General features: G+C 68.7%; 38 protein-coding genes (1 of these 38 cut by a window edge). 28 read left to right on the top strand and 10 right to left on the bottom strand.

Annotated features, from left to right (window positions below):
• The 4 genes from kdsA to ftsB all read left to right on the top strand — a co-directional run.
• On the top strand, positions 1–37 hold the end of the coding sequence (gene kdsA, locus FHP08_RS17545) for a 3-deoxy-8-phosphooctulonate synthase (RefSeq protein WP_147705801.1). 821 nt of this gene lie to the left of the window's left edge; only the last 37 of its 858 coding nucleotides appear in the window; the start codon falls outside the window, past its left edge; the stop codon is at positions 35–37.
• A 55-nt stretch (positions 38–92) separates the two neighbouring features.
• Positions 93–392 carry a DUF1330 domain-containing protein gene (locus tag FHP08_RS17550; RefSeq protein ID WP_147705802.1) on the top strand — a complete coding sequence of 100 codons (300 nt, stop codon included), beginning with the start codon at positions 93–95 and terminating at the stop codon, positions 390–392.
• Positions 389–1672, top strand: coding sequence for a phosphopyruvate hydratase (gene eno / locus FHP08_RS17555; protein WP_147705803.1), 1284 nt, complete (start codon positions 389–391; stop codon positions 1670–1672). The genes FHP08_RS17550 and eno overlap by 4 nt, the downstream gene beginning before the upstream one ends.
• Before the next feature lie 66 nt (positions 1673–1738).
• Complete coding sequence (gene ftsB, locus FHP08_RS17560) at positions 1739–2068, top strand: cell division protein FtsB (protein WP_147705804.1); 330 nt, start codon at positions 1739–1741, stop codon at positions 2066–2068.
• A gap of 38 nt (positions 2069–2106) precedes the next feature.
• Here ftsB and hslO read toward each other — a convergent pair whose 3' ends face one another.
• Genes hslO through FHP08_RS17580 form a run of 4 tightly spaced genes read right to left on the bottom strand, consistent with a single transcriptional unit; the run spans position 2107 to position 6413 of the window.
• Positions 2107–3021, bottom strand: coding sequence for an Hsp33 family molecular chaperone HslO (gene hslO / locus FHP08_RS17565; RefSeq protein ID WP_147705805.1), 915 nt, complete (start codon positions 3019–3021; stop codon positions 2107–2109).
• 11 nt (positions 3022–3032) lie between these two features.
• Positions 3033–3554, bottom strand: a complete 522-nt coding sequence (locus tag FHP08_RS17570; protein ID WP_147705806.1) for a gamma carbonic anhydrase family protein — start codon at positions 3552–3554, stop codon at positions 3033–3035.
• Between the two features lie 45 nt (positions 3555–3599).
• Positions 3600–4703, bottom strand: coding sequence for a metal-dependent hydrolase (locus FHP08_RS17575; protein ID WP_147705807.1), 1104 nt, complete (start codon positions 4701–4703; stop codon positions 3600–3602).
• Positions 4704–4727: 24 nt separating this feature from the next.
• Positions 4728–6413, bottom strand: coding sequence for an acyl-CoA synthetase (locus FHP08_RS17580; RefSeq protein WP_147705808.1), 1686 nt, complete (start codon positions 6411–6413; stop codon positions 4728–4730).
• A gap of 98 nt (positions 6414–6511) precedes the next feature.
• Here FHP08_RS17580 and FHP08_RS17585 point away from each other — a divergent pair, with 98 nt between their 5' ends.
• Genes FHP08_RS17585 through FHP08_RS17605 form a run of 5 tightly spaced genes read left to right on the top strand, consistent with a single transcriptional unit; the run spans position 6512 to position 10870 of the window.
• Complete coding sequence (locus FHP08_RS17585; protein WP_147705809.1) at positions 6512–7435, top strand: alpha/beta fold hydrolase; 924 nt, start codon at positions 6512–6514, stop codon at positions 7433–7435.
• Positions 7432–8355: a 3',5'-nucleoside bisphosphate phosphatase gene (locus tag FHP08_RS17590; protein WP_225879192.1), complete on the top strand. Its 924-nt coding sequence runs from the start codon at positions 7432–7434 to the stop codon at positions 8353–8355. The genes FHP08_RS17585 and FHP08_RS17590 overlap by 4 nt, the downstream gene beginning before the upstream one ends.
• Positions 8352–8981 (top strand): L-threonylcarbamoyladenylate synthase, encoded by a 630-nt coding sequence (locus tag FHP08_RS17595; RefSeq protein WP_147705810.1) that lies wholly within the window; start codon positions 8352–8354, stop codon positions 8979–8981. Before FHP08_RS17590 ends, FHP08_RS17595 begins: the two co-directional genes overlap by 4 nt.
• A 25-nt stretch (positions 8982–9006) precedes the next feature.
• Positions 9007–9660: a site-2 protease family protein gene (locus FHP08_RS17600; protein WP_147705811.1), complete on the top strand. Its 654-nt coding sequence runs from the start codon at positions 9007–9009 to the stop codon at positions 9658–9660.
• Between the two features lie 7 nt (positions 9661–9667).
• Complete coding sequence (locus FHP08_RS17605) at positions 9668–10870, top strand: tryptophan--tRNA ligase (RefSeq protein ID WP_147705812.1); 1203 nt, start codon at positions 9668–9670, stop codon at positions 10868–10870.
• A gap of 24 nt (positions 10871–10894) precedes the next feature.
• Here the strand turns inward: FHP08_RS17605 and FHP08_RS17610 are convergent, their stop codons facing one another.
• Positions 10895–13588 carry a sensor domain-containing protein gene (locus FHP08_RS17610; RefSeq protein WP_147705813.1) on the bottom strand — a complete coding sequence of 898 codons (2694 nt, stop codon included), beginning with the start codon at positions 13586–13588 and terminating at the stop codon, positions 10895–10897.
• A gap of 40 nt (positions 13589–13628) precedes the next feature.
• Between FHP08_RS17610 and FHP08_RS17615 the strand changes: the two genes are divergently transcribed.
• The 4 genes from FHP08_RS17615 to FHP08_RS17630 are packed head-to-tail and all read left to right on the top strand — an operon-like array spanning position 13629 to position 17083.
• The gene (locus FHP08_RS17615; protein ID WP_147705814.1) at positions 13629–14249 is read left to right on the top strand and encodes a class I SAM-dependent methyltransferase; all 621 of its coding nucleotides are present in this window, start codon (positions 13629–13631) and stop codon (positions 14247–14249) included.
• Between the two features lie 14 nt (positions 14250–14263).
• Entirely contained in the window at positions 14264–15142 is an 879-nt protein-coding gene (gene dapA, locus FHP08_RS17620) for a 4-hydroxy-tetrahydrodipicolinate synthase (RefSeq protein ID WP_147705815.1), read from the top strand.
• 2 nt (positions 15143–15144) lie between these two features.
• Positions 15145–16290, top strand: coding sequence for an outer membrane protein assembly factor BamC (bamC, locus tag FHP08_RS17625; protein ID WP_147705816.1), 1146 nt, complete (start codon positions 15145–15147; stop codon positions 16288–16290).
• A gap of 13 nt (positions 16291–16303) precedes the next feature.
• Positions 16304–17083, top strand: a complete 780-nt coding sequence (locus FHP08_RS17630; RefSeq protein WP_147705817.1) for an MBL fold metallo-hydrolase — start codon at positions 16304–16306, stop codon at positions 17081–17083.
• Positions 17084–17125: 42 nt separating this feature from the next.
• Here the strand turns inward: FHP08_RS17630 and FHP08_RS17635 are convergent, their stop codons facing one another.
• Complete coding sequence (locus FHP08_RS17635) at positions 17126–18319, bottom strand: ribosomal protein uL16 3-hydroxylase (RefSeq protein ID WP_147705818.1); 1194 nt, start codon at positions 18317–18319, stop codon at positions 17126–17128.
• Positions 18320–18345: 26 nt separating this feature from the next.
• Here FHP08_RS17635 and FHP08_RS17640 point away from each other — a divergent pair, with 26 nt between their 5' ends.
• Positions 18346–18825, top strand: coding sequence for an FKBP-type peptidyl-prolyl cis-trans isomerase (locus tag FHP08_RS17640; protein ID WP_147705819.1), 480 nt, complete (start codon positions 18346–18348; stop codon positions 18823–18825).
• Positions 18826–18864: 39 nt separating this feature from the next.
• Here FHP08_RS17640 and FHP08_RS17645 read toward each other — a convergent pair whose 3' ends face one another.
• Positions 18865–20778, bottom strand: a complete 1914-nt coding sequence (locus tag FHP08_RS17645; protein WP_147705820.1) for an FAD-binding oxidoreductase — start codon at positions 20776–20778, stop codon at positions 18865–18867.
• A 111-nt stretch (positions 20779–20889) separates the two neighbouring features.
• On the opposite strand from FHP08_RS17645, the gene FHP08_RS17650 reads away from it, so the two are divergent.
• From FHP08_RS17650 to FHP08_RS17690, 9 genes are read left to right on the top strand one after another with little or no spacing between them, the layout of a single operon-like run.
• Positions 20890–21075, top strand: a complete 186-nt coding sequence (locus tag FHP08_RS17650; protein WP_147705821.1) for a hypothetical protein — start codon at positions 20890–20892, stop codon at positions 21073–21075.
• Between the two features lie 19 nt (positions 21076–21094).
• Positions 21095–21637, top strand: a complete 543-nt coding sequence (locus tag FHP08_RS17655) for a cupredoxin domain-containing protein (protein ID WP_147705822.1) — start codon at positions 21095–21097, stop codon at positions 21635–21637.
• 14 nt (positions 21638–21651) lie between these two features.
• Positions 21652–23358: a cbb3-type cytochrome c oxidase subunit I gene (locus tag FHP08_RS17660; protein WP_147705823.1), complete on the top strand. Its 1707-nt coding sequence runs from the start codon at positions 21652–21654 to the stop codon at positions 23356–23358.
• Between the two features lie 31 nt (positions 23359–23389).
• Positions 23390–24253, top strand: coding sequence for a heme o synthase (gene cyoE, locus FHP08_RS17665; RefSeq protein ID WP_147705824.1), 864 nt, complete (start codon positions 23390–23392; stop codon positions 24251–24253).
• Entirely contained in the window at positions 24240–25067 is an 828-nt protein-coding gene (locus tag FHP08_RS17670; RefSeq protein WP_187272358.1) for an SCO family protein, read from the top strand. The genes cyoE and FHP08_RS17670 overlap by 14 nt, the downstream gene beginning before the upstream one ends.
• A 22-nt stretch (positions 25068–25089) precedes the next feature.
• Positions 25090–26700, top strand: a complete 1611-nt coding sequence (locus FHP08_RS17675; RefSeq protein ID WP_147705826.1) for a hydrogenase iron-sulfur subunit — start codon at positions 25090–25092, stop codon at positions 26698–26700.
• Positions 26693–27199 carry a hypothetical protein gene (locus tag FHP08_RS17680; protein ID WP_147705827.1) on the top strand — a complete coding sequence of 169 codons (507 nt, stop codon included), beginning with the start codon at positions 26693–26695 and terminating at the stop codon, positions 27197–27199. Before FHP08_RS17675 ends, FHP08_RS17680 begins: the two co-directional genes overlap by 8 nt.
• The gene (locus FHP08_RS17685) at positions 27196–28641 is read left to right on the top strand and encodes a cbb3-type cytochrome c oxidase subunit I (protein WP_147705828.1); all 1446 of its coding nucleotides are present in this window, start codon (positions 27196–27198) and stop codon (positions 28639–28641) included. The genes FHP08_RS17680 and FHP08_RS17685 overlap by 4 nt, the downstream gene beginning before the upstream one ends.
• Positions 28638–29621, top strand: coding sequence for a COX15/CtaA family protein (locus tag FHP08_RS17690; protein WP_147705829.1), 984 nt, complete (start codon positions 28638–28640; stop codon positions 29619–29621). Before FHP08_RS17685 ends, FHP08_RS17690 begins: the two co-directional genes overlap by 4 nt.
• Here the strand turns inward: FHP08_RS17690 and FHP08_RS17695 are convergent.
• Positions 29581–30600 carry a metallophosphoesterase family protein gene (locus tag FHP08_RS17695; RefSeq protein ID WP_147705830.1) on the bottom strand — a complete coding sequence of 340 codons (1020 nt, stop codon included), beginning with the start codon at positions 30598–30600 and terminating at the stop codon, positions 29581–29583. The two genes, FHP08_RS17690 and FHP08_RS17695, sit on opposite strands and share 41 nt — an antisense overlap.
• Complete coding sequence (gene mutS / locus FHP08_RS17700; protein ID WP_456119749.1) at positions 30597–33317, bottom strand: DNA mismatch repair protein MutS; 2721 nt, start codon at positions 33315–33317, stop codon at positions 30597–30599. Before mutS ends, FHP08_RS17695 begins: the two co-directional genes overlap by 4 nt.
• Positions 33318–33435: 118 nt before the next feature.
• Here mutS and FHP08_RS17705 point away from each other — a divergent pair, with 118 nt between their 5' ends.
• The 4 genes from FHP08_RS17705 (at position 33436) to FHP08_RS17725 (ending at position 39159) form a co-directional block, all read left to right on the top strand.
• A complete protein-coding gene (locus FHP08_RS17705; RefSeq protein WP_187272359.1) occupies positions 33436–34725 on the top strand; it encodes a tyrosine-type recombinase/integrase in 1290 nt (429 codons plus the stop codon).
• Positions 34726–34832: 107 nt separating this feature from the next.
• Positions 34833–35585: a hypothetical protein gene (locus tag FHP08_RS17710; RefSeq protein WP_147705832.1), complete on the top strand. Its 753-nt coding sequence runs from the start codon at positions 34833–34835 to the stop codon at positions 35583–35585.
• Positions 35586–36097: 512 nt separating this feature from the next.
• Positions 36098–37171 carry a hypothetical protein gene (locus tag FHP08_RS17720; RefSeq protein WP_147705834.1) on the top strand — a complete coding sequence of 358 codons (1074 nt, stop codon included), beginning with the start codon at positions 36098–36100 and terminating at the stop codon, positions 37169–37171.
• Positions 37153–39159, top strand: a complete 2007-nt coding sequence (locus FHP08_RS17725; protein ID WP_147705835.1) for a hypothetical protein — start codon at positions 37153–37155, stop codon at positions 39157–39159. Before FHP08_RS17720 ends, FHP08_RS17725 begins: the two co-directional genes overlap by 19 nt.
• Positions 39160–39176: 17 nt before the next feature.
• Here the strand turns inward: FHP08_RS17725 and FHP08_RS17730 are convergent, their stop codons facing one another.
• Positions 39177–39611: a terminase small subunit gene (locus FHP08_RS17730; protein ID WP_147705836.1), complete on the bottom strand. Its 435-nt coding sequence runs from the start codon at positions 39609–39611 to the stop codon at positions 39177–39179.
• A 1139-nt stretch (positions 39612–40750) separates the two neighbouring features.
• Between FHP08_RS17730 and FHP08_RS17735 the strand changes: the two genes are divergently transcribed.
• A complete protein-coding gene (locus FHP08_RS17735) occupies positions 40751–41914 on the top strand; it encodes a DUF6575 domain-containing protein (RefSeq protein WP_147705837.1) in 1164 nt (387 codons plus the stop codon).
• Positions 41915–42326: the final 412 nt, after the last annotated feature.

A 42326-nucleotide genomic window follows, 5' to 3' on the forward strand; every position in this document is an offset into this window, starting at 1 on the left:
GCGAACCGGCTTTGCCGAGACAGGTCTGGCCGGCTGAGCCCGGCGCTGCTGCCGGCCGCGCCGCGAACGACGACAGGAATACAGGAGCAAGGATGACCGCCTACGTGATCGCCGATGTGAAGGTGTCGGATCCCGAGAAGTACAAGGGCTACATGGCGCTGAGCCCCGAGGCCGTGCGCGCGGGCGGCGGCGAGTTCGTCGTGCGCGGCGGCGCGCACCAGGTGCTCGAAGGCGATTGGCGCCCGAACCGGATGGTCGTGCTGAAGTTCCCGAGCTACGAGCAGGCGAAGGCCTTCCATGACTCGGCGCTCTACCGCCAGGCGCGCGACGCGCGCGCCGGCGCCACCGAGTTCTTCAACATGGTCGTGGTGCAGGGAGTGGACGAGCAATGAGTTCGATCGTCGACATCATCGGTCGCGAGATCATCGATTCGCGCGGCAACCCCACCGTCGAGTGCGATGTGCTGCTCGAGTCGGGCGTCCTGGGCCGTGCCGCCGTGCCCTCCGGCGCGTCCACCGGCGCGCGCGAGGCCATCGAGCTGCGCGACGGCGACAAGTCGCGCTGGCTGGGCAAAGGCGTGCTGACCGCCGTCGAGAACATCAACACCGAGATCTCCGAGGCCATCATGGGCCTTGACGCCTCGGAGCAGGCCTACATCGACCGCACGCTGATCGACCTCGACGGCACCGAGAACAAGGCTCGCCTGGGCGCCAACGCCACGCTGGCCGTCTCGATGGCAGTGGCGCGCGCGGCGGCCGAGGAGTCGGGCCTGCCGCTCTACCGTTATTTCGGCGGTTCGGGCGCGATGTCGCTGCCGGTGCCGATGATGAACGTCATCAACGGCGGTGCGCACGCGAACAACAACCTCGACATGCAGGAGTTCATGATCCTGCCGGTCGGCGCGCCCAGCTTCCGCGAGGCGCTGCGCTACGGCGCCGAAGTCTTTCACGCGCTGAAGAAGCTGATCCACGACCGAGGCATGTCGACCGCGGTCGGCGACGAAGGCGGCTTCGCGCCCAGCGTGAAGAACCACGAGGCGGCGATCCAGCTGATCCTCGAGGCGATCGCCGCCGCGGGCTACGAGCCAGGCCGCGACGTGGCGCTGGGCCTGGACTGCGCGGCTTCCGAGTTCTTCCGCGACGGCAAGTACGCGCTGGAGGGCGAGGGCCTCGTGCTGTCCTCCGGCGACCTGACCAACCTGCTGGCCACCTGGTGCGACCGCTACCCGATCATCTCGATCGAGGACGGCATGGCGGAGAACGACTGGGAAGGCTGGAAGCTGCTGACCGACGCGCTGGGCGACCGGGTTCAGCTGGTGGGCGACGACCTGTTCGTCACCAACACGAAGATCCTGCAGAAGGGCATCGACGAGGGCATCGCCAACTCGATCCTCATCAAGATCAACCAGATCGGGACGCTCACCGAGACCTTCGCCGCCATCGAGCTGGCCAAGCGCTACAACTACACCGCGGTCGTCTCGCACCGCTCCGGCGAGACCGAGGACACCACGATCGCCGACATTGCGGTGGCCACGAACGCGCTGCAGATCAAGACCGGATCGATGAGCCGCAGCGATCGCATCGCCAAGTACAACCAGCTGCTGCGGATCGAGGAAGACCTCGGCGAGATCGCCTCGTATCCCGGCCGCTCCGCGTTCTACAATCTGCGCTGAGCGTCGCGCGCCCGGACCCTTCCGGGCACGCGCTGCCTGCAAACGAAAGACGGGCGATCCCCTGCGATGCGCATCCTGGCCGTGGTCCTCTCCGGATTGCTGATCCTGATCCAGTACCCGCTGTGGCTGGGGAAGGGCGGCTGGCTGCGCGTCTGGGAGCTCGATCGCCAGGTGGTGCACCAGCGCGGGATCAACGGCCGGCTGTCGGCGCGCAACGAGGCGCTGGCCGCCGAAGTGGCTGACCTGCGCGAGGGCAGCCGCGCGGTCGAGGAGCGCGCCCGCTACGATCTCGGCATGGTCCGGTCCGGCGAGATCTTCGTGCAGATCAACGAGGCCCCCACCCGGATGCCTTCCCTCTCCGGCGAGCTGCGCACCGCGGCCAGCCGGCTGGACTGAGGCGGGCGACGCGAGCGGGCCCGGGCGGCGAGCCGGCCCTAGTGCTGGGTGGCCGTGCCGGGGGCCAGGTCGCCGGCCTGCGCGAACACCACGCCGCAGTCCACCGGATCGAAGCGCCAGAGTTCGTTGCAGTAATCGCAGCGCACCTCGACCGAGCCGCGTTCGGCCAGGATGCCGTCTACCTCCTCGCGACCCAGCATCCTCAGCATTCCCACCACCTTCTCGCGCGAGCAGTTGCAGGCAAAGTGGACACCGCGGCCGTCGAAGGCGTGCAGTGCTTCCTGCCAGAAGAGGCGTTCCAGCACCTTCGCGGGGGCAAGGCCGAGGAGCTCTTCGGGTGTGATCGTTTCCGCCAGCCGCTGCATCCGGTTCCAGCCGTCCTCGTCGTCGGCGGCGTCCGTGCCGCCTTCGTCGGGCAGGCGCTGCAGCAGCAGGCCGACTGCACGTCGCTCGTCGGCAGCCAGCCAGAGCCGCGTCGGCAGCTGCTCCGACTGCTGCATGTAGCGCTCGAGCATCTCAGCCACCGAGTGGCCGTCGAAGGGCACGATCCCCTGCCAGGGCTGGCGGTTCGGTGATTCGCCGCGCGGGTCGAGCGTGACCACGAAGCGGCCGCCGTCTTGCGCGTTCACCAGGGAGGCGAGCGAGGCGTCGTGGGCGATGGGCCCGCGCTCGTCGCGCAGCTTGACCGTGGCGCGGTAGCTGCCGTCGGTCAGGCACTCGACGACGAAGAGCGAGACCGGCCCGTCGCCGTGGATCTGCACCACCATCGCGCCGTCGAACTTCAGCGTGGCGGCAAGCAGCAGGGATGCGGCAGAGAGCTCGCCGAGGCGATCCCGCACCGCCGGCGGCAACTCGTGACGGGCCACCACTTCGCGCCAGGCCTCGTCGAGCGAGACGATCTCGCCGCGCACCGGCGCGCCGCGCAACAGGAAACGTTCGACCCGGTCGGTCATCGATCCGGGCCTCAGACGCGGTTCAGCGCTTCGCGGTAATAACGGGCGCGCTCGACATAGGTGCGCGTGCCCGCGCGGATCCGGGCGACGTCCTCGTCGGTGAGCTGGCGCACGACCCGGCCCGGGGCGCCGAGCACCACGCTGCGGTCGGGGATCTCCTTGCCCTCGCCGATCAGGGCGCCGGCGCCGATCAGGCACTCCCGGCCGATCCTGGCGCCGTTAAGCACGACGGCCTGGATGCCGATCAGGGAGCCGTCGCCGATCGTGCAGCCGTGCAGCATGGCCTGGTGCCCCACGGTGACCCATTCGCCGATGCGCAAGGGCGAGCCGGGATCGGTGTGCAGCACGGCGTTCTCCTGCACGTTGCTGTTGGCGCCGACGATGATCGGCTCGTTGTCGCCGCGCAGCGCGGCGCTGAACCAGACGCTGGCGTTCTCGTGCAGCTCGACGAGCCCGATCAGGTCGGCCGAATCGGCGACCCAGGCGGTGGGGTGGATGGAAGGGACGCGTTCACCGAGTCGATAGACGGCCATGTTCGGGTTCCTGGAGGGTTCTTCGGGTGAGGGATGGCGCCGAGTTTAACGCGCCGCACCGGCCCGACTCGCGGGCAGGTCCGGATGCGGCGCCGAGGCCGGCATGGTTCGCCGGGCAGGGAAGCCGGGCGGGAAGCTGTCCGCCCCCAGCGCCCGGTCGCGCAGCCAGCGCAGGCTCGCGCCCACCTCCATGCCCTGGCGCCCGCCCACGCGCACCGGGGTGAGCGGTTGCAGGCCGGGGTTGGGGCTGAGCGCCGCCACCGCGAACGCGAACACGTAGTACGGCTCCTGGCCCATGCGCAGATCGGTGAGCACGATCCGGCCATCGCGCTCGGCCAGCCGCCAGAAGCCGTGCGTGAAGCGGGTCATCCGCTCGACCGCGGGCAGCTCCCGCACCCTGGCGTGCAGCGGCAGGCCGCGTTCGAAGCTCGCGAACCGGGGCGCGCGGGCACCGTCGAGCAGCGAGACGAAGCCTTCGTCGTAGCGCTCGCCGCGCATCACCACCACGCGCCAGAGCACGGTATTGAAGGCGGTGGGCGTGACCAGCATCGGCACCTCGCGCGCGGCGGGGTCGCCGGCCGCGGCCAGCGCGCCGCGCACCCGGTCTTCGACGATCGTCTGGGCCAGTACGCTCCAGCCCAGGTAGCAGGTGGACAGGAGCAGGCCGATCGCATTGGCGCGCAGGCGGCCCGGCGCGCCGCGCCGCGCCAGCGAAACGGCCAGGCCGATCAGCAGCGGCAGCGTGTAGAGCGGGTCGATGATGAAGACGCTGCCGACGCCCCAGGGCCAGTCGCTGAAGGGCAGGGCGAGCTGGGTGCCGTAGACGGTCATCGCGTCGAGCAGCGGGTGCGTGACCAGGACCAGCCAGGTGGCAAGCCACCAGCGCCCGAAGCGGTCGCGTTCGCGGGCGAGCAAGGCCGCCAGGCCGGCGAGCACCGGCGAGGCCAGCGTGAGCCAGAACAGCGCGTGGGTCTCGGCACGGTGCAGCGTCATGTTCGACACCGCATCGCCGTGGTCGATCAGCGCGTCCAGGTCGGGCAGGGTGCCGCACAGCCCACCCCACAGCGCGGCCTTCCACGGCGCGGTCCGGCGGCCCATCGTGGCCACGCCGACCGCCGCGCCGAGCGCGATCTGGGAAACCGAATCCATCGAGATCCTTCGCGAACCGGTTGTTCAGTCGCGAGGCGGAGGCTCGGTGCCGCCCGCCTCGAGCGCGCGTTCCTCCTCGCGCAGCCGCAGCACGCGCCGCTGGACCTTGCCGGTAGTGGTCATCGGCAACTCGTCGATGAACTCGATTTCCTTGGGGTACTCGTAGGGCGCGAGCTTGCCGCGCACGTGCTGCTGCAGTTCGGCGACCAGCGCCTCGCCGGCCTCGCGGCCCGGTGCCAGCACCACGTAGGCCTTGACCAGGTTGCCGCGCTCGGGATCGGGCTTGGGCACCACGGCAGCGTTGCCGACCGCGGGATGCTGCACCAGGCAGTTCTCGATCTCGCTGGGTCCGATCCGGTAGCCGGCCGACTTGAACATGTCGTCGGCGCGCCCGCCGTACCAGAGGTAGCCGTCGGCGTCCGACGTGGCCAGGTCGCCGGTGCGCCACCAGTCTCCGCTCAGCTTGGCGCGGGTGGCCGGCTCGTTGCGCCAGTAGCCGAGGAAGAAGACCGGATCGGGGTGCCCGTGCCGGTCGAAGCGATTCACCGCGACCTCGCCGAGTTCGCCTGGCGGCAGCTCGCGGCCGGCCTCGTCGATCAGCGCGACCCGGTGGCCGGGGTAGGGGCGCCCGATCGAGCCCGGACGGGCAGGCCAGCGCAGTGCCGAGTTGCCGACGATGTAGTTCGCTTCGGTCTGGCCGTACATCTCGTTGACGGAGAGGCCGAACGCGTCGCGGCACCAGTCGAACAGCGTGGCGCCCACCGATTCGCCGGCGCTCATGACGGCGCGCAGCGCGAGCGACCGGCTGCGGCCCGGCACCGGGTCGTGCTTCATCATCATCTTCAGGGCGGTGGGGAACAGGAAGGCGTTGGTGACGCGGTGGCGCTCGATCAGCTCGTAGGCGCGCTCGGGGCCGAAGCGCCCGGCGCCGGCCACGATCGGCATGCCGAAGTAGAGCGTGGGGAGCAGCGCGTCCATCAGTCCGCCGGTCCAGGCCCAGTCGGCCGGCGACCAGAAGACGTCGCCGTCGAGCGGGAACCAGTCCTGCGAGGCCACGAAACCGGGAAGATTGCCGATGATCGCCGAATGCGGGATCAGCGCGCCCTTGGGCGGGCCGGTGGTCCCGCTCGTGTAGATCAGGACGGCAGGGTCGGTGGCCAGCGTGCGCACCGGCGCGAAGCGGTCGCTGCCGCGGGCCAGCAGGCTGTCCCAGTCGAGCTCGCCGTTCGCCGCGGAGCCGCCGGCAGGACCCACCGCGACCAGGTGCCGCAGGCAGTCGGGCCGTGCCGCCCGCACTGCCTCGAGATGGCCGACGTCGACGATGGCGGCCACCGCCTCGCTGTTCTCCAGCCGGTACTGCAGCGCGTCCGGGCCGAACAGGATGGACAGCGGCATCGCGATCGCGCCGAGCCGGTAGATCGCGAAGTGCGCCACCGCGGTCTCCGGTCGCTGCGGAAGCACGATCGCGACCCGGTCGCCGCGCTTGACGCCCAGCGCGGCCAGCGCGTTGGCGAGGCGGTTGGCCGCCCGATGCAGGTCCTGGTAGCTGCTGGTCTCCACGCGGCCGTCGCCGCGATCGAACACGATCGCGGTCCGGCCGGACGAGCGCGCCCAGCGCGCACAGCAGAGTTCGGCGATGTTCGTTCGCGCGGGCACCTGCCAGCGGAAGCCGGCGTGCAGGGCCTCGTAGTCGTCTCGCGTCGGTGCCATCCGCGTCGCTTCCTATAATGGGTGCTGGGAGCGATATTGTGCCAAGCCAGACCGATCCGGATACCGAAGTCCTTTCACCGACCGAAACCGCCGGCGGCATGCCGGCCGCCTACCGCCCGAAACGCCAGAGCGAGTCCGGGTTCCTGGCGGTTCGCGGCCTGCGCCACCATCTGCGCCGCTGGCCGGCCGTTCCCGCGGGCGAGACCACGGACGCGGACCCTGTCGATGGGCCCGCCCGCACCGTGTTCCTGCTGCATGGCTGGATGGACATGTCGGCCTCGTTCCAGTTCGTCGTCGACCTGTTGCCCGCGAACTGGACGCTGCTCGCGCCGGACTGGCGCGGCTTCGGCCTGAGCGAGCGGCCGGCGGCCGACTGCTACTGGTTTCCCGACTACCTGGCGGACCTCGATCGTCTGCTCGACGTCCTCGCGCCAGGCGAGCCAGTCGACCTGGTGGCGCACAGCATGGGCGGCAATGTGGCCGCACTGTACGCGGGCGTGCGACCCGGGCGGGTGCGCAAGCTGGTCAACCTCGAGGGCGTCGGCATGCCAGCCTCGCGGCCGGAGCAGGCGCCAGACCGTTATCGCGAGTGGCTCGACGCCTTGCACGCGGGGCCTTCCTTGCGCGACTACGACTCGCGCGAGGCGGTCGCTGCCCGGCTGATGAAGAACAACCCGCGCCTGCGCGCCGACCAGGCTGCCTTCCTGGCGCAGCACTGGGGCGTGGCGCAGCCGGACGGCCGCTTCGCGCTGGCGGGCGACCCGGCACACCGACTGGTGAACCCGGTGCTCTACCGGGCCGACGAAGTCACCGAGGTCTGGCGCCGGATCGAGGCCGACGTGCTGTGGGTGCTCTCCGAACATGCCAGCGACTGGCACGCCTTCGTGAAGGAGCCCGAGTACCGGGAGCGCCTGAGCGCAATCCGCAGCTTGTCCCGCGCCACGGTGGCCGGAGCGGGCCACATGATGCATCACGACCGACCCGGGGCGGTCGCCGCGCTGATCCGGGAGTTCCTGTCGTGATCGCCCCCGGCGCCTTCGATGCCGACCTGCACTGCCATTCCCACGTCTCCGACGGGATCCTCGCGCCCGCGGAGGTGGTGAGGCGCGCCCACGCGGCGGGCGTGCGGCTGCACGCGCTGACCGACCACGACGAACTGGCCGGCATCCCCGAGGCGGCCGCCGAGGCCCGCCGGCTGGGCATGGCCTTCGTGGCCGGGGTGGAAATCTCGGTCAGCTGGGGTGGCGAGACCATCCACGTGGTGGGCCTGCGCGTGGATCCGCACAAGCCGACGCTGATCGAGGGCCTGGCCCGCACCCGAGCCGGCCGCGACGCCCGCGCCCGCGAGATGGGCGCGCAGCTCGAACGCGCGGGCGTGCCCGACGCGTACGCCGGCGCGCTGAAGCACGTGGGCAATCCGGCCTTGATCTCGCGCACTCACTTCGCGCGGCACATCGTCGACTCGGGCATCTGCGCCGACGTGAGCGAGGTGTTCCGGCACTACCTCTCCGAGGGCCGACCGGGTTTCGTGCCGCACCGCTGGGCCGCGCTGGGCGAGGCGGTCGGCTGGATCCGCGGCGCCGGTGGCGTGGCGATCCTCGCTCATCCCGGCCGGTACCGTCTCGACGAGGGCCGGCTGTGGGCCCTGATGGACGAGTTTCGCCAGGCTGGCGGCGAGGGCATCGAGGTGGTCAGCGGCTCGCACACGCCCGACCAGTACCGCCGCTTCGCAGGCCACGCGCGCGAATTCGGCTTCCTCGCTTCGCGCGGGTCGGATTTCCATGCACCGGGTGAAAGCCGGGTCGACTTCGGCGGGCTGCCACCGCTGCCGGATTCGGTCGTGCCGGTCTGGCGCGACTGGCCCGAGGCGGCCACCGTGGCCCGTTCGCGCCGCGACGGGCGACTGCAAACCGAACCGGCCACCGGCCAGGACACCGCATGACCCAGCGATTCGAACTCCATCCCGTCGACCCCCAGGCGCGCCTGCTGCGCCAGGCGGCGCAGATCCTGCGCGACGGGGGCGTGGCAGCGGTTCCGACTGACGCCTGCTACGTGCTGGCCTGCCCACTCGGCGACAAGCAGGCGGTGGACCGTCTTCGCGCGATCCGGGGGCTCGACGAGAAGCACCTGCTCACGCTGATGTGCCGCGACTTGTCCGAACTGGCGGTCTACGCCCATGTCGACAACCGGCAGTACCGCTTCCTGAAGGAGTGGACGCCCGGCCCCTACACCTTCGTGCTCAACGCCACGAAGGAAACGCCGCGCAGGCTCTGGCATCCGTCGCGCAAGACGATCGGCCTGCGGGTGCCCGCCTCGCCGGTGGTTCAGGGCCTGCTCGAGGCCCACGGCGAGCCGCTGCTGTGCGCGAGCCTGATCATGCCCGGCGACGAGGAGCCGCTGCACGAGGCCGACGAGATCGTCGCGCGTCTGGCGCGGCGAATCGACCTGGTGCTCGACGCCGGCGGCCAGTCCTTCGATCCGACCACGGTGGTCGACATGACCGGCGACGAGCCGGTGGTCACCCGCGTGGGCAAGGGCAGTGTGGAGGGAATGGTCGGGGGCCGCTGACTGCCGCTGATACAATCCTTCCACGATGGAACTGAGCATTCTGCAGCTGATCGCCGTCTATGCGATCCCGGTGGTTCTCGCGATCACGCTGCACGAGGCCGCGCACGCCTTCGTGGCGTCCCGGCTAGGCGATCGCACCGCCCAGGCGCTGGGGCGCGTCACGATCAACCCCTTCAAGCACGTCGACCCGGTGGGCACCCTGCTGGTTCCCGGGCTGATCCTGCTCGCCAGCAAGGCACTGGGCGGCGGCCTGCTGTTCGGCTGGGCCAAGCCGGTGCCGGTCATCGCCTCCAACCTGCGCTCGCCGCGCCGCGACATGGGCCTGGTGGCCGCGGCCGGACCGGGCGCCAACCTGCTGATGGCGCTGGGCTGGGGCCTCGCGATCAAGGCCATGGTGGTCACCGGCGTCGGCGACGAGTTCTTCGTGCGGATGGCCTACGCGGGCATTCTGGTCAACATCGCGCTGGCTGTCCTGAACCTGATGCCGGTGCCGCCGCTGGACGGCGGCCGCATCCTCACCAGCCTGTTGCCGCTCAGGCTCGCGATCCCGTATTCGCGGCTGGAGCCCTACGGCATCTTCATCCTGCTGGCCCTGCTGGCCACCGGCTTGCTCGGCAACGTCATCGGCCCGCTCGTCGATCTCGGCGTCGGCGTGCTGGCTTCCATCCTCTCTCTCTGATCCTGTCATGTTCACCGAACGCGTCGTGTCAGGCATGCGTCCCACCGGGGCGCTGCACCTGGGGCACTACCACGGAGCCCTGAAGAACTGGGTCCGGCTGCAATCCGAGCATCCCTGCCTGTTCTTCGTGGCCGACTGGCATGCGTTGACCACGCACTACGACTCGCCCGACGTGATCGAGCGCAACGTCTGGGACATGGTGGTGGACTGGCTGGCCGCGGGTATCGATCCGCAGCAGTCGGTGCTGTTCATCCAGTCGCGGGTGCCCGAGCATGCGGAGCTGCACCTGCTGCTGTCGATGAGCACGCCGCTGGGTTGGCTCGAGCGGGTGCCCACTTACAAGGACCAGCAGGAAAAGCTCTCCGACCGGGATCTGGCCACCTACGGCTTCCTCGGCTACCCGCTTCTGCAGGCGGCCGACATCCTGATGTACCGGGCGGCCTGGGTGCCGGTCGGCGAGGACCAGGTTCCGCACATCGAGATCACCCGCGAGATCGCGCGCCGGTTCAACCATCTGTTCGGCCGCGAGCCGGGTTTCGAGGACAAGGCCCGCGAGGCGGTCAAGAAGCTCGGCAGCAAGCGCGCCAAGCTCTACCAGGAACTGCGCACCCGCTACCAGGAACAGGGCGACGAAACCGCGCTCGAGCAGGGCCACGAACTGCTGGAGCTCGCCCAGAACCTCGGCATGGCCGATCGCGAGCGCCTGTTCGGCTGGCTCGCGGGCAGCCGCAAGATCATCCTGGCGGAACCGCAGGCGCTGCTCACCGAGGCCTCGCGGATGCCCGGCATCGATGGGCAGAAGATGTCGAAGAGCTACGGCAACGCGATCGCCATGCGCGAGGCGCCCGAGTCGGTCACCAAGAAGATCCGGACCATGCCGACCGATCCGGCGCGGGTCCGGCGCACCGATCCGGGCGAGCCCGAGCGCTGCCCGGTCTGGCAGCTGCACCTGGTCTATTCGGACAACGACACGCGCGACTGGGTCCAGAAGGGTTGCCGCAGCGCGGGCATCGGCTGCCTGGAGTGCAAGCAGCCGGTGATCGACGCGATCATCGCCGAGCAGCAGCAGTTCCACGAGCGGGCGCAGCCCTATCTGGACGATCCCAGCCTGCTGCGCAACATCGTGGCCGACGGCTGCGACAAGGCGCGCAAGATGGCCCAGGAGACCATGCGCGACGTACGCGAGGCCATGGGCCTGGCCTACGACTGACGCGCTCGGGCCAGCCGCGACGCCTCAGGACGCCGTGCGGCGGGCCGGCGCGAGGTGCATCTCGCGCAGCGCCGGCAGGGTTTCCAGGAAGTCCTCGATCTCGTCGACCGGCATCGGGTCGGCGATCAGCGTGCCCTGGACCTGGTCGCAGTTCAGGGTGCGCAGCCCGCGAAGCTCGGCGGCGGTTTCCACGCCTTCGGCCATCGCCTGCATGCCCAGCCGTGCGGCCATCGTGGTGATCGCCTCGACGATCGCGGCGTTGCCCTGATCGCCCGGCAGGCCGTGCACGAAGGCCCGGTCGATCTTCAGGCCGTCCACCGGCAGGCGCTTGAGCCAGGACAGCGAGGCGTAGCCGGTTCCGAAGTTGTCGATGATCACCCGCACGCCGAAGCGGCGCAGCCGGGCGATCAGCTCGGCAGTGCGCTCGGGATCCGCCACGAAGGCGCTCTCGGTGAGCTCGATGCGCAGCAGGTGCGGCGGCAGCTGGCGCTCGGCAAGCAGCTCGCCCAGCCGGACCACGAACTCGTCGTCGACGAGCTGGCGCGCGGACACGTTGACCGAGACCGCGATGTCGGGGTGCCTGTCCACGCCCAGCCTGACCCGATCGTCGAGGGCGCGGCGCAGGACCCACAGGCCGATCTCGCGGATCAGCTGCGACTGCTCGGCCGCGGGCAGGAAGCGCTCGGGCAGCAGCAGGCCGCGCTCCGGGTGCTGCCAGCGCAGCAGGGCCTCGACGCAGACCACGCGGCGTTCGCCGATCGCGAGCACGGGCTGGTAGTGGAGGTCGACCTCGCCGCGCTCGAGCGCCAGCGGCAGCTCGGCGGCCAGCTGGAGCTGCTCGGCGCGCTCGTCGGAGAGCGAGCCGGAGAAGAAGCGGACGTCGTTGCGGCCTTCGGTCTTGACCTCGTACATCGCGTTGTCGGCGCAGCGCACCAGCATCTCGATCTCGGTGGCGTCGGCGGGCGCCACCGCCACGCCGATGCTGGCCGAGAGGAACCAGGCCCGGTCGGCCAGCAGCAGGGGCTTTTCGATGGCGGCGAGGATGTCGCGGGCGATCTGCTCGATGCCGACCTGGGGCAGGGCGCCGCTGAGCACGACGACGAACTCGTCTCCGCCCATGCGGGCGGCGATGTCCTGCGGGCGGATCGCGCCGCGCAGCCGGTCGGCGATCTCCACCAGGGCGTGGTCGCCGGCGGCGTGGCCCAGCGTGTCGTTGATGATCTTGTAGCGGTCCAGGTCGATGTAGAGCACCGCCAGATGCGGATCGGCGGTCAGCTTCTGCTCGAGCGTCCGCAACAGGCTGGCCCGGTTGGGCAGACCGGTGAGCGGGTCGTGCAGCGACGCGTGGCGAAGCTGGCGCTCGGCCTGCGCCCGGCGCAGGTAGAGCGACAGGGTGCGCGACAGCGTGTCGGCGATGGGGCCGACGAAGCCGTCGTCGCGGAAGCCCACCGGACTCAGGAACACAAGCAGGCACTGGGCCCGGCCCTGGTCGTCGGCAATCGGCGCGAGCAGCGCGGCGCGAGCGCCGAGCGCGCTGGTCCGGTATCGCTCGCGCAGCGCCGGCAGGTCGTCGAGCGAGGCGAACCACGCATGGCGGCCGCCGGCCAGCGCGAGCAGTTCGGGGGCGTCGGCCTCGCAGGCGATGCCGGGCGGCAGCGCCTCGACCATTTCCTGGAAGGCCGGGGAGCCTTCGAACTCGCAGACCTCGAGCCCGTTTCCGGCCTCGGCTTCGGCCACCCGCAGTCCGCCGATCCAGCCGAGCCGGCGGCAGATTGCAGCGATGATCTCGCGGATCGCGCGCGCCGGTTCCGCGTTGTCGCGGATGATCGCGGCGATCTCGCCTTCGAGCTCCAGCAGGATGCGTTGCTGGCGCTCGCGGGTGATGTTCCGGCCGGTGCCCCGGTAACCCGCGAAGGCGCCGGCGGCGTCGAAAACCGGACGCCCGTTGATCTCCAGGTGAAAGACCCGGCCGTCGTGCGAGATCCGGCTGTGCTCGAAACCGTCGATCGGGCGGTGCTCGTGGACCAGCGCGCGATAGTGGTCCCACGCGGGGGACAGGAAGTCGTAGTCCGGCGCCTGCCAGGGTTCGAGGCCGATCAGCTCGCGCGCCCAGGGGCCGAGGGCGGCGTCGATCGAATCGGACAGGTAGGCGAGGCGGTGCTCGGCGTCGGTCTCCCAGACCCAGTCGGAACTGAGCTGGGTGAGTTCGCGGAACTTGGCCTCGCTGGCGGCGAGCTGCCGCTGCATGGCTCGCATGCCCGAGATGTCCTGCACCACGCCGGACATCCGGACGATCCGCCTGCCGGCAAGCTCGGGCCGCAGCGCCATGCGGATCCAGACGAGCTGGCCGTCGGGCCGCAGGTAGCGGAACTCGACCTTCATTTCCTGGCCTTCTCGGACTGCCCGGCGCAGCGTGTCGCGCCAGCGCTGGCGGTCGGCCGGGTCGACCCTGGCCAGGAAATCGCGCGGCGCCGGCTCGCCGTCGGCCATTGCGACACCGAAGACCCGGAAGCTGCCTTCGCTCCAGCGCAGCCGGTTGTCGCGAAGCTCGTGCGCCCAGGAGCCCAGGCCGGCGAGCCGCTCCGCCACGCGCTCGCGCTCGGGCATCGCGCCGGCGGGGGCGGCGCCCTGCAGGCGCGCGCGCAACAGCGGAAGCAGCAGCCAGCCTCCGAAGGCCACGGCGCAGACGAGCAGGAGCAGGACGAAATCCCGGAGCATTCGGTAATCTAGCCGATCGTCGTTCTTGCAGACAGATAGGATGTCACATTCGAAACCCCATGCGGCGGGCGAGGCGTCGCGCTGGATCACCCGCTGGCTCGGCGCGTTGCCGCCCGGTGCGCGAGTGCTCGACCTGGCCTGCGGCAGTGGTCGGCACGCGCTGCTGGCTGCATGCCAGGGCCACCGGGTGCTCGCGGTCGATCGCGACGCCGAGGCGCTCGACAGGCTGCGAGCCGAGTCGATCGCGGCGCTCGGCGCAGGCTCGCAAGACCGCCTCGAGCTGCGCTGCATCGACCTCGAGCAGGGCCCCTGGGCGCTGCCGCCAGGCGGCTTCGATGCCGTGATCGTGGCGAACTACCTCTTCCGGCCCCGCTTCGCGCTGGCTTGTGGCCTGCTCGCGCCGGGTGGCCTGCTGGTCTACGAGACCTTCGCGAGCGGCAACGAGGCCTGGGGCCGACCGTCCAATCCCGACTTCCTGCTCCGCGAGGGCGAGCTGATCGCGCGGACCCAGGCGGCGGGGCTGGCGGTGATCGCCTACGAGTCGGGCTACGTGCCGACTCCGAAGCCGGCGGTCGTCCAGCGCGTCTGCGCGGCGCGGCCGTCGCCGGGCTCGGCTAAACTAGCGGTTTTGGCGACGGACCCCCCGACGGACCTTCCATGAGCGACGGATCCTCCATGATCAAAGGCAGCCTCGTTGCAATCGTCAGCCCGATGCACGAGGACGGCAGCCTCGACTTCGATGCCTATCGCAAGCTGATCGACTGGCACGTGGCGCAGGGCACCGCGGCGATCGTCGCGGTCGGCACCACCGGCGAATCGCCCACCGTCGACGTCGACGAGCATGTCGAGCTGATCCGCGTGGCGGTCGAGCATTCGGCGGGTCGCGTGCCGGTCATCGCCGGCACGGGCGGCAACTCCACCCGCGAGGCGATCGAGCTCACCGAGCACGCGAAGAAGGTCGGTGCCCAGGGCACGCTGCAGGTCGTCCCGTACTACAACAAGCCCACCCAGGAGGGCATGTACCGGCACTTCCGCGCGGTGGCCGAGGCGGTCGACCTGCCGATGATCGTCTACAACGTGCCGGGTCGCACGGTCGCCGACCTGTCCAACGAGACCACGCTGCGCCTGGCGCAGGTGCCGGGCATCGTGGGGCTGAAGGACGCCACCGGCGACATCGCGCGCGGCTCCGCGCTGCTCGCCGCGCTGCCGGGCCACTTCGCCGTCTACAGCGGCAACGACGACTCGGCGCTCGCGCTGATGGCGATGGGCGGTCACGGCATCATCTCGGTCACCGCCAATGTGGCGCCCGGACAGATCGCCCGGATGTGCGAGCTGGCGCTCGCCGGCGACTGGGCGGGCGCCCTTGCGATCAACCGCAAGCTGCTGCCGCTGCACTTCGATCTCTTCGTCGAGCCCAACCCGGTGCCGGTCAAGTGGGCGCTGGCGGAAATGGGCCGAATCCGCGGCGGCATCCGGCTGCCGATGATCCCGCTGTCCGAAGGCAAGCGCGCGACCGTCCGGGCCGCGCTCGCCAGTGCTGGAGTGCTGAATTGACGATGAAGCCCGCCGCGTACCTGGTCAGGCTGGTGGCGCTGGCCCTTGCCGTTTCCACGCTCGCTGCCTGCTCGATCAACGAGTACCTCGACGAGCGCAGCAAGATCGACTACAAGTCGGCCGGCAAGCTCCCCCCGCTCGACATCCCGCCCGACCTGGCCAGCCCCCGCGGGGATGGCCGTTTCACGATCCCCGAGCGCGCGGCCGACGCCCGCACTGCGTCCGGATTCGAGCGCAGCCGCGCGGCCGCCCAGGGCACCCGCGCCGCCACGGTGCTGCCGGCCACACCGGGCGTGCGCATGGAGCGCCTGGGCGCCGATCGCTGGCTGGTCACCGATCTCAGCCCCGACCAGGTCTGGCCCCTGCTGCGCGAGTTCTGGCAGGAGTCGGGCTTCATCGTGCAGACCGAGTCGCCCGAGACCGGCATCATCGAGACCGACTGGGCCGAGAACCGGGCCAAGATCCCGCTCGACTTCGTCCGCCGGACCATCGGCAAGGCGCTCGACCAACTCTATTCCACCGGCGAGCGCGACAAGTTCCGCACCCGCGTCGAGCGCGGCCCCAACGGCACCGAAATCTACGTGAGCCACCGCGGGATGATCGAGGTCTACTCGACCCGCGAGCAGGACCAGACCGTGTGGCAGCCGCGGCCCAGCGAGCCGGAACTCGAGATCGAGTTCATGCGCCGGATGATGGTCAAGCTCGGCGCCACCCAGGAGCGCGCTCAAGAGGCGGTGGCGGCCGCGGGCACGCCGGCGGCCGCGCGGGCAAAGCTGGTCGCCGAAGGTGATCGGCCTCGGGTCGAGATCGCCGAGTCCTTCGATCGTGCCTGGCGGCAGATCGGCCTGGCGCTCGATCGCGGCGGCTTCACCGTCGACGACCGGGACCGTTCGCTCGGCGTGTACTTCGTGCGCTACATCGACCCCGAGGCGCAGGCGAAGGCCGCGAACGCGCGACCGGGCTTCTTCAGCCGGATGTTCGGATTCAAGAAGGAAGAGCAGGTCTCGCAACAGTTCCAGCTGAAGGCGGAAGCCACCGGAAACGGCACGGTGGTCACGGTGCTCGATCGCGAGGGCAAGGCCGTCGCCGGCCTCGATCGGGACACTGCGTCCAAGATCCTGACCTTGCTGCACGAGCAGCTGAAGTAGGGGGCTCGCGGGCTTGCGTTTCGCCAGCCTCGGCAGCGGCAGCGAAGGCAACGCGCTGCTCGTCGAAACCGACGACGGCGCGTCGACTTCCCGGGTGCTGGTCGATTGCGGCTTCGGGCTGCGCGAGGCCGAGCGCAGGTTGCGCGCCCTGGGTTGCGAGCCGACCGCGCTGTCGGCCATCGTCGTCACCCACGAGCACGGCGACCACGTCGGAGGCGTCTTCCGGCTGGCGGCGGCGCACGGCATCCCGGTTCACCTCACCCATGGCACCCTCCAGGGCTGCGGACGCATCGGCCGTGCGGAGCCGCTGGTGCGCATCGTCGACCCGCTCGAGTCCTTCGAGGTCGGCGCCTTTCGCATCGAGCCGGTGCCGGTGCCGCACGATGCGCGCGAACCGGTCCAGTACGTGTTCGACGATGGTCGCGCCCGGCTGGGCGTGCTGACCGACCTGGGCCACGGCACGCCGCACGTGGTGCGCGCGCTGTCGCGTCTCGACGCGCTGGTGCTCGAGTGCAATCACGATCCGCAGATGCTGGCCGACAACCCGGCGTACCCGCCGGTGCTCAAGCGCCGGATCGGCGGGCCCTGGGGTCACCTCGCCAATGCCGAGGCGGCGCGAATCCTCGGCGCCATCGACCGCGACCGGCTGCGCACCGTGGTGGCTGCGCACCTGAGCCAGCAGAACAACCGGCCGGAGCTGGCGCGGCGGGCGCTGGCGGCGGTGCTCGACGCGGCGCTCGACGACATCCGGGTGGCGGACCAGGCCGAAGGCCTCGACTGGCACCCGGTCTAGGCTGCGTTCCAGCGGACCTGCACACGATGGGCCGCGGCAGGCTCAGGGGGCGGCGCCCAGTCGGATCCAGCCGGCGCTGTGCCATTGGTGGAGCAGGCCGAACACCGGTGCCGACGCAGCCGGCGCCTGCAGCTCGGCGGCATCGAGCCCGTGCCTGTCCGAGAACCGGCGCAGCAGCCGCCTGCCGGCGGCATCGGGGCTGAAGGCCTCGCCGTTCAGGTACAGCTTCGCACCCCGCCAGGCCATCCGGCTGCGTCGGTCCAGGCGGAGCCCTTGCTTGCGGGCAGCGCGAACGAAGCGCTCCAGCGCCATCGGCGCAGGCGATTCGAACCAGACCGAGGGCTTGGGTTCGGTCAGGTAGCGGCCCGCGAATTCGTCGACGCGCGCCGGATCCGGCCGCCAATCACGCGCCCACGCGGACAGGGTCGCCGCGAGATCGTCGGGAATCCGGCCCGGCGAGGTGGCGGGCGCGCGGCCACGATCGCCGAAGCGGGGGTCGGGCCCGCCGGGCGCATCGGCCGCTTCGGCGAGGAATGCCGACAGGAACTCCTGGCGCGACGGCGCGCGAAAGCCGATCGAGCAGGTCATGCAGGGGCCGTGGGCAATGCCGTCGTGGCCCCAACCCGGCGGCAGGTAGAGCATGTCGCCCGGCTCCAGCGTCCATTCCTCGTCGGGCTCGAAGCCGTCGAGGATCTTCAGGGGCAGCCCCTCGACCAGCCGCGGCTGCCGCACCGGCCCGATCCGCCAGCGGCGCCGCCCCCAGGCCTGCAGCAGGAAGACATCGTAGGAGTCGACGTGCGGCCCGACCCCGCCGCCATCGCCGGCCAGGCTGATCATCAGGTCGTCGAGCCGCGCGTCGGGCACGAAGCGAAAGCGCGCCAGCAGCGCGTGCGCCGCGTCGACATGGAGGTCGACGCCCTGCACGAGCAGCGTCCAGTCGCGTCGGGTCAGCGCCGGGACTTCTTCGGGTTCGAACGGGCCGTGCTCGAGCGCCCAGCGCCCGCGTCGACGCGTCACCAGTCGCGACTCGACGTCGTCGTCGGCCGCCAGCTCGACCAGTTGCCGGGGATCCAGGGGCGGCGCGAGGCCCGGGATGGCCTGGCGGATCAGCAGCGGCCTGCGCTGCCAGTGGCGGCGCATGAACTCGTCTACACTGAGGCTGCCCAGGGGGGCGACGGAGTCGCCGGCCCTGGAAGGGGCGCGCCGGGTCGCCCGTCTCGATTCTTTCGCTTTCATCGCACGATTATAGGAAGGAGTGCCGGGTGCAGCTCGAGGTCGCGAACGATCGCTGGGTCACCGTCCATTACCGGCTGTTCGATTCGAGCGGCGAGGCCGTCGAGAACGGCGAGCGGGAGATCACCTACCTGCACGGCGGCTACGGCGACGTGTTCGAGCCGATCGAGCGGGCGCTCGCAGGACAGGCGGCGGGCTTCGAGACCAGCCTGTACCTCGAGCCGGAACAGACCTTCGGCGACTACGATCCCGGGCTGGTCCGGCTCGCGCCGCGCGAGTCGCTGCCCGAGAAACTCGAAGAGGGCATGGGCTTCGAGGGCGTGCCCGGCGAAGCGCCCGACGGCCGCATCTGGATCGTGACCGACATTGCCGGCAACCAGGTCGTGCTCGACGGCAACCATCCGCTGGCCGGGATGGCGCTGCGCTTCGAGCTGAAGATCGTGGAGGTGTCCGAGGCCGACGAGGACGAGATCGCCGAATACCGGGCGCGCGGCGACGCCGAAGCCTGACTTGCGTGCGGCGCCGATCCTGCCTGGCGGGCAGGACCGTCAGGCGCGTGCGGCGGGCGCCGCGCCCCCCGCGGGCGTGAACGCATCGGAATAGCAGGCCTCCTCGGACAGGCCCTGCGCCACGAAGGCCGGCCGCGCGGCCTCGACCATTCGAACCGATCCGCAGGCGTACACCGAGAAGCCCGACAGGTCGGGAAAGTCGGCCAGGATCGCCTCGTGGACCAGGCCGGTGCGGCCGTCCCAGGGCTCGTCGGTGCCGGGCTCGGACAGCACCGGAACGAAGCGGAAGTTCGGATGTTCGCGCGCCCAGCGCTGCGGCAGCGCCATCATGTACAGGTCGCGGCGCTGGCGCACGCCCCAGTACAGGTAGAGCGGCCGCTCGATGCCCAGCCGGAAGGCCTGCTCGAGCAGGCTCTTCACCGGTGCGAAGCCGGTGGCGCCGGCCACGAAGATCAGCGGCTTGTCGCTCGGTTCGTGCAGCACGAAGGAGCCGACCGGCCCTTCGAATTGGATCTCGTCGCCTGGCTTCATCGATTCGAACACGCGTGTGGTGAAGCGTCCGCCCGGCATCAGCCGCACGTGAAGTTCGACCAGGTCGGTTTCGCCCGAAGGCACGGTGAACGAGTAGCTGCGCCGCGCGCCGTCTTCCAGGATCACGTTCAGGTACTGGCCGGCTTCGAAGGCGAGCTTGCGGCCGTCCTGCAGGCGCAGCCCGAGCAGCATCACGTCGTGCGCGAGCTTCTCGAGCCGCTCGACCCTGGCGCGGTAGCGCTCGATCGTGGTGCCGCGCGCGGCCGCGTGCGCCTCGTATTCGAACTCCACGTCGGTGATCGCGGTGGCGCAGCAGGTGAGGATGCGGCCCGCCGCGCGTTCGTCGTCGGTCAGCGCGCTCTTCTGGTAGCCGGACATCTCGACCTGCCCGCCGATCAGCGTGGCCTTGCACACGCCGCAGCCGCCCGATCGGCACTCGAAGGGCAGGGGGATGGCGGCGCGCAGGCCCGCGTCGAGCAGGGTTTCGCCCGGGCGGACCGGCGCGAGCTGGCGCCCCGGATGCACGGTCATCTGCTTCGGTTCGCCGCGGGCGTAGCGCGCCGGCGGCATCCAGGGCAGGGCGAACAGCAGCAGCGTGGCCGCCGCCAGCGCGCCCCACAGCCAGAGCGGATCCCAGGCGTAGATCAGCGGATACACGCCGAGGTAGAACCAGTCGAATGACAGCGTGGCCGGGAAGGACGCGAAATCGGCCGGCGCCTGGCTGACCACCGGGCGCACCAGCGCGAGCACGGCGAGCATCAGGACCAGTCCGATCGCAAGCGGCCGGGGGGGCATCTGGGAGGCGCGCGGCACGCGTTGCGTGTGGATCCACAAGGCGAGCAGCACGACCAGCGGGATCCCGATGTGCAGGAAGGACAGCAGCGAGAACAGTCGGTCCGACACCGCCTCGGGAGTGATGAAGTTGCGGGTCAGCATGCCGCGGAACACCGGCAGCGCGTCGAGCCACTCGGTGGTCGCGATGACCACGAACTGGGCCAGCCGGTCCCAGGGCAGCATGAAGCCGTTCACGCCGGACGCATAGACCAGCCACAGCAGGACCACGCCGGTGATCCACGAGAAGGCCCGGAAACCCCGGTGCCGGTCGAAGGCGAAGTGCCGCAGCATGTGCAGCAGCATCGTGAGGACCATGGCGTCGGATGCGTACCGGTGCACGCTGCGCATGATGCCGCCGGCGAACCACTGCCCGTGCGTGATCGCCTCCATCGAGGCGTAGGTCTTGTCGACCCCGGTTTCGTAGAAGGCGTAGACGTAGAGGCCGCTGATCACCACCAGCCAGAACATCCAGTAGCTGGTGGCGCCCAGGTAGTACATCGGGTTCAGCCGGTCGCCGAAGACCCGGTTGCCCACGGCCTCCATCCGGAGGAAGAACCACTGGAGCAGGGACTGGATCGCGCGAAGCACCGGGAGCCTCCGAGTGGGGACGAACCTTGAGCGGCGTCAATGTGGGGGCTTGACTTCCGTCCCCGTTGGTTCACGATAAAGATGCATGAAAAATATATCAAGGAGGGGGTAATGGCCGATCACAAGCCAGAGCAGGGCGCGTCCGAATCACCGGAAGAACGCATTCCGGTTTTCCAGCAGATCCTCGACAACCCGTTTCTGCTGTTGTTCCTCGGGGTCACGATTCCCACCGTCCTCTACATCCTGTGGGGCGTGATGGAGATCGCGACGGTCCCGGTCAGCCCGCTCGCCAAGTAGCGGGCACAGGAGCCAAACCATGAGCGCGATCCTGCCCCCGCAGCAGCGGATCTGGTGGAAGCAGCCGGTCGACAAGGTCGAGCTGATCTGGATCACCATCGCCTTCGTCTGGTGCATGGTGATGTTCTTCATGATGCCGTACTGGCATGTGTACGGCGGCCAGAACCTCTCGCCCGAGACCTACCGGGTCAAGCCCGAGCTCTTCCAGCGGGCCACCCAGGAAATGGTCGACAAGTACACGGTCCGCACCGAGACCGACGAGAAGATCCCGGTCGTCGCGCCGCCTGCCGGCAGCGACATCTTCCTGATCGCGCGACTGTGGTCCTTCTGGCCGATCCTCGAGCTGAAGAAGGACGAGACCTACCGGCTGCACCTCACCGCGATGGACTACCAGCACGGCTTCTCGCTCCAGCCGGAGAACATCAACGTCCAGATCCTTCCCGGCTACGAGCACGTCATCACGATCAAGCCGAACCGCAGCGGCACCTACGCGATCGTGTGCAACGAGTTCTGCGGCATCGGCCACCACAAGATGGTCACGCGGCTCTACGTGAAAGATTGAAGGGGGCGACGAAAATGGCTAGCACACAGGCGCTGTTCCGGACCTGCCCCCGGTCGGGGCTGCAGTTTCACAAGTCGGCGGAGTCGCTGATCAAGCTCAATGCGGTCGCCGCGGTCGTCACGCTGCTGATCGGCGGCTTGCTCGCGCTGCTGCTGGTGCTCACGCGCTGGCAGGCGATCCACCTGATCGATGCCGACAACTTCTACCTGTACCTGACCGCGCACGGCCTGGACATGCTGGTCGCGTGGATCATCTTCTTCGAGATCGCGATCCTCTATTTCTGCTCGTCCACCTTGCTTCGCTGCCGCCTGGCCACGCCGCGGATCGCCTGGCTGGGCTTCGCGCTGATGGTGATCGGCACGGTCACCTACAACGTGGCGATCTTCAGCGGCAACGCCACGGTGATGATGACCTCGTACGTGCCGATGCCCGCGCACCCGGCCTTCTACCTCGGACTGATCCTGTTCGCGGTGGGCGCGCTGATCGGCTGCTTCGTGTTCCTGGGCACGCTGGTGGTGGCCAAGGCGGAGAAGACGTACGAGGGGTCGATCCCGCTGGTCACCTTCGGGGCGCTGACCGCCTGCATCATCGCGATCTTCACGATCGCGTCGGGTGCGATCATCCTGATTCCCACCTGGCTGTGGTCGATCGGCTACATCAAGCACATCGATCCGGCGATGTACCGGGTCATCTGGTGGGCCTTCGGCCACTCGTCGCAGCAGATCAACGTGAGCGCGCACGTGGCCGTCTGGTACGCGATCGCCGCCATCGTGTTCGGCGCCAGGCCGATGTCCGAGCGGATCAGCCGCACGGCCTTCTTCCTGTACATCTGCTTCCTGCAGCTCGCGTCGGCGCACCACATCCTGGCCGATCCGGCGGTGGGCGTGGAGTGGAAGGTCTTCAACACCAGCTACGCGATGTACCTGGCGGTGCTGGCCTCGATGATCCACGGCCTCACGGTGCCGGGCGCCATCGAGGTGGCCCAGCGCGAGAAGGGCTTCACCAAGGGAATGTTCGAGTGGCTGCGCAAGGCGCCCTGGGGCAACCCGGTGTTCTCGGGCATGTTCATCTCGCTGCTGGGCTTCGGCTTCCTGGGCGGGATCTCGGGCGTGATGATGGGCACCGAGCAGCTGAACATGATCATCCACAACACGATCTACGTGCCCGGCCACTTCCACGCCACGGTCGTGCTCGGCACCACGCTCGCGTTCATGGCGATCACCTACTTCCTGCTGCCCACGTTGTTCAACCGCGAAATGATCCTGCCCGGCTGGGCGAAGTGGCAGCCCTACGTGTTCGGGCTGGGCATGGGCGTGTTCACGCTGGCGATGATGGGCGCGGGCACGCTCGGCGTGCCGCGCCGGCACTGGGACATCACCTTCGCCGGCGCGTCGCTGCCTTACGAGTACCCGGGCACGGCGCTGCTGATGCTGGCCATCTGCGGCATCTCGGGCGTGATCGCGGTGATCGGTGGGGCGATGTACATCATCATCACGGTGGGCACGATCCTCTTCGGCAAGAAGCTCGACGCCGGCGCCTACACCACCTCGATCACGCCGCTGCGCCTGCCGGTCCAGGCTGCGCTGACGGGCCACGGCGGACATGGCGGCGGCTTCGCGGCGCCAGGCACCTTCGTGCTGGCGCTGGTGTTCCTGACAGCCTTCGTCCTCTACTACTTCGTGAACTGGAAGTACCTGTCCACGGTGTGGGGGCTGAGCTGAGGCGCGCGCCGGGCGCGGGAGGAAGCAGCACATGAAGGCCTTGCTCAACCTGTTCAAGCTGCGGATCGGGGTGGCGATCGCGCTCACCGCCGTCGCCGGGCTGATGATCTCGCCCGGCGGCCAGATCGGCGGATGGCAGGCGGCGGTGCTGACGCTGGCCGTGCTCCTGTCCTCGTCCGCGGCAGGAGCCTTCAACCAGTTCTACGAGGTCGACCTCGATGCGCGAATGGGACGCACCAGCCGGCGGCCCTTCGTGACCGGACGCTTCCGGCACCACGGCGGCTGGCTGGCGCTGATCGTGGCGCTGACCGGCATCGCGGTCGCCGCGGCCTGGTATGCCGCCAATGCGCTGGCTGCGCTGTACACCTTCCTGGGCGCCTTTGTCTACGCGGTGGTCTACACCGTCTGGCTCAAGCGCCGCAGCGCCTGGAACATCGTGATCGGCGGCCTGGCGGGCAGTTTCGCGGTGCTGGCCGGGGCGGCGGCGGTGCAGCCGGCCTTGTCGGTCGAGGCGATGCTGCTGGCGGTGGTCCTCTTCCTCTGGACGCCGCCGCATTTCTGGAGCCTGTCCATCGTCTGCCGCGACGACTATGCGAAGGCCGGCGTGCCGATGCTGCCGGTGGTGCGCGGCGAGCGCTTCGCGTCGTGGGCGATCTTCCTGCACGCGGTGGTGATGGTCGGCCTGTCGCTGGCGATCGCGGCCTGGTCGCCGGGGTGGCTGTACTTCGCCTGCGCCGCGACGGGCGGCGGCCTGCTGGTCTCGCGCACGATCGCGTTGTTGCGGGCGCCCGGGCGGGCGACCGCGCTGGCCAGCTTTCATGCATCGCTGGTGCAGTTGTCGCTGCTGCTGCTCGGCACGATCGCGGATGCCTGGATGCGCAATGCGATGGCCTGACGCAGCGCGCCACGTGGCGGGCTTCGGCGCGCGAATCGTCGTGGCCGTTCTGCTCGTGATCCTGCCACCCCTGGCTTTCGCGCAGTCCGGGCCGCCATCGGATGTCCGGCGTGCCTTCGAGACCAGCCAGGCCGCCATCGGCAACCCCGTCGGCGACTTCGAGCTGCGCGACGCCTCCGGCAGATCCGTCCGGCTGTCCGACTACCGCGGCAAGCCACTGCTGGTGAGCTTCATCTACACCGGCTGCTTCCAGATCTGCCCGGCCACCACGCGCTTTCTGTCCCAGGCGGTGGGCGTGGCCCGCAACGCGCTGGGCGAGGGCCGCTTCAGCGTGGTGTCGATCGGCTTCAACCAGCCCTTCGACGATCCGGTGGCCATGGCTTCGTTCGCGAGGCAAGTCGGCATCTCGGATCCGGACTGGGCCTTTCTCAGTCCGGCGCCGAAAGACGTGGAGGCGCTCACGAAGCGCTTCGGCTTCACCTGGGAGGCCACGGCCGGCGGCTTCGACCATCTTCTGCAGGTGAGCATCGTGAACGCCGATGGCGTGCTCTACCGGCAGGTCTACGGCGAGAACTTCGACATGCCGATGCTGGTGCAGCCGCTCAAGGAGCTGCTCTCCGGACAGGCATCGGCGCAGTTCACGCTGGCGAACGTCTGGGACAAGGTGATCCTGTACTGCACGGTGTACGACCCGCACAGCGGGGCTTACCGGGTCAACTACTCGCTGTTCTTCGAGATCTTCGCCGGGCTGACCACCCTGGGGGCGATCGCCTGGGTGCTGGTGCGCGAGCTGCGGCGGTCCCGGCGGGCCTGAACGTGCACGAAGGGGCGAGCGCATGAGTACCGGGGGGGCCTGGCGGCGCGTCGAGTTCGGCCTCGACCGGACGTTCGGCAACGCCGGCAATCCACTGCGGCAGCTCGGCGGGCTGGGCTTCTTCCTGTTCTGGGTGATCGCGGTCAGCGGCGGCTGGCTCTACGTGTTCTACGAGACCAGCGTCGAGGGCGCCTGGCGCTCGGTGCAGTGGCTCACGGTCGACCAGTGGTGGGGCGGGGGCCTGATGCGCAGCCTGCATCGCTACGGCTCGGACGCCTTCGTGGTCGTCGTGGTGCTGCACCTGGTGCGCGAGCTCGCCCTGGGCCGCTACATGGGTTTTCGCTGGTACTCGTGGATCAGCGGCGTGCCGACGCTGTGGCTGGTGGTGGGGTCCGGCGCGATCGGCTACTGGTTGGTCTGGGATGAGCTCGGATTGTTCGTGGCCACCGCGACCGCGGAGTGGTTCGGGGTGCTGCCCGGGTTCGGCCCGGCGCTGGTGCGCAACTTCATCGCCGCCGAGGCGGTCTCCGATCGCCTGTTCTCGCTGGTCGCGTTCCTGCACATCGGCTTGCCGCTCGCGCTGCTGCTGGTGATGTGGGCGCATGTGCAGCGGATCACCCGCCCGCGCACCGGCGTGACCCGGGCGCTCGCGCTCTGGACGCTGATCGGGCTGATCGCGCTGTCCGCCGCGAAGCCTGCGGTGTCGCTGCCGCCGGCCGACCCGGCAATGCTGCCTGCGCTGATCGCGGTCGACTGGTTCTACCTGGCGCCGCTGGTCGCCAGCGATCGCCTCTCGGCCGAGGCGGTCTGGTCGGTCTCGATCGGGCTCACGCTGCTGCTGGTGCTGGCGCCCTGGCTCTCGCGGACGCCCCGGCCGGCGCCGGCGGTGGTCGATCCGGCGCACTGCAACGGCTGCACCCGCTGCTTTGCCGACTGCCCCTACGCCGCGATCGCGATGGCGCCGCATCCGCAGGGACGCGGCGAGATTGCCGTGGTCGATGCGGACCGGTGCGCGGCTTGCGGAATCTGCGCGGGCGCCTGTCCGTCGGCCAGCCCGTTCCGGCGCAGCGAGCGGCTGACCAGCGGGATCGACCTGCCCTGGCTGACGGTCGACATGCTGCGCGATCGTCTCGATGCGGCCATGTCCACGGCAGCCCGCGCGGCAGCCCCGGCGGCGGCCGTCACCGGACGCGTGGCGGCGACGGGCGCCCCGGGCTTGCCGCTGCTGGTCGTCTTCGCCTGCGAGCGGGCGGCCCGGGTGGCCGAATCGACGCCACGAGCCGGGCCGCCCGACACCCGCCTGGCCGTCCTGGAGTTGCCCTGCGCCGGCATGGTGCCGCCGTCCTTCGTCGACTACGCGCTGCGCCATGGGGCCGACGGCGTGGTCGTCGAGAGCTGTCCCGGGCTGGACTGCGAATACCGCTTCGGCGAGCAGTGGATCGCGCAGCGGCTGAGCGGCGAGCGCGAACCGCGCCTGCGAGCGGCCGCCGACGCGACCCGTCTGCGGCAGGTCGAAGCGGCGCGCGTGGACCCGGAGCGGCTCGCCGGCGCGATCGAAGCCTTTGCCCAGGAGCTGAAGCACAGGGCCGATGCCCCGCGCAGGGCGCGCCCGGAGGAGACCGAGAATGCCTGACCGCATCCTGCGCTACGGCGCGCAGGCCGTCCTGTACGGGCTGTTCGCGCTCTTCGTCGGCTATTTCTCCACCTCGCCGGCCTACCGGCATCTCGAGGAGGATCAGGCGCTGCTTCGCATCTCCTTCCGGCACCCAGGCAAGATCGCGACCGATTGCCGCACACGCAGCGCCGAGGAGCTGGCGAAGTTGCCGCCGCACCTGCGCGCCGAGCAGGACTGCGAGCGCGAGCGTTCTCCGGTCCGTATCCGGGTCGAGATCGACGGCCGCCTGCTGCACGACGAGGTGGTCGCGCCGGCCGGGCTGCGCAAGGACGGCGCCTCGAGCACCTATCGCCGCCTGCCGATCGCAGCCGGCGAGCATCACCTGAAGGTCATGGTCAACGACGATCGCCGCGTCGAAGGCTTCAATCACGAAGGCGAGCGCAAGGTGACGCTCGCGCCGGGCCAGGTCGTGCTGGTGGATTTCGTGGCGGACAAGGGCGGGGTGGTCATCCGATGAAGACGGTCTCCATGGCGGCGGGCGCGCTCGACCGGCTGGCCTCGGTGGCGGACAGCGAGCGCTTCGACCTGGAAGTGCCGGCGGCCGAGCAGCGGTCGCTCGCGGCCGGCTGGCTGGGCCTGGGCGTGGCCGCGCTGGTCGGCGCCGGCCTGTTCTCCATCCTGCTGGTGCTCGCGCGCACGCCCTGGTTCGCGCAGTGGGTGCCTGCCGGCAACTTCTTCCGCGTGGCCCTGATCGTGCACGTGGACCTGTCGGTGCTGGTCTGGTTCATCGCGATGGCCGGAATGCTCTGGACCGTCGACAGCTCGGGCAAGCGGATCACGCTCGGCTGGCTGGCGCTGTTCGTGAGCGCCTCGGGCGCCGCGCTGATCGCCGTCGCCCCATTCACCGGCCCGGCCACGCCGATCATGTCCAACTACGTGCCGGTGCTCGACAACCACGTGTTCCTGTACGGGCTGGGAGTCATCGGGATCGGCTTCGCGCTGCTGGTGCTGCGCGCCTTCCTGGCGCAGGCGCCGCTGAGCCTGCGAATGGACGGAGCGGATGCGCTGCGTTTCGGCCTGAAGGCCGCGGCGGTCGCGGCGGCGGTGTCGCTGCTGGCACTCGGCTGGTCGTACTACGAGGTGCCCCGCGCGCTCGACGCCGGCACCTACTACGAGCTGCTGTTCTGGGGGCCGGGCCACGTGATCCAGTTCGCCTGGACGCTGCTGATGCTGGTCGCCTGGGCGTGGCTCGCCCAACTGTCCGGATCGCCGCTGCCGTTGCGCCCGAGGGTGGTGGCGCTGGTCTACCTGATCGCGCTGCTGTCGGTGTTCCTGGCGCCGCTGATCTACCTCAACTGGACGGTGCTCTCGGTCGAGCACCAGCGGATGATGACCTGGCTGATGCGCTTCGGGGGCGGGCTGGCCATCCTGCCGATGGTGCTGGCGCTGACGGTGGCGCTGGCCACCGGACGCGCCGCGGCGTCCGCGCAGCGGCCGCTGCGCGCGGCCCTGTTGTGCTCGCTGGCGCTCTTCGCGGTGGGCGGGATGATCGGGTTCATGATCCGAGGGTCCGACGTCCGGGTGCCGGCCCACTACCATGGCTCCATCGTCGGCGTCACGCTGGCCCTGATGGGCCTGGCCTACGCGCTGCTGCCTCGCTTCGGATACCGGGCGCCCGAGGGACGGCTCGCCTTCTGGCAGCCTTGGCTGTACGGCGGAGGCCAGTTGATGCACATCCTTGGTTTGCTCTGGTCGGGCGGCTACGGCGTCCAGCGCAAGGTCGCCGGGGCCGAGCAGGTGCTGCGCACGCCGCAGGAGGTCTTCGGGATGGGCCTGATGGGACTGGGTGGCCTGGTGGCGATTGCAGGCGGCATGCTGTTCGTCTGGGTGGTGCTGCGGTCGATGATCGCAGGGCAGGCGGCGCCTCGCAGCCCCGAATCCCGGGCCGTCCTTCGATGAAGCGGCTCGCGCTCCTCGCGTGCCTGCTGACCGTCTGCATCACGGCCAGCAGCGCCTTGATCCGGCACTGGCAGGCCGGACTTGGTTGCGACGCCTGGGGGGCCTGCGCAGCGACCTTCCCGGTGCGCGGCGGCGCCGAAGCCGCGGCCGGAGTGCCGGTCGAACCGCCGCCGGCGATACGGGTGGCCCGGCTCACGCACCGCGCGAGCGCCTCAGCGGTGGGCCTGCTGGTGGCCGCGATCGCCTTGTTCGGCTGGGCGCGATTCTCCGGGGCGCAACGCGTCGCCTCGGCGATCGCACTGGCCGACACCGTGTTCCTGGCCTGGCTGGGGCGTTACACGCCGCACGACCTGCCCCTGGTGACGGTGGGCAACGTCGCCGGCGGCATGGTGCTCGCCGCTGTACTGGCCTGGTTGGCCACGGCCGACGCCGGCCGAGCCGCGCCTCCGGTCGGCCGGGCCGTGACTTCGGCGCCACGGGCCGGCGGCCCCGCGGGGTTTTCGCTGCTGCTGATGGCCTTGTTGGTGTTCACCGGCACGATGACAAGCGTGCGCGGGGCGGTGGATGCCTGTCCGCAGCTGCTGTGCCTGGGCGGCGCACGCCTCGAGGCGGCCGCCTTCGATCCGTGGGCCGCGGGCGACCTGGAGCGGCCGGCCGAGATCGGGATGCACCTCGTTCACCGTCTGCTGGCGCTGGCCTTTGCGGCGGCGGCGCTGTCGGCGGCCAGCCGGGCCTGGCGGAGCGCGGCTGCGTCCGAGCGCGGGCTGGCGGTCGCGATCGCGGTGCTGGTCGCGACGCAGCTCGCCCTCGGTCTTGCCACGGGCTTCGGCGCGGCGCCGCTGGTCACCGCCACCCTGCACAACGCGGTTGCCGCGCTCTTGGCGTCGGTGCTGACCGCGCTCGCGGCCGCGGCGCCTCGCGCGACCGCTGCGCCCCGTCTCATGGCCGCGGCGGATCCGGATCGGTTCGCCGGGACGTGATCCGGAACGGCTCGTCCGCAGCCGGGTCGACGTCGATCCGCACCCACAGGTTCGAGAAGGGCGAACCGTAGCTCTCGACCCTGAGCAGGCGCTCGCCCAGGCGCTCGACCGAATGCCGGTGGGTGTCGCCGTGCAGGAACAAGGTGTGGCCCGGGAAACGGGCGGCGAGCCCCTCCAGCAGGCGCTGGAAGCTCGCGTAATGACCTCCGGCCGAGCGGCCGAAATGCGGGTTCGCCTGGCCGATCACCACGATCGCGCCGAGCCGGTCGCGCGTGGCGATCGCGTAGGCCTCGCGCAGCCAGGCCTCGTTCCAGCGCTCGCGCGCCGCGCGGCTGCCCGGATGCCGCTTCTCGACCTCGCGCGCATTTCGGCTACCGGGCAGGTTGATCGTGGCGAACAGCGTGCCGCCGGCCCGCCAGCGGAGGTTTTCCGGCGGTCCGCCCGGGGTGGCGTCGGCTTGCCGCCGGAGCACGAGGGGCTCGACACCGGGCGCCGACTCGGCGTCGAGGCCCGGCCTGCCGCCGAGCGCGTCGGCATCGGCGAAGAACAGGCGGCGCAGCGCCGCCAGCCGCTCCAGCGGATCGAAGCCGCCGGCGCGCGAGTGATGGCAGTCCGCCCATTCGTTGTCGCCGGGCGTGAAGACCAGCGGCACCGGGCTCCGGTCAAGCAGCGCGTGGCGTTCGGCGAGCAGCGCGTCGTCGCAGGATTCCCAGCTCCCCTTCAGGTCGCCGGCGTGGACCACGAAGGCGATGTCCTCGTCGAGCGAATCGAAGATCTGCCCGACCATCGGGACCTCGAGCGCGAAATAAGGGAGGTCGCCGATCAGCGCGAAGGACACCGCACCTTGCGTCGCGGGGCCGTCGGCCCGGGCAGGGGAAGTGCCTGCGCCGGCCGCCATGCAGAGCGTGGTCGCCAGCGCGGCCGCGAGCGCGCGAGGGCCGCCGCGCAATGCGCCCCGGGCGGACGGGCGCCCCCTCACGTCTTGCCTGCGTCGAGGCGCTCGCGCAGCGAATACAGCAGCGCCAGCGCCTCGCGCGCGCTGAGCGCGTCGGGGTCGAGCTCGCGCAGTCGCTCCAGCACCTCGGACTCGGTGGCGCGGTGGGCGGCGTCGGCCGAGACGGAGCGTTCGCGCGCCTCGGTGTCGCCTGGCCGGCCGGCGGGCGGGCCGTCCCCGGAGGGCATCGCGAACAGGTCGAGCTGCTCGTCCTCGGCGCGGGCCCGCGCCTCGAGCTCGCCGAGCACCTTGTCGGCGGCGCGGATGACTGCCGCCGGCATGCCGGCGAGCCGGGCGACCTGGATGCCGTAGCTGCGGCTGGCCGGTCCGTCGCGCACCTCGTGCAGGAACACGATGCCGCCGCGGTGCTCGGCGGCGGCCAGGTGCAGGTTGATCGCCTGGGGGTGCGTGGCCGCCAGGCGCGTGAGCTCGAAGTAGTGCGTCGCGAACAAGGTCAGCGCGCGGTTGTGCGCAAGCAGGCGCACGGCGATCGCGTGCGCCAGGGCAAGTCCGTCGAAGGTCGAGGTGCCGCGGCCGATCTCGTCCATCAGCACCAGCGAGCGCTCGGTGGCCGCGTGGAGGATCGCGGCCGCTTCGGTCATCTCGACCATGAAGGTCGAGCGGCCGCCGGCCAGGTCGTCTGAGGCGCCCACCCGGGTGAAGATGCGGTCGAGCGGGCCGATCTCGCAGTCGTCGGCGGGCACGAAGCTGCCGCAGCAGGCAAGCAGCGCGATCAAGGCCACCGATCGCATGTAGGTCGACTTGCCGCCCATGTTGGGGCCGGTGAGCAGCAACATGCGCCGGTTCTCGCGCATCACGCAGTCGTTCGGAACGTAATGCTCCACGCCGGCCTCGACGACCGGGTGGCGGCCCGCGCGGATCTCGATGCCCGGCGCCGGCGAGAAGCGCGGGCGCACCCAGCGCAGCGTGTGCGCGCGCTGCGCGAAGGCGGCCAGCACGTCGAGTTGGGCGGCCGCGTGGCCTGCCCGCTGCCACAGACCCACGTTCGGCGCGAGCGACTCGACCAGCGCTTCGTAGAGTTGGCGCTCCAGCGCCAGCGCACGTTCGCGCGCCGAAAGCGCCTTGTCCTCGAAGGCCCTGAGCTCGGGCGTGATGTAGCGCTCGGCGTTCTTCAGCGTCTGGCGCCTGCGGTAGTCGTCGGGCACCTTGTCGGCTTGTCCGCGGCTCACCTCGATGAAGAAGCCATGCACGGCGTTGTAGCCCACGCGCAGGTTGGCGATGCCTGAGCGCTCGCGCTCGCGCTGCTCCATGGCGGCCAGCACGCTGTCGCAATCGCGGTCGATCGCACGCAGCTCGTCGAGGGCGGGATCGTGGCCATCGCGGATCACGCCGCCGTCGCGTGCCAGCGCAGGCGGTTCGTCGACCAGCGCGGCGGCGATCGGGGCGAAGGCGGCGTCGGGCAACGTGAGCGCGTCGAGCAGGCTTCCGAACAAGGCAGGATCGAGCGCGCGCAGGCGCTCGCACAGGCGGCGGATCGCCGGCTCGGCGTCGCGCAGCGCGGCCAGCTCGCGCGGGCGGACCGAGCACAGGGCGATGCGGGCGGCGATGCGCTCAAGGTCGGGAAGTTCGCGCAGGTCGGCCAGCACCGCCTCGTAACGCATGCCTGCCTCGTCGACCAGCAACGCCTCCACGCAGGCATGGCGCCGCGCGGCGTCGCGCTGGGCTCGCAGCGGTTCGAGCAGCCAGCGCCGCATCAGCCGGCCGCCGGCGCTGGTGGCGCAGCGATCGAGCAGCCTGAGCAGCGACGGCCCGTCGTCGCCGCGCATCGTTTCCACGATCTCGAGATTGCGCCGGGCGGCCGCGTCGAGCACCACGAACTCGTCGCCCGCGAACACCCGCAGGCCCTGCAGGTGCGAGGGCGCCTGGCCCTGGGTGCGCTCCACGTAGTCGAGCAGGGCGCCGCCGGCGGCCACCGCGGCAGCCAGATCCTCGGCGCCGAAGCCGGCCAGGTCGCGGGTGCCCAGCAGCTCGGTGAGCCGGCGGCGGGCGCGGGTCTCGTCGAACTGCCAGCGCGGCGCCCGGGCGAAGGCCGCGCCCACCAGCGCATCGGCCAGCGCCTCGGGCAGCTTCGCGTCGTCGGGCAGCACCACCTCGGCCGGGCGCAGCCGGTCGAGCTCGCGCGCGAAGGCGTCGGGGGCGAGCTCGGCCAGCCAGCATTCGCCGCTGGCCACCACCATCCAGGCCAGGCCCAACCGCGCGCCCGGGGCGTTCGCTGCGCCCGGCAGCACCGCGAGCAGGATCCGGTCGTCGCGGTCGGGCAGGAGCTGCGCGTCGGTGAGCGTGCCGGGGGTGACGATCCGGACGACCTTGCGCTCGACCGGGCCCTTGGAAGTCGCCGGGTCGCCGATCTGTTCGCAGACGGCGACCGATTCGCCCAGCCGGATCAGCCGCGCCAGGTACTGCTCCACCGAGTGCACCGGCACCCCGGCCATCGGGATCGGCTCGCCGGCCGAGGCGCCGCGCTTCGTGAGCGTGATGCCGAGCAGCCGCGCGGCGCGCTCGGCGTCGCCGTAGAACAGTTCGTAGAAGTCGCCCATCCGGTAGAACATCAGGCGCTCCGGATGCTCGGCCTTGATGCGCAGGTACTGCTGCATCATCGGGGTGTGGCCGGCGAGATCGTCGTCCGGAAAGCCGCGCCTGACCGTGCTCTTCTGATCTTCTGATTCTTTATTTTCAGTCACTTACGGAGACTCACGATGCACGGCGGATTCTCTGGGTGTGCGTTGATGTGCATGTTTGTGCACCCCAATGAACCAAGTCCAGTATAGTTTTCAGTATAGGTTTTTGGATCATCAGTGTATGGGCACACTCAAACATCTTACCGGGCTGGATGTCTCGCGCCACAAGCATGGAGACCCGCCGCTGGTCGACGACGGGTATCCAGGCTTGCGGCTGGAGGCCCTGCTACCACTTAAAGACGGCGGCAGACGCGGCAGCTGGATCTACCGATACCGGACGAAGGCCGGACATCTCAAGCAGATCAAGCTGGGTCAGTTTCCTGTCATGAGCCTCGCCGACGCGCGCAAGGCTTGGGCTGAGCAGAAGAAAATTCGCGACGACCCCTTGCGCGGCGATCCACGAATCGAACTGAACAAGGTCAAGACGGCCAGCCGACGCGCACATGCCGAGAAGCGGCAGGCGGCCTACTCGGTCAAGGACCTCTGCGACCATTATCTGGAAGAGCATGTCGACAAGGTTCGGAAGCGCTCGGACGAGCCCCGAAGGTTGTTAGAGAGAGAGGTCGTTCCGGTGCTGGGGTCGAGAGCGGCGATCGGGATTCTTCGAAAGGACGTTCATGAGCTGGTCCAAGGCATCGTTGACCGGGATGCGCCTCGCGTCGCGGGGATGGTCCGCCTGGAGCTGCGCGCGGCGTTTGAGCACGCCATCAGCGCAGGCCGCCTTCCCGCGGAGCACGCGAACCCTTGCGACAAGGTGAAGGCCCCGCCGCAGCGCAAGCGCCAGCGCACCTTCAGCGAGAGCGAGTTGACCGCCTTCCTTCGCTGGCTCCCCACGGCGCGTGTGAGCCGTTCCGTTCGGGATGCGATGCAGCTCGAACTGCTCACGACCGCACGCCAGGGCGAGATCGTGGCTATGGAATGGCGGCACATCGACGAGGCCAGGGCTATCTGGCATCAGCCAACCAGCAAGAACGCTCGGCCGCACGATGTGATGCTGTCGCGGCAAGCTCTGGCCATCATCGAAGCACGCCGCGGCCTTCATGCGCAGTGGGTGTTTCCCCGGCCTGACGGGGCAGGGCACATCGCATCGAAGGCTATCGGCATCCAGCAGTATGCCGCCAAGGCGACGCTTGGCTTCAGCGACTGGACTGTTCACGATCTGCGTCGGACGGCGCTCACGGGGCTCGCCAAGCTCGGGTGCCCGCGTGTCGTGCAGGACCGCATCTCGAATCACTTCGACTCGTCCGTGGCCGCCATCTACGACCGCCATCAGTACGACGACGAGGCGCGCTCGTGGTTGCAGACCTGGGCGGATTACCTCGACAAGGTATCGCCTCGGGCGGCAGGGGCAGATTTGCTTATGGAGATGGGGGGCGAGGTGAGCAACGAGAAGAGCGAGGCCAGAGCGTGAAAAGTGCCCCCACCATAGTCAGCACCTGGGCTCTAGCTTGGCTTGCTCGCGTTCCCGCGAACAATCCGAATCGCGGGGTCGTGGCGCGGCTCGTTGACGACCCGAGGATGCTGGACGCGTGGCGCAGCCTGGCGCGGTTGGCAGTTCGCGATGAGTGGTACTACGAGCGCTACATCGAGTTTGTCACCGATGCGTCGCCATTTTCCAGCACCGACAGCTCGGATGCGAATGTGGGGTCGTTCCCCGGGCCGCAGGAGCTTGCCATGGTGAATTTTGCGAACGCTTGCCTGTTGGCATACGGGTTCTACGCCCATGTTCTCCCTGCGAAGCCGGCAAGCGAGATTCGCGAGGATTGGATGACGATTGCGCTGAATTCGGCGGAGATTGCGCGAAAGCTTCAGGCCTTGAAGATCGAGACGGCGCGGGCGAACGATCTTGCGTATCTACTGAATACGATGCTTCGTAGGCGTGGCGCTGCCGAGGGCGACATCGCAAAGGTGACAAGTGTGCTTCGTCATTTGCCGACGGGGCTCGCCGATAGGGGGGATTACGGCGGGTCTAGCTCGCTAACGAGCTCGGACTTTCTGGAAGAGCTCGAAAGCATTGCGCGGAAGAGGGCGCGCGTGAGGCCCGAGGGGCCGCGCAAAAGGACGCCGGAAGTCATGCGCCGGACGGTCGTCCTGGACGAATTGTGCAAGTTCGCCAAACGCACGTACAAACGTCCGCCCGCGCAGGCCATCGCCACAGCCGTTGAGGTTGTTCTTGACAGTCAGACGCCACTGGATGTGCGCCAGGTGCGCGAGAAGCTCGGGTCAATTCGGGAGCCGCGCGCGGAAGATTACGGGGGATATTTCCGCTGAATCCTCCTGTCGAGTTTGATAGCAGGATTCGAAGATGTGCCTGTCTACACGCCACTCCACAGGAGAGTTGAGATGGGTACAGAAGCACCGCAACTTGCGTATGCGATTCGTGAATTCTGTCGATCGGCACGAATCAGCGCGTCATTTTTCTACAGGTTGTGCCGGGAAGGGCAGGGTCCGACGACGTTCAAAGTTGGGCGCAGACGCTACGTCGGCGTTGAAGCAGCGCGCGCCTGGTTGGAGCGGCGAGAAGAGCTGACCGCGGAGGTCGGTGGGCGGACTGGGAGGCAGGCATGAACCGGCCCCGGCTGTCATCGGCGAAGCCCCCTGCGCTTCAAGACACGGCCGCCGCGCCCAATCGATCGGGGTTGCGGGTTCGTCGGAAGGGAAAGGGGTCGAAATCCGAGATTCACGGCCCTACCGGAGGCACCCGTACGCTGGTCACGATCCTTCAGTCCCACAGGGGAACCACGAGCAAAGTCATCAAGCAGGGCTCTGCGGGCGGAATCGAGGTGATTGAGTTCAATGCCGGAAAGTGGTTCACCAGCGTGGCATGGGAGGTAGGTAATATCGAGGAGCTCTCCGCTCTGCTTTCCGCACTTGAGCGCATGGAGCGCGAGCTCGTCATTCGCGGTCAGCCGGTTCCCGAATTCTTCACTCCCTGGGAGACCCGGCGCCTGAAAAAGAACTTTCAGACGCCCTCGGAGGGGTTGCCGTGGGTGATGATCGACTTCGACAAGATCAAGCTCCCCAGGGGGCTACGCTGCAAGCTCGATGACCGCCGGGTACGGGAGCACGTGATCGGGCTCTTGCCCGCCGAATTCCACGACGCCAGCTACCACTGGCAACTGTCATCAACGGCGGGACTCTACAAGACGGGCGTGGCGTCGCTGCATGCCTGGTTCTGGCTTGCGCGCCCCATTCCGGACGCCGACCTGAAACGGTGGGCCAAGTCTGTGAACGAGCGGGCGGGTTACAAGCTGGTCGATCCCGCGGTATTCGCCGACGTCCAGCCGCACTACACGGCAGCACCGGTGTTCGAGGGCGTGGAGAACCCGTACCCGATCCGCTCTGGCCTGGAACGAAAGAAGCTTGACGCGGTCGCCATCGAACTGCCGCCGTTGCCTCGGGCGAAACGTCGCAGTGGTGGCCGCGCGATGACTGCTGAGTCCTCAGTCGGGTTCGAGGGCTGGCTCGCGCGCATCGGCGACCACGCAGGCGGGGAAGGATTCCATGAACCGATCATCCGGGCCGCCGCGAGCTACGTTGCGACCTACGGACGCGACGGTACCGATGTGGATGCGCTTTACGAGCGCATTCGGGCCGTCGTCCTTGCCGCTGATGGATCCGCGCACGCCGGGGGCTACGTCGAGCACATGGCGAGCCGGGAGCACATCGTCCCCGCGATCGAGGGGGCGCTCGGGAAGTTCGGCGACCAGCCGAGCGCTCGGCGCAAGTCCCGCAGCCTGGAGGGCGTGGAGCCTCACTTCCCCGGGGAGTGCGCAGAGGCCAGCGAAGCATCGGCGGCCCTGGAAGCCTCCTTGCGCGACTTCTTCTCGGACAAGAAGTGCCTGCGGCGCATGTAATCAAGGCGCCGCCGGGGCTCGGGAAGACGACGGGAGTCATCAACCAAGTGGCCGCTGCTGGCCAGGGCACGGTGGAGATCTATGTGCCCACGCACGCGCTTGGCCTGGAGATTGAGAAGAAGCTGAGAGGCGCGAACCCGGCGCTCAGGGTGCAGGTGATCTCCGGGCGCAGCCACATCGCCGCAAATGGTCTGCCGATGTGTGCGAAGGCACAGGTGGCCGAGGAGGTGGCACGTAGCGGCGCCGACGTCTATGCATCGCTGTGCGAGCGGAAGACGAGCAAGGGATTTCAGCAATGCGACCATTTCGCCTCGTGTCCCTACATTCAGCAGTTCCGAAGCGGTGCACGGGTCACTATCTACACGCATGCACACCTGTCCAAGCGTAGGACGAAACTGGACCCGCCTGTCCCCGATTGGGCGATCATCGACGAGAGCTTCTGGCAGTCGTGCATCGACATCTTCTCGATCCCGATCTCGCTGCTACGGGCACCGTTCCTGGGGACAGTGAGCCGCAAGGTCTGCCTCGCTGTCCACGACGCTCTGAAACAGCAGCGACCGCTTTATGCGACCTTGACCACCGCGGGGATTCACGCCGGAGAGATCGAGAAAGCGAGGCGCGAGCTGCGGAGCCAGCGAGGCGCTCCCAAGCCGACCATGAGCGAGCCCGAGCAGCGAGCCGCGGCACATGCGATGCGGGACAGGTCGATGGTCCGGCGCCTTGTCGAATGCTTGTGGCGTGAGTCCTTCGCCGATCGCCCGACGAGTCATGCGATCGTGTATGAGTCGGGGACGGGCATGGTGACGGTCCATGTCGCGGAGCGCATCTCCCGGTTCGACGAAGGAAACGGCCTGAAGCGGGGCGCGCCGAATCCAAACAACGGCATGAAGAGCTCCAAGGTACTGGTCATCGACGGCAGCGCGAACAGGGAGATCATCAAGCAGTTCATGGCTATCACTCGGTTCGAGCAAATCGCCGCCAACAGGAAGGCCCGGGTCGTGCAGTGCACATCAACGCGCTGCTCGACGACCTCACTCGTTCCGGAGCGCAACACATCAAAGAAGAATAAGGCGGCCGCGCGCAAGCGCCTCGCCCAGCTTGAGAAGTTCTTGGCTCGCCTCGCGGCGGAGCATGAGAGGGTCCTGGTAGTGGGTCCGACTGCGATCACCGGCAACCCGAGGACGCAGGCGATGCCCTTGATTAAGGTTCCGGCGAATATTGACCTCGCGCACTTCGGCGCGATCCGAGGCATCGACCGCTGGAAGGACCACAATGCAATCGTCGTCATCGGGCGCAACGAGCCGCCGATCACGGCGGTCGAAGAGCTGGCCCGTGCGGTCTTCTTCAAATCGCCGGAGGCCATCGGGTCCGTCCCGAACTGGTCGACGGAGGTTCGAGGGGTGAGGGCGCGAGGCCGAAAATTCGGCGTCGACGTGGTCCGACACCCCGATGACCGGGTTCAAGCCGTACTCGAACAACTCCGCGAAGCCGAGTCCGAGCAGGCGATCGACAGGCTGCGGCTCGTTCACTGCGCAACCCCTAAGGAGGTCTACCTCCTCTCGAACATCCCGCTCGATGTCGATGTCGACGAGCTGGTCGACTGGGACGACCTCATGGAGGGGCGGCGCGTCGAACAGGCGTTCAGCCAGCTGTCTGGGGTGCTGCCGCTTAGCGGCGAATGGCTCGCCCAACGTTTTCCGCGCCTGTGGCGGACGCGGGCGGCCGCGGAGAGGGACGTCGCTCGATGGCGGAAAGACCGACAAAGTTCTAAGAGAACTACTATTGGAAAATTGTCGGTCGTTGAGCATGAATATCGCCCGGCCGCGTCGAAACAAAGGGCGTGGAGCCGCTGCGTGAGTCGGCACCCGTCCCCTGATGCGACTCGGGTCGAATTGGAGGCGCTTCTAGGGCAGCTGGTCTTGATGCGCGGTGCGCCCTCCTCGGCGTCGCCGCCGGGGCGCGAGCCGCTGGCGCTTCTCGCAGCGTAGTCCTGTCAGCCAGGCTCCTAGTCGGCAGAGCCGATTTCCATGAGCGCGGCCAGCTCCTCGTCACTCATCGCCTCCAGCCGCCGCAGCTCCGCGGCCCCGGCGTCGCCGAGCTGGACCCCCACCTGCACCCTGTCCGGCGCGTAGTACCCACACAGCCTGCCCACCTCGCGCCAGGCCGAGATCATGGCCGCCGGATCGGCCTTCTCGCGAGCCATCTCCACGGCCTCCAGGAGCCCGTCCAGCACCCGCTGGCGGGTCACCTCCAGGTCGGCGGCGATTCGGGCTTCCTGGGCCGCTACAGCGGCTCGTAGGTCAGGTTTCGTCAGGAGTTCGTTGGCGATCTGCTTGGCCGAGCGTGCCGAGTAGCCAGCCCGGACCGCGGCAGCTGCGCCGTTCCGGTCGACGGCGTACTCCGCGACGAAGCGCTGCTGCTTCGGGGTCAAGGTGGGCATGCCTAAATTATAGGCAGAGCAATGGGCTCCCGCTAGTTTGATTCCGTTTTGGCGGGAAGAAGCGAGGGTCTGCCCCCCTTCCAGGCAAAGGGCTTGACAACTATCGGGGCGCACGATGACCCTGTCGGCCTTGACCGCCAAACGTATCTGGGCCGAGGATCCATGCCAGATCTATTGTCCGACCTAAAAGACCGACTGCACAAGTACGGCACCACGGTGAATGAGAGTAGGAAATCCGTCGAGGTTCGGAGCGCCGCCTGCATCAATGCGCATGTCCCGGCATGTCCCGGTGTTTATTGGGTCGAAACGACCATGCCCGTCCGTGACATGCGTCTAGCGATCTCGACTGTCACGGGGAAGGAAAAACGCATTCGTGAAAAGGCCCCAGACGGGTCAACGCTCATTCAACAAGATGGCGCCGAATTTTACGTAGCCTACTGCGGGACTCAAGAGAACATTCGGCAAAGACTGCGGGAGCATCTTCTCGCTGAAGGCGGCAAAGACACCGTCAAGTTGGGGTGTGTGATTGACACCCCCCCGTTCTCCAACTATCGATGGCGTGTAAGTCACGCCCAAATAGACAGCTACGCCATTCGGTATGCAGTCGAAGCGTGGTGGCGGTTGAACATCGGATGGCCGCCGTTCTGTTGGAGGTAACCGAGAATTTGTTGGTGCCGTTCTGCTGCACCGCTCCGCGAACTCCCGGAGCACTGTCGTTGTTGCCCTACTCGACAACGCAATCGATTGAGGATTAACAAACAGCGATTCTCAAATGTGGCCCGAGTACTTTCCTGCTGACTGCCCACCTTCTGAAGCACGTCAAGACGAGCTCGAAGTCTTTCGGCTCGTGAGCGAGAATCCGCCTGCACCTAGCGACTTCGTTCCGGCTCGCGTTGAGACGCCTCACAGACTGTTTCAGCCTGAGAAGCTCTGCATGGCGTGCGGCCTTTCCGTCTTCCAGACAGCCGCAGATGCGGAGAAAATGCGCGAAAAATTCAGACCTCTAAGGTCGAAGCGTGTGGCGCGGGGAACCATCACGCCCCATGACGGCCTAGTACTTGAAACCGGGCAGCCGACGCACATGACGTGGTGGGTGCTTACAGAAACCCCACATCTACGTTTCGGCGAAGTGCTGTCCGATGAATGAAACCCACTTCCTTCTACGTTTGCTGCCTCAGCTTTCGCCGCTTGAGGTCTTCGACGTCTATGACGGCCCTCGTTTCTATAGCTGCCGGGATGCGGCTGGGCAAATCTTTCTCGTGTACTGGATAGACGAGACCGAGGCACGGACTACGTGGCTGTACTTACGCGTCAGCCAAGAGCGTTACACCAGTCTCAAGCGGGGGGTGATGAGCGTCGCGTCGGTCCTCGCCGAGCCAGAAGAGGGGTGTGCGTATGTTGTGCACAGCAGCCCAGCTGGTCCCACCGTGGAAGAAATCCGGACTGCGCAGATTGACCCAGAGTGGCTACCGCCCGCTGACGAACGGCTGTCGCTCACGACGGGAACTCTTCCCGATCGCGTAGCGCCGGCTGTCGAGACCGCACTTGGTAGCCGCAGGCACGTACTTGATCTTGCTCTTGAGAAGACAAGCAATACATATGAAATGAGTTGCGGAAAGCTCGGCAAGCTCCTCGACGCGATCCAGAACTCGGTGTTTGCCTTGGCATGTGGGACGGATCGAGATGTGCGCAGAGTTCCGGAGGAACTAAAGTTCAGCAACGAACTGCTTGTGACCGGGGTGTTCGCGAGTTCATTCGGGGTCAGGCTCAAGACGCGGGGTTCCGACCTTTTCTCTTCCGATGAGACTGCACGGGCTCTTAGAACGTTTACCGAGCTGCTTTCGGCTCTTAACACCCCGGACGACCTTCTAGAGGACTTGCATCGTTTTAACATCTTGGCGCGTAGTCGCTTCAAGCACTTGCTGCGAATGTTCATCGAAGCGGAAGTCTCAGTCAGCGCAGATTGGGGGGCGCCGTCGGGGGATACTCACCAAGGGCGTGCTTCCTTTCCGGAGATCAGGGGCGCATTGCTGAAACTGGAGGCTGCGCACAACGCCACTACTCAAACCGTAAAGCGACAAGGGCGGTTAGTTGGTGTCGACGTAAAGAGTAATTTTTTCGCTCTAGTAGTCGGCGATGATGAGGTGCTTAAGGGCACCCTGGCCCCGTCAATCGCTCGCCGCCAGTTTGAGATCCCGAGCGAGATTCGGGCGACCCTTGAGGAGACTTGTGTTGTCGATCCGTTGACGGATCGTGAGAAGTGGTCGTACGTACTACTGGATGTCGTTCAACAACAAGATTAGTCGCCCTGGGCCGCTTCGGCTCCGGCGCGTCCAGGATCACGTCACTCATCGCGATCAGCGGGTCGGTCCAGTCCGCCTTGGCCCGCGCCCAAGCGAGCCAGTCCTCGACTTCCGGCGTGACCCTCCCGGCGTCGCGCGCAGCCCGCTCGTAGGTATCGATGTACTCGCGCAGCTGCTGCGCGCGCCGGTACCGCGCTGCGTCCCGCCGGAGCGCCCCTAGGCGCTTCCTCTCATTCTCGTAGCGCTCGACCTCGCGCTGGTACTTCTCCATCGCGATGCGCCGCGCCGTAACCGTACGGGCAACCCATCTTTCCCGCCGCGCTGATCGATGTCAGCCGTCGGCGAGCGATGCGGTCCAGCGATGCGGCAGCAAGTCGTCGATGCGGCGCGCCGGGTACGTCGGCAAGCGCTC

It is taken from the genome of Zeimonas arvi (assembly GCF_008039575.1).
Taxonomy (GTDB): domain Bacteria; phylum Pseudomonadota; class Gammaproteobacteria; order Burkholderiales; family Burkholderiaceae_E; genus Zeimonas; species Zeimonas arvi.

What these genes read in the sequence shown, in the direction of transcription:
- FHP08_RS17550 (WP_147705802.1), top strand. Translation starts at nt 93, where the DNA reads ATGACCGCCTACGTGATCGCCGATGTGAAGGTGTCGGATCCCGAGAAG.
- eno (WP_147705803.1), top strand. Translation starts at nt 389, where the DNA reads ATGAGTTCGATCGTCGACATCATCGGTCGCGAGATCATCGATTCGCGC.
- ftsB (WP_147705804.1), top strand. Translation starts at nt 1,739, where the DNA reads ATGCGCATCCTGGCCGTGGTCCTCTCCGGATTGCTGATCCTGATCCAG.
- hslO (WP_147705805.1), bottom strand. Translation starts at nt 3,021, where the DNA reads ATGACCGACCGGGTCGAACGTTTCCTGTTGCGCGGCGCGCCGGTGCGC.
- FHP08_RS17570 (WP_147705806.1), bottom strand. Translation starts at nt 3,554, where the DNA reads ATGGCCGTCTATCGACTCGGTGAACGCGTCCCTTCCATCCACCCCACC.
- FHP08_RS17575 (WP_147705807.1), bottom strand. Translation starts at nt 4,703, where the DNA reads ATGGATTCGGTTTCCCAGATCGCGCTCGGCGCGGCGGTCGGCGTGGCC.
- FHP08_RS17580 (WP_147705808.1), bottom strand. Translation starts at nt 6,413, where the DNA reads ATGGCACCGACGCGAGACGACTACGAGGCCCTGCACGCCGGCTTCCGC.
- FHP08_RS17585 (WP_147705809.1), top strand. Translation starts at nt 6,512, where the DNA reads ATGCCGGCCGCCTACCGCCCGAAACGCCAGAGCGAGTCCGGGTTCCTG.
- FHP08_RS17595 (WP_147705810.1), top strand. Translation starts at nt 8,352, where the DNA reads ATGACCCAGCGATTCGAACTCCATCCCGTCGACCCCCAGGCGCGCCTG.
- FHP08_RS17600 (WP_147705811.1), top strand. Translation starts at nt 9,007, where the DNA reads ATGGAACTGAGCATTCTGCAGCTGATCGCCGTCTATGCGATCCCGGTG.
- FHP08_RS17605 (WP_147705812.1), top strand. Translation starts at nt 9,668, where the DNA reads ATGTTCACCGAACGCGTCGTGTCAGGCATGCGTCCCACCGGGGCGCTG.
- FHP08_RS17610 (WP_147705813.1), bottom strand. Translation starts at nt 13,588, where the DNA reads ATGCTCCGGGATTTCGTCCTGCTCCTGCTCGTCTGCGCCGTGGCCTTC.
- FHP08_RS17615 (WP_147705814.1), top strand. Translation starts at nt 13,629, where the DNA reads ATGTCACATTCGAAACCCCATGCGGCGGGCGAGGCGTCGCGCTGGATC.
- dapA (WP_147705815.1), top strand. Translation starts at nt 14,264, where the DNA reads ATGATCAAAGGCAGCCTCGTTGCAATCGTCAGCCCGATGCACGAGGAC.
- bamC (WP_147705816.1), top strand. Translation starts at nt 15,145, where the DNA reads ATGAAGCCCGCCGCGTACCTGGTCAGGCTGGTGGCGCTGGCCCTTGCC.
- FHP08_RS17635 (WP_147705818.1), bottom strand. Translation starts at nt 18,319, where the DNA reads ATGAAAGCGAAAGAATCGAGACGGGCGACCCGGCGCGCCCCTTCCAGG.
- FHP08_RS17650 (WP_147705821.1), top strand. Translation starts at nt 20,890, where the DNA reads ATGGCCGATCACAAGCCAGAGCAGGGCGCGTCCGAATCACCGGAAGAA.
- FHP08_RS17655 (WP_147705822.1), top strand. Translation starts at nt 21,095, where the DNA reads ATGAGCGCGATCCTGCCCCCGCAGCAGCGGATCTGGTGGAAGCAGCCG.
- FHP08_RS17660 (WP_147705823.1), top strand. Translation starts at nt 21,652, where the DNA reads ATGGCTAGCACACAGGCGCTGTTCCGGACCTGCCCCCGGTCGGGGCTG.
- cyoE (WP_147705824.1), top strand. Translation starts at nt 23,390, where the DNA reads ATGAAGGCCTTGCTCAACCTGTTCAAGCTGCGGATCGGGGTGGCGATC.
- FHP08_RS17670 (WP_187272358.1), top strand. Translation starts at nt 24,240, where the DNA reads ATGCGATGGCCTGACGCAGCGCGCCACGTGGCGGGCTTCGGCGCGCGA.
- FHP08_RS17675 (WP_147705826.1), top strand. Translation starts at nt 25,090, where the DNA reads ATGAGTACCGGGGGGGCCTGGCGGCGCGTCGAGTTCGGCCTCGACCGG.
- FHP08_RS17680 (WP_147705827.1), top strand. Translation starts at nt 26,693, where the DNA reads ATGCCTGACCGCATCCTGCGCTACGGCGCGCAGGCCGTCCTGTACGGG.
- FHP08_RS17685 (WP_147705828.1), top strand. Translation starts at nt 27,196, where the DNA reads ATGAAGACGGTCTCCATGGCGGCGGGCGCGCTCGACCGGCTGGCCTCG.
- FHP08_RS17690 (WP_147705829.1), top strand. Translation starts at nt 28,638, where the DNA reads ATGAAGCGGCTCGCGCTCCTCGCGTGCCTGCTGACCGTCTGCATCACG.
- FHP08_RS17705 (WP_187272359.1), top strand. Translation starts at nt 33,436, where the DNA reads ATGGGCACACTCAAACATCTTACCGGGCTGGATGTCTCGCGCCACAAG.
- FHP08_RS17710 (WP_147705832.1), top strand. Translation starts at nt 34,833, where the DNA reads ATGCTGGACGCGTGGCGCAGCCTGGCGCGGTTGGCAGTTCGCGATGAG.
- FHP08_RS17730 (WP_147705836.1), bottom strand. Translation starts at nt 39,611, where the DNA reads ATGCCCACCTTGACCCCGAAGCAGCAGCGCTTCGTCGCGGAGTACGCC.
- FHP08_RS17735 (WP_147705837.1), top strand. Translation starts at nt 40,751, where the DNA reads ATGAATGAAACCCACTTCCTTCTACGTTTGCTGCCTCAGCTTTCGCCG.